At 43.8% G+C, this 57,671-nt stretch carries 41 protein-coding genes (1 of these 41 running past the window's edge); 3 read left to right on the plus strand and 38 right to left on the minus strand.

Annotation, left to right across the window (positions count from 1 at the left end; all coding sequences use genetic code 11):
* Positions 1-208 precede the first annotated feature (208 nt).
* The 18 genes from M3629_RS08810 to M3629_RS08895 form a co-directional block, all read right to left on the minus strand.
* Positions 209-793 carry a hypothetical protein gene (locus M3629_RS08810; RefSeq protein WP_251504723.1) on the minus strand — a complete coding sequence of 195 codons (585 nt, stop codon included), beginning with the start codon at positions 791-793 and terminating at the stop codon, positions 209-211.
* Entirely contained in the window at positions 790-1,815 is a 1,026-nt protein-coding gene (locus tag M3629_RS08815; RefSeq protein ID WP_251504726.1) for a BtrH N-terminal domain-containing protein, read from the minus strand. The genes M3629_RS08810 and M3629_RS08815 overlap by 4 nt, the downstream gene beginning before the upstream one ends.
* 128 nt (positions 1,816-1,943) lie before the next feature.
* Positions 1,944-2,756, minus strand: a complete 813-nt coding sequence (locus tag M3629_RS08820) for an ABC transporter permease (protein WP_251504729.1) — start codon at positions 2,754-2,756, stop codon at positions 1,944-1,946.
* Positions 2,757-2,762: 6 nt separating this feature from the next.
* The gene (locus tag M3629_RS08825) at positions 2,763-3,569 is read right to left on the minus strand and encodes an ABC transporter permease (protein WP_251504732.1); all 807 of its coding nucleotides are present in this window, start codon (positions 3,567-3,569) and stop codon (positions 2,763-2,765) included.
* Positions 3,566-4,552 carry an ABC transporter ATP-binding protein gene (locus tag M3629_RS08830; RefSeq protein ID WP_251504735.1) on the minus strand — a complete coding sequence of 329 codons (987 nt, stop codon included), beginning with the start codon at positions 4,550-4,552 and terminating at the stop codon, positions 3,566-3,568. Before M3629_RS08830 ends, M3629_RS08825 begins: the two co-directional genes overlap by 4 nt.
* 2 nt (positions 4,553-4,554) lie before the next feature.
* On the minus strand, positions 4,555-5,319 hold the full coding sequence (locus tag M3629_RS08835) for a thioesterase II family protein (RefSeq protein WP_251504738.1): 765 nt from the start codon (positions 5,317-5,319) through the stop codon (positions 4,555-4,557).
* Positions 5,320-5,350: 31 nt separating this feature from the next.
* Complete coding sequence (locus M3629_RS08840; protein ID WP_251504741.1) at positions 5,351-5,617, minus strand: acyl carrier protein; 267 nt, start codon at positions 5,615-5,617, stop codon at positions 5,351-5,353.
* A 30-nt stretch (positions 5,618-5,647) separates the two neighbouring features.
* Positions 5,648-7,456: an asparagine synthase (glutamine-hydrolyzing) gene (asnB, locus tag M3629_RS08845; RefSeq protein WP_251504744.1), complete on the minus strand. Its 1,809-nt coding sequence runs from the start codon at positions 7,454-7,456 to the stop codon at positions 5,648-5,650.
* A gap of 13 nt (positions 7,457-7,469) precedes the next feature.
* On the minus strand, positions 7,470-8,384 hold the full coding sequence (locus M3629_RS08850) for a U32 family peptidase (protein ID WP_251504746.1): 915 nt from the start codon (positions 8,382-8,384) through the stop codon (positions 7,470-7,472).
* Positions 8,385-8,402: 18 nt separating this feature from the next.
* A complete protein-coding gene (gene hisC, locus M3629_RS08855; RefSeq protein WP_251504748.1) occupies positions 8,403-9,497 on the minus strand; it encodes a histidinol-phosphate transaminase in 1,095 nt (364 codons plus the stop codon).
* Positions 9,494-13,786, minus strand: a complete 4,293-nt coding sequence (locus M3629_RS08860) for a type I polyketide synthase (protein ID WP_251504766.1) — start codon at positions 13,784-13,786, stop codon at positions 9,494-9,496. Before M3629_RS08860 ends, hisC begins: the two co-directional genes overlap by 4 nt.
* Before the next feature lie 4 nt (positions 13,787-13,790).
* Positions 13,791-15,641, minus strand: a complete 1,851-nt coding sequence (locus M3629_RS08865) for a non-ribosomal peptide synthetase (RefSeq protein WP_251504814.1) — start codon at positions 15,639-15,641, stop codon at positions 13,791-13,793.
* Positions 15,619-16,809, minus strand: coding sequence for a M24 family metallopeptidase (locus M3629_RS08870; protein ID WP_251504816.1), 1,191 nt, complete (start codon positions 16,807-16,809; stop codon positions 15,619-15,621). The genes M3629_RS08865 and M3629_RS08870 overlap by 23 nt, the downstream gene beginning before the upstream one ends.
* On the minus strand, positions 16,810-18,375 hold the full coding sequence (locus tag M3629_RS08875; protein ID WP_251504819.1) for an amino acid adenylation domain-containing protein: 1,566 nt from the start codon (positions 18,373-18,375) through the stop codon (positions 16,810-16,812).
* A gap of 25 nt (positions 18,376-18,400) precedes the next feature.
* A complete protein-coding gene (cysC, locus tag M3629_RS08880) occupies positions 18,401-19,024 on the minus strand; it encodes an adenylyl-sulfate kinase (RefSeq protein WP_251504822.1) in 624 nt (207 codons plus the stop codon).
* A 1,052-nt stretch (positions 19,025-20,076) separates the two neighbouring features.
* Positions 20,077-21,036, minus strand: a complete 960-nt coding sequence (locus tag M3629_RS08885; RefSeq protein WP_251504825.1) for an NAD-dependent epimerase/dehydratase family protein — start codon at positions 21,034-21,036, stop codon at positions 20,077-20,079.
* A 39-nt stretch (positions 21,037-21,075) separates the two neighbouring features.
* Entirely contained in the window at positions 21,076-22,266 is a 1,191-nt protein-coding gene (locus tag M3629_RS08890) for a glycine C-acetyltransferase (RefSeq protein WP_251504828.1), read from the minus strand.
* A 314-nt stretch (positions 22,267-22,580) separates the two neighbouring features.
* Positions 22,581-23,384 carry a hypothetical protein gene (locus tag M3629_RS08895; protein ID WP_251504831.1) on the minus strand — a complete coding sequence of 268 codons (804 nt, stop codon included), beginning with the start codon at positions 23,382-23,384 and terminating at the stop codon, positions 22,581-22,583.
* A 290-nt stretch (positions 23,385-23,674) separates the two neighbouring features.
* On the opposite strand from M3629_RS08895, the gene M3629_RS08900 reads away from it, so the two are divergent.
* Positions 23,675-24,427: a leucine-rich repeat domain-containing protein gene (locus M3629_RS08900; protein ID WP_251504834.1), complete on the plus strand. Its 753-nt coding sequence runs from the start codon at positions 23,675-23,677 to the stop codon at positions 24,425-24,427.
* Between the two features lie 174 nt (positions 24,428-24,601).
* Here M3629_RS08900 and M3629_RS08905 read toward each other — a convergent pair whose 3' ends face one another.
* Entirely contained in the window at positions 24,602-25,573 is a 972-nt protein-coding gene (locus M3629_RS08905) for an aldo/keto reductase family protein (RefSeq protein ID WP_251504837.1), read from the minus strand.
* Positions 25,574-25,707: 134 nt separating this feature from the next.
* Here M3629_RS08905 and M3629_RS08910 point away from each other — a divergent pair, with 134 nt between their 5' ends.
* A complete protein-coding gene (locus M3629_RS08910) occupies positions 25,708-26,085 on the plus strand; it encodes a MerR family transcriptional regulator (RefSeq protein ID WP_251504840.1) in 378 nt (125 codons plus the stop codon).
* 68 nt (positions 26,086-26,153) lie between these two features.
* Positions 26,154-26,726 (plus strand): flavin reductase family protein, encoded by a 573-nt coding sequence (locus tag M3629_RS08915; protein ID WP_251504841.1) that lies wholly within the window; start codon positions 26,154-26,156, stop codon positions 26,724-26,726.
* A gap of 153 nt (positions 26,727-26,879) precedes the next feature.
* Here the strand turns inward: M3629_RS08915 and M3629_RS08920 are convergent, their stop codons facing one another.
* From M3629_RS08920 to M3629_RS09010, 19 genes are all read right to left on the minus strand, one after another.
* Positions 26,880-27,182: a hypothetical protein gene (locus tag M3629_RS08920; RefSeq protein ID WP_251504845.1), complete on the minus strand. Its 303-nt coding sequence runs from the start codon at positions 27,180-27,182 to the stop codon at positions 26,880-26,882.
* Positions 27,182-27,961, minus strand: coding sequence for a peptidoglycan recognition protein family protein (locus tag M3629_RS08925; protein ID WP_251504848.1), 780 nt, complete (start codon positions 27,959-27,961; stop codon positions 27,182-27,184). The genes M3629_RS08920 and M3629_RS08925 overlap by 1 nt, the downstream gene beginning before the upstream one ends.
* A gap of 17 nt (positions 27,962-27,978) precedes the next feature.
* Positions 27,979-28,320, minus strand: coding sequence for a hypothetical protein (locus tag M3629_RS08930; RefSeq protein WP_251504851.1), 342 nt, complete (start codon positions 28,318-28,320; stop codon positions 27,979-27,981).
* Position 28,321: 1 nt separating this feature from the next.
* Positions 28,322-28,633 (minus strand): hypothetical protein, encoded by a 312-nt coding sequence (locus tag M3629_RS08935; RefSeq protein ID WP_251504854.1) that lies wholly within the window; start codon positions 28,631-28,633, stop codon positions 28,322-28,324.
* Between the two features lie 416 nt (positions 28,634-29,049).
* Positions 29,050-35,208, minus strand: coding sequence for a DNRLRE domain-containing protein (locus tag M3629_RS08940; protein WP_251504857.1), 6,159 nt, complete (start codon positions 35,206-35,208; stop codon positions 29,050-29,052).
* Between the two features lie 41 nt (positions 35,209-35,249).
* Positions 35,250-36,464: a hypothetical protein gene (locus M3629_RS08945; RefSeq protein WP_251504860.1), complete on the minus strand. Its 1,215-nt coding sequence runs from the start codon at positions 36,462-36,464 to the stop codon at positions 35,250-35,252.
* A gap of 80 nt (positions 36,465-36,544) precedes the next feature.
* Entirely contained in the window at positions 36,545-38,872 is a 2,328-nt protein-coding gene (locus M3629_RS08950) for an RCC1 domain-containing protein (RefSeq protein WP_251504863.1), read from the minus strand.
* 24 nt (positions 38,873-38,896) lie between these two features.
* Positions 38,897-40,528, minus strand: a complete 1,632-nt coding sequence (locus tag M3629_RS08955; protein WP_251504866.1) for a hypothetical protein — start codon at positions 40,526-40,528, stop codon at positions 38,897-38,899.
* A 16-nt stretch (positions 40,529-40,544) separates the two neighbouring features.
* A complete protein-coding gene (locus M3629_RS08960; protein WP_251504869.1) occupies positions 40,545-42,575 on the minus strand; it encodes a hypothetical protein in 2,031 nt (676 codons plus the stop codon).
* 39 nt (positions 42,576-42,614) lie between these two features.
* A complete protein-coding gene (locus M3629_RS08965) occupies positions 42,615-43,220 on the minus strand; it encodes a hypothetical protein (RefSeq protein ID WP_251504872.1) in 606 nt (201 codons plus the stop codon).
* 39 nt (positions 43,221-43,259) lie between these two features.
* Positions 43,260-43,733, minus strand: coding sequence for a hypothetical protein (locus M3629_RS08970; protein ID WP_251504876.1), 474 nt, complete (start codon positions 43,731-43,733; stop codon positions 43,260-43,262).
* A 175-nt stretch (positions 43,734-43,908) separates the two neighbouring features.
* Positions 43,909-45,141 (minus strand): hypothetical protein, encoded by a 1,233-nt coding sequence (locus M3629_RS08975; protein ID WP_251504877.1) that lies wholly within the window; start codon positions 45,139-45,141, stop codon positions 43,909-43,911.
* A gap of 103 nt (positions 45,142-45,244) precedes the next feature.
* The gene (locus M3629_RS08980) at positions 45,245-46,084 is read right to left on the minus strand and encodes a hypothetical protein (protein WP_251504880.1); all 840 of its coding nucleotides are present in this window, start codon (positions 46,082-46,084) and stop codon (positions 45,245-45,247) included.
* Between the two features lie 13 nt (positions 46,085-46,097).
* Entirely contained in the window at positions 46,098-47,180 is a 1,083-nt protein-coding gene (locus M3629_RS08985; protein ID WP_251504883.1) for a cell adhesion protein, read from the minus strand.
* A gap of 10 nt (positions 47,181-47,190) precedes the next feature.
* Positions 47,191-51,303 (minus strand): hypothetical protein, encoded by a 4,113-nt coding sequence (locus M3629_RS08990; RefSeq protein WP_251504886.1) that lies wholly within the window; start codon positions 51,301-51,303, stop codon positions 47,191-47,193.
* A 26-nt stretch (positions 51,304-51,329) separates the two neighbouring features.
* Positions 51,330-53,150, minus strand: coding sequence for a DUF2460 domain-containing protein (locus tag M3629_RS08995; RefSeq protein ID WP_251504889.1), 1,821 nt, complete (start codon positions 53,148-53,150; stop codon positions 51,330-51,332).
* 87 nt (positions 53,151-53,237) lie between these two features.
* Entirely contained in the window at positions 53,238-54,716 is a 1,479-nt protein-coding gene (locus M3629_RS09000; RefSeq protein ID WP_251504892.1) for a hypothetical protein, read from the minus strand.
* Between the two features lie 48 nt (positions 54,717-54,764).
* Positions 54,765-57,425, minus strand: coding sequence for a PKD domain-containing protein (locus M3629_RS09005; RefSeq protein WP_251504895.1), 2,661 nt, complete (start codon positions 57,423-57,425; stop codon positions 54,765-54,767).
* Between the two features lie 15 nt (positions 57,426-57,440).
* Positions 57,441-57,671, minus strand: the 3' portion of a protein-coding gene (locus tag M3629_RS09010) for a Low copy number virion structural protein (RefSeq protein ID WP_251504897.1). The gene runs 156 nt beyond the window's last position; only the last 231 of its 387 coding nucleotides appear in the window; its start codon lies beyond the right edge, outside the window; the stop codon is at positions 57,441-57,443.

The following is a 57,671-nucleotide window of genomic DNA, read 5'->3' on the forward strand; positions in this document are numbered from 1 at the left end:
TTGCTCTTGCAATGTAAAGTGTTTTTTTGACATTTGCTTGACCACCGCTCGTTTTTTATTCATTGTACACAAAAAAGACCCTACAAGATGACCTTTTTTAAGTGTCCATCTTATAGGGTACATTTTAATATAGCACTCGACCCCTTTTTTACATTAAGAATTGCAGCGGTACTTTTTTTCATGTAACGTAGAATTTATCTCCCTGCGATCAGGGTGTCACGTATTGATAGCGTATATTCAGTATGGGATCTTCTTGTAACTGCATACTGAGAACAGTGCGTCGTAATGCTATGGTAGTGTTATTAAGAGAACTTTCAAGTCTTGTTTCTTCTTGACAGGGAGGGGGATCGCAACTGATTAATTGAGCGTAACTTGGTAGGATAACTACTATTGAAATCGAATATTGCTCAGAACCCACTCCGATATTACATTCCGGGAAACAAAATTTCAACTCGTAAATTCCATTAACCGGTTTAATATCACATTGTAAAAAGAATTTCATATGATGATTTCCCGGGTCTAAGTCTAATGAAGCTAGCATGGGCCTATCATCTTGTACTTTTGAAAACTCCTTCCTCTCACCTACTTGTTCCACCAATCTTAAAAAGGCCCTTCCAGCGTTTTCACTTTGCGGCAACACATAGGTAACTGCTTGTGACTCGGCCAGTCTTAGGAAAATTGTTGAATCAATGTTCACAATGTCATGAGCTGCATTCATTCCGATATGGGAGTGATCATAAAAAAATATAATCGCATCCTGTTTTAAGATCGCTGATGGCGTTAAGTTCTTCATCTCGGTATTCTCTCTTCATCTGAAATCACACGAAATTGGTTTAGTTCGTTCATCACCTGTCGGAGAAGCCTTCTTTCAAGTTCGATACTACTAAATAATTTGTTCTCAATCCGATAAAATAGTTCTTTATTATTGTCGAGATTAAATCTTAAGACTGAATTCCTCATGGATTCAAAATGGTTTACGATGATGTTGTACTGATTCAATAAATCTTCGTCCGCCTTAAGAATCGACAGGTCCATTAAATATCGCAAACGCTGTAGCATAATTTTTTTGTGCTCCCAAAATAAATGAAAAGCGCGGCGATCCAGTTCAAAACTCTCACCGAAATCGAATTTTCCTTTTTCTTTTTCGAGCGCATATTCCACAGCTTTCAATCCATACATTGTTTTTTCTTTAAAATGGAGATTTGGTGTAATAGATGAGTCTAGGTATTGTTCAATAGACTTGGCAATCTGCTCAACTTGCAATGGGTACTCCTGAATTTCATTCAAGCTAAATAGATGGATATTCTGAGAAGACTCTTCGTTACTAACAATGCTTAAATATGCTTTCTCAATCTCTTCCATGGGACATTCCGTTTTTATATATTTGCCGTTGGATAAATTATCTGCAACTTGAAAAGTTTGCTTTTGCTCGTCATAGCCGTACACAAATATTTCGTGCCAATCGGTGAATTGTTGATATTGTTTGGAAACCGAAATAAAATATCGATCTACATATAAGTAGACATAATAGTTGGATTGAAGAGATTCTTTTATGAACTCCGTTAGGCTACTCCACTTTTTGGTCAAGATATCTCTAGGAATGAGATGATGATTGATAAATGGAACATTATCAAACAAAATATGATGATGATCAAAGAAATAGCAATCCCAGTCTTCTACATATCGAATCTGAATGAAATTGTTATATAACCAAGGAAGATATTTATCGTTATTTGAAAGCATGGAAGTGACACTTCCATAGATATTGTACGTATTTAATATCGGCTCATACAACGGTAAAGTGATTGAAGACATCGTCATACCCCCAATGTTTTTTTTATTTGTTATACAAATTCGTTGAAACACGACAGTAAATTCACCTAACAGATTATTCATGAGTCTGACGAACATTAGATTTGTACTGTTATTATGCCCCTCAGGTATTAACTACTGGCACTTACGTAACGCTTGATGGCAAATTTCCAAAATAAACGAGAAAGAAAAAAAACGGCGAACGGAACGACGGCTGCCCATACTAAATACAAATTGGGCATTTTATTCAATAGAAACAGCACAGGGAAATTAGTTATAACCAACACAGGAATCATAAAAACACCAATATTTACGATGTGCTTATGGTAAATTTGCATTGGCATATTATTGAATTCTAACAAGGATTGCACTACAGATTCATAAAATCCCCATGTTCTAACAATCCATAAAGATAGAATAGATGGAATCAACATAATGGCGTAGGACACTACCATCGAACCGATCAGCAATGCGATGAAAGCTACGGCATGACTAAAACTCATATGAAGGTCGAGTCTGGAGTAAGCCGTGAAGAACATAACACCACCTCCGACCAGATTTGGAAGTAAGTTTCCAAAATCAATGTATCTCATTGTAACCAGAAATTGTAGTGAGATTGGTTTGGTTATTAACAGATCCAAGTCACCGTTCTTCACATACTCTGATAATCGATTGAAATTATTCAGAAAGAAAGAATAAATGATTCCCGACAGAAAGATGTACACACCTACGAAAAGTTGTAATTCATTTTGCGAAATCCCTTCAATTGTGACTCCGGATTTATAAATGATGAGTACATAAATGATTTTGAAAAAAAAGTTTAAACACTCAACGGCAAAGCTGATAAAGAAATTAGCTCTGTACTCCATCAGGGTAATTAAAGCATTCTTAATAAACATGGAATACACCCGTATGTATTTTTTACCTGTCTCCATAATTTCCATGATGGGTCACCCTCCGTTTGCATTGAATGCTTTTATTCCCGATCTCCATACCCACTTGGAAATAACGATGAACACTCCAGTCCAAATGACTTGGTATGTAATCCCCATAACGAACTCTTCCCATTCAACTTTGCCGCTCAGCACATTAGAAGGGAAATAAATAGTGTATTGAAACGGCAGCAACTTTAAAATAGATAATACTCTGTCTCCAAATACATCCAGCGGAAATAACCCACCGCTCAAGAAATTGATGATGACATCCGCTAACAAAAACACACCTAAAGCTTCATGCAACCAAAATGCGCATAGGCTAATGGAGTAGAACATAAAGAAATTTAGAATGAGAGCCATTAGCAATGCGATTAGAAACAATGGAATATTTTCGTATTTAATTTGAAAATCGAAGATTTGAAACGCAATAATCACAACAAAAGGAATAATAATGACAATAATAAACTGGATAGCTTTATTGCCTATATAATTACATAGACGATATACCGAGTAAGGCATTGGCTTAATCAAGTACTTGTTTAATCCCCCGTTCTTGATATCATCGTTCACATCCCACTTAAATCCTGTTACCGTGATTTTAGATATCAGTGAAGAAATAATAGTATAATTTATCATTTCTATACTCGTATATCCAAAGACAACGCTTGAAGGAGAGTTATCATAAATTACTGTCCATAAATAATACTTGATGATGATCGGAAAAAAGCTGGATACAACAAAAATAAAAAAGGCTGCTTTGTATTCCAATGCTTCTTGAATCCCGATAGAAATCAAATGAGTGTATTTTTGGAAATGTCTCATCCGTCGTTCCTCTTTGCCAAATAGATTTGTGCAATTCCATCTTCGATGGGGATATCCTCAATATTCATATCAATGGATGGAAAGCGGTCAAATAACTCTTGTGATATATGCTTTAAATCCTTTTTTTCTACCTCCATTACGATATGTGAGCCATCTTGCTTATAGGGATTACCAATCCCTTGAATAACCCCCTCGTCAATGTTGTCGGATAGAGGGATTTTTATTACCTTTTTATCCCCTAAAAGTTTGTTCACTTTGTTTAAGTCATCATCATAAACAATCTCGCCGTGATTAATGATGATTGCGCGCTTGCATAAGTTTTCCACGTCCTTCATATAATGGCTTGTTAAAATGATGGTTGCATTATATTGCTGATTATAATAACTAATGAATTCCCTTATTTTAACTTGCGATACGATATCTAGCCCGATGGTAGGTTCATCGAGAAAGATAACTTTTGGTTTATGAATCAATGCAGCAATCAATTCCATCTTCATTCGTTCTCCAAGCGATAACCTTCGGACCTGTACCTTCAACAGCTGTTTCACATCCAGCAATTCCGTCAACTCTTCAAGAAACACGTTGTATTCCTGTGTATCCACATCGTAAATACATTTATTCATGTAGATCGATTCGATAGCAGGCAAGTCCCACATTAATTGATTTTTTTGCCCTAACACTATGGAGAGCTGCTTCTTGAAGTTTTTTTTGCGTTCCCATGGAACATAACCCATAACCGTTGCAGTTCCACTTGTGGGAAATAATATGCCGGAAATCATTTTTAGGGTTGTCGTTTTCCCTGCCCCATTTGGTCCAAGGAAGGCCACAACTTCACCCTCGTTGATTTCAAACGAGATGCCATCAACAGCATTCTTAATCAGCTTTTCCCGGTGAAATAGATTTTTGATGGAATTGGCCAGCCCCAAATCTTTTTTGTAATATTCATAACTTTTAGCCAATTGATTGACTTTGATTGATAACATTGTTATTGCCCACCTTTGAACGCAAATAATTGTATACATGAAGACAGGGTATTTACCAATGCCTCAGTATTGGTATTAAGATATAGATGCCCACCTGCATAATAATGCGTACTGAAGTTACCGGAAGTTTGATAACGCCATTTCAGCAGTTCCTCCGAATGAAAGCTCATATCCGACTGACCTGACAAGACTGTAATCGGACAAGATAACGGTTCATCCGGTATGTACTGGTATGTGTCCATCATCGTAAGATCCGCTCGCATGGTCTTAATAAAGAGTTCAGCCAATTGCGAAGATTCTAACAACATTTTGGAGGCGCCAAGGTTGTCTGTAACTTCTTTAATAAGTTCATTGTCATTTAACCGGTTTAAATCAATTCCCCTTCTAGGTTCTTCGGGGCCGCTTCGTCCTGATAAAAACAACCATGCTGGTTCTATATGATGATTAAGCCTGATAAAACGAGCATATTCATAAGCAATCATCGCTCCCATACTATGGCCGAAGAAAAAAACAGGCAAATCCAGCTTTGAAGATAAAACTTGATCAAAAGAGTGAACAGCCTCCATCATGTTGACGCAACAGGTTTCACTGATCCGGTTTTCCCGGCCTGGTAATTGCAGCACTAACAGTTCAACATAATCAGGAAGAAAAGGAGCCCAATTCCGAAATACAGATGCACCTCCTCCTGCATACGGAAAACAAATTAATCGGCATACAGGAGCATCAACAGGTTTGAATACTCTAAACCATTTGGATAATTGATCCATTGGACTATCGCCTCCAGGTCAACGTATTGCGCTAATCATTACGAGCATCATCAATTGCCTTTTTGATCTTTTTAAATGTGCGAAAATTATTTAAAAGCAGGAAATCATCGTCTATAGCGATCTTGAAGTGTTTCTCAATTCCCATTATCAATTTGATTAACCGGATGGAATCAATCCCCATTTCAATCAGATCTGCTTCCTCTGTTATCATCGATGGATCAGCGGATTCCGGCAAACTTTCAATGATCATCTGAATCAAAGCGGATTTGTCCTTTTCTTGCATATCCATAGTTTTCATGTTGCCTTCCTCTCTCTAATAGATTTTTGATTAACTGTACTGATGTTTTGCTAAACCAATCGACGGTTTGCTCAAACACGTTTGATGCCACAATTCATAAATGGCAAGCGTCCATAATGCTTTTGTTCCAGTAGCGTTTGCTTGCAACATTAGTCCATCAATTAACTTCTGAACAGCGGCTTTCCTGATGATGCCGGAGTTGACTAAATGACCGGACAGTAGAGTCTCGGCAAAGTAACTAAACAACCGATAAGCCGGCAACAACATGCCCTGTATAGGTAGTGTGAACGGTTGTTTTGGACGATTCAGAATAGATCGCGGTAATATTTGTTCGCTTGCCTGGTACAGGATACGTTTCACCTGTTTATTAACAATTTTCCATGAGTCGGGCAGTTGTGAGGCAAAATGAGTAATTTGAGGTTGGCAAAAGGGAACCCTTACTTCTACGGCATGAGCCATGCTTAGATGGTCCACCCGACGCAGAATATAGTATGGAAATCTCTCAAAAAGATCGTAGTTCAGTAATTGACCCAACCTGTTGTCCGAAGAAAATGAACTCACTTTGTTTCGCACTCGCTCATATCCCGAAGGTTGCTTCATTAGAAAATGATGATAGTCCCCATGGTAGAATTCCTCTCTTAGCGTCCATGGAATCGCGGACATTTTATCTAAATAAGATTCCCACCAAAATGGATTCTGATTGGATATTGCTTCGGCAAACCGGGCATATCCACCAAATTGCTCATCGGCGCCTTCACCGGTCACTGCTACCTTGAATCCTCTCTGATGAATGGTCTCAAAGAGTAAATATGTGCTCAGAGAATGAGGCGCAGCATTGGGTTGACCCAAATGCCATAGCATCTTGGGAAGGATGTCGATGAATGTATCCGGGTCAGCTTCAATAACTTCGAGATCAATATGATGTTGTTCTGCTAACTCAATGGCGTATTTCCGCTCATCATCAGGCCAAGTTCCTTTGTAGGCAATATTGAATGCTTTAAGATTACTCCGTTGTTCCGCTGCAAGAACGCTGATCAGGCTTGAGTCCAGCCCGCCTGAAGTGACCAGGCAGACCGGAACATCTGCTGTGAGCATAGATGCCACCTCGTCAGTGAGCATTGTACGGAGCATTTCTGCAGATTCTTCGAAATCTTTTGCAGGTTGAAGTGTAGAGTGAGGGCCGAAAAAATGACACTCCGTTGAATAACCATTCAGTGACCAGCTTTTTACGATACCTGGTTCTAACGAATAGACATTTTTATATATTGTTTCTTTGCCGAGGATACTTTGCATTGCACAATACATGTCAAATTTCTCGAACCGAATTTCAGGTTGCTCGTTGGATAAAGACCACAGCCCTTGTAATTCAGATGAAAAAAGAACCTGACTGTTCTCGATCTTATAGTAAAGCGACTTGATACCCAAATGATCACAGGCTAACACTAGCCTTGGCGAGTTCCGTAGATCAATGACAGCAATTGCAAACATCCCGTCCAGCATATCGAAGCACTTCTCGCCATACTCTGCGTACAAGGAAGGTATCAGTCCACCATCGCTGTTGTTATTTATAGTGTAGCCTTTGGAGAATAACTTTTCTTTCAATTCCAGGTGGTTATAAATCTCGCCATTAAAAACAGCATAGATTAAATTATCAAGCGCATAGGGTTGGCCTCCAGTTGCGATATCCTGGATGGATAACCTATTGATGCCCAAACCCCATCCATCCTTAATTACAACGGATTGCTCATCCGGTCCTCCGTTATATTGCATCGAGCTGCTTGTAGCCATGCGCTCGACCCCAATGCGTTCGTCCCCCAAATATCCAAAAATACGGCACATAAAATAAGTCCTCCTATATGCAATAATTAGTACTGAACAAATCGGACTGCACCGCTGAGGGAGCATGCTCCTGAATGATCTCTGACACAGCATAAGATTGATGAGCAATGGCTCTGGCTTGTTCACAGGTAAGTACCGAACCATGTGAAGGAAGCAGAGAGTTACCTGTCTTGATATATACTGGGGAGAGCGCTTCAACTAGCCTTGGTGCGTCATAGAACCGAATGAAGCCCCCGGATGAAACGGGTGAGTCCACATGACAATCCATTGGTACGGAAATACACTGCCGAATAGCCTGTAATGAGGAAAGGCTCAAGTCTCTGATAGGGTTAATACTGTTTGCACCCAGTTGCTCCAAAAGTCTAATGGAAGCCGGATTTCCATGTCCGCAATGAGCAGATACTTTTAATAAGATATGACTTGGGATCTTTCCTTCACGCTTCCATTCGCCTAAAATCTGAAGCAGCCCCTCATCATATATTACAAAGCCCGATACTCCCAGATCGATTGCCCTTAAAATGTCTGATATTGCATATACTAATTGGTCTTGCCCTCTCAAGCGGTATGCAACGAAATTGCCTTGAGGTGATTTAGCGCTACCTCCAGTATCATAGACGGCTCTTGGACCGGGCGACATGAGTAGCTGACATCCATATTGCTGGCACAATTCAACATAATGCTTGATCTCCATCTTGTTGTGCCTGCAAATGCCAATCGTTTCGGTTACCCTGTTAATGGTTAACCCAAGTTTTGTGCTTTCATCAAGTAAAGCTTCAAGCGCTTTGGCCGAATTCATTGTAGGGATCTCCAACCGATAATTAGCTCCATCATCAAATCTTTTTCTGGAAGGTACAAATGTCTCGTAATCAGATCCTGGAAATCCCATGGACTGCAATGTGTCACGAATATGATCAAATGTATTTAACATCGTTAACAACCTCTCACCTCAGGATGGTATAGACAATTGGAATTGTTTAAATACCTGTAACAGCCGGGCATTCTCACTCTCGCTGCCGATCGTAATTCTTACACAGTCTTCCAGTGCATGCTGTGTGCTCTTATCTCGGATTAAAATCTTCTCCGCATAGCAAAATGCCATCAGTTGCTCAACTTGTTCTACTTCAAGCAAGATAAAGTTGCCTTCACTTTTAAATACACGACGTACAAAATTAAAATTTATGAGACGATTACCCAGTTCGTTACGCTGCTCAATCATATCGTTTATAGCCTGATGGATAGTCGCTATTTTGTCTTTGGATAAAACTTTGACTACGATATCCGCGGTTGGTTGCGGAATAGGAGCCGGGTGTAACATAGCCTGTAAATAGGTTATGATCTCGGGTGAAGACAACACAGCGCCACATCGAATTCCAGCCAGGCCATAAGCTTTGGACAATGTCCTTAAAATCAATAAATGCTCGAAATCCTGCAACAGAGATGAGATCGATTCTTGCTCTGCATATTCCACATAAGCCTCATCTATAACGACAACAGCCTTATTTCGGTACTTCTCACAAATGGAAACGATCATATCCTTATGCAACTGTTGCCCTGTCGGATTATTAGGAGAGCTTAAATAAACCAACTTGATGTTTTTTTCAGCCATATTGTTAACTTCATCCATTGAAAGGCGGAATCCATTCTCCTTTTTAAGAATCACCTTCTTCAGTGAGCAACCCTGGATACACGCCAATTGTTCAATCAGTTCAAAATCGGGCCATAGGGTAAGAATTTCGTCCTTATAGGGTTCACAGACCAAGCGGATGATTAAATCCAATCCTTCTGCACTTCCTCTGGTTAACAGAATCTGATCAACAGGTACAGAGTATAGTTCCCCCAGACGTGCAACAACTTCTCTAGGCTGTGGTTCCGGATAACGATTGTAAGCCTCTTCTCCGTAAACATTTGGATTCTCATTACTCTCCAGAAAAATCCATGGTCTACTGTTCGTCTGCAAACTCAGACGAGCCATCGCAGCAGAAGAAAATGGCTTCAAGTTCAACAAGCTAGGACGCAACAATTGGGTCCAATTATCACTCATGGCAACATGTACCCCAACTCTTTCGCAAGCTTTCTTGTAGAACGTCCAAGCGGTCTTGGTAAGGTGATGTCACGCCACACATCTCCCATTTTGTAATCAATCTCATGGTGACTTGTAAAATTAGGATCCCCCAGCCCGTCACGCATTTTCCTGCCCTGGTAAGGACGAAGAAGCTCCTCAGTAAATGGAATATCTATTACACCGCACATCTGCTCAAGATATGTGCGAGGTTCTCTCATCAGATCTTCGTAACGGATTGTACAATAGGATTGTTTATCCTTGTGTTCCAGAAAATCCATAATGTTACTATTGGATCTTGTCCACAAAAATTCACCGTAATCGTAAGGGTCTGTCTGCCCTCCTCCCATCAGACGGACAAAACGATTCCGAACCACGGATTCGATCACCGAATAAGGATGACGAACCAGATAAATAAATTTGGCGTTGGTAAATTGATGATGTATTCGTTCGAGTGTCCTTATTTGATTGGAATATCCGGGGGACTTGTCTACGAGTAATTTGGGATCGGACATATCCATTAAATAACTCAGAACCTTCATTGTAGGCCAATTTTCTTTTGTCATTAAGCTAACTAGTTGTTCTGCTTCTTCGGTTGTGCAACCTTGTAATTCTTTCAGGGTGACGAGAAGGCCCTGATCCCGATCAGACGATAACTGCGCTGCGGCTCGTTCTCTCATATCCGTATGACCCAGAAGATGCAGTTCTGGCGGGCTGAATAATTGGCCGTGGCCAGCCAGCATGACCCTCAATAAGGTAGAGCCTGAGCGCACACTGGATAACACAAATACGACTTGACGCCTCTCTGAAAGATCAATTTGTGGAACCCATTGCGCAGATTTCTTTTTCAACATTTGAACCGTACTGTTATAATCGTCTAGTTCTTTTAACAGGTAATTACTTAGCGAAGACGGAGAATACTCACCCGTAAGTTCATTCGGATAAAAGGGAAGATCATATTTTCTTTTTAGAGCAAGCATCAATTCAGGAATGAGTTTTAACAAATCCTCTTCAGATAGAATCTCTTCCCATACCACTTCACGCTTTAGAGAAGTCTGAATGGTTAATTTCAACAATTCAGATATTCCTGAGTGATTAGTGCTAACTGGAGCATTTATATCTTCGGTTGAATGGGTGATATTGATCTTTTCAGCCGTAAAGGCAGCTTCCTTGTATCCAGGTTGATCCCTGATCACAGCACTCAATTGAGCGATAGTCGGATGCTCAAGCAAGGTCACCAAATGAAGTTCAATCTGTAATAACTGATAGATTTTGTTAGAAAGCTGTAACGCTAGTAATGAATGTCCACCAAGAATAAAGAAATCATCATGAATGCCGATCGCTTCATAACCAAACAGTTCTGCCCATATTGTTGAGAGTTTTTGTTCTAACGAACTTGTCGGCGGCTCGAAAGGGATTCCGATATCAGGTCTAGGTGTTCCTGAAGATGAATTTATGAGAGAGATTTTTTCTTCTTTAGCCTGGATTTCCGATGCCGACATTGGCTCACTAAGTTTGAATGATGATGACTTTAATTCGAGTATGTCCTTGGATTGGATTCGTTCCATCCAAAATCTTTTCTTTGCAAAGGGATACGTTGGAGCTGCTGTTCGCCTCCTTCCCGAATTGCTATGCATGGCAGGCCAGTCAATTACAACACCCATGGACCAAAGTGTGCCAACCAACTCGAGTACACTTTGTAGTGAGGACTTTGTATCATAATAGGCTGGAATCGTTTGGGTACATGATATATTACTGTTGTTAGATGTATTTATGATTGTATTGCAGAATGATGTAAGCGTATTGCCGGGGCCGATCTCGATTAGAATCTGCGGTTCCCTTTCTGCTAGAAGAAGTTTAATTCCATCTGCGAAACGAACGGGTTGGGTCAGATGCTGCCCCCAATATCGAGGACTACAGATTTCCTCCGAGATCCATTTTCCAGTCACATTAGATACAAAAGGAACCACGGGTTTGTGCAGTGATAAGCCCTGAACAAAATTTTCTAATTCTTGCTGAATTGGCAGAAGGCACACTGAATGAAAAGCATGAGTGGTCGGTAGGAGCTTTCCAACTATTTCCTCTCTGTTGTACATCTCGTCTTTCACAGCCTGAATATCCGCTTGCTTGCCGGAAAGAAGACATAAATTGTCTGTATTCACGGCAGATAATGATACATGATCACTCAGATAAGGCTGCACTCGCTCTTCTGGTATTGGAACAGCAAGCATCTCTCCCTTTGGTGTTGTGCTAATCAACTGCGCTCGTTTGGCTACTAACATCAGTGCATCATCAATGGATAGCACATTTCCTATACATGCGGCGACGTATTCCCCCAAGCTGTGTCCAATTAATTGATCCGGAGCAATCCCCCATGACATGAGCAACTTGGCGAGGGCATATTCAAACACGAAACAAGATGGTTGGGCAATCAGAGTATCGGTCAAGAGTTCATTGTTCTCATTCTGAGGCGAGCGACCGACCATTCTTCTGAAATCTATTAAACCGTACTCTTGCTTTACTTGGTCCACGGGTTCTTTCGTCTGAACTGGATAAAGATGATCTCGAAGATCAATATGAAGAACAGGTTTCAACTTCTTTGCACATTCGTCTACAACGCTGCGAAATACGGGCTCCTCTCGATATAATTCAGCGCCCACATTACTATATAAATCACCTAACCCTGTAAACATAAATGTAATTTTTGGGGGATGATCTTTCCCTTTGGACTGGTTCATAAAATTCTGATGGAAACTTGACGGCATGACAGAATATTTTCTTTGTCCTTCCATTACCGAATTTTGAACAATTAGCGCTTTTCGTTCAGGAAATTCCTCCCTGCCGACAGCTAATGTATAGGCCACATCATCCAAAGGGTCGGTCTGATTCATCTGCTGAATCAAGCCCGTCTCCAGCTCTGCCAACGCGTTGCTTGTACGTGCGCTGAACGGAAGCAAGACGAAGGATTTGGGAGGTGCCGGCATCTGAAGTGGTGGATTTTCAACAATCAAATGAGCGTTGGTGCCTCCAAGACCAAATGAACTGACTCCAGCCAGCACTATAGATTTACCGGTAACATCGTACGATTGTGAATTAACAAAAAAAGGAGATTTTTCCATGTTCATATCAGGATGAGCTCTCTCAAAATTAAGGCTTGGAGGAAATACCTTATGCTTCAGAGAAAGTGCAGTTTTAATTAAACCCAGCACCCCAGAAGCGGCATCGGTATGACCAATATTCCCTTTAACTGAGCCCAGCGCGCAAAAGCCTGTCCTAGATACCTTAGAGCGTTGGAACGCTTTTTTTAAAGACGCTACTTCGATTTGGTCACCGATGGGAGTGGCACTTCCATGTCCTTCGATATAAGTTAATTCCTCAGGCTTTACATTCGCTGCAAGTTGAGCTTCAACGACTACAGCAGCTTGTCCGTTTAATCCGGGAGTCGTAAAACCAAGTCGATCGGAGCCATCATTGTTCGTAGCCCAGCCTCGGATGACAGCATATATCTGGTCATTGTCCTGCAAAGCATCTTCCAGACGTTTAAGCACAACTATTCCAGCACCACTCGAAAAGACAGAGCCGTCTGCACTGGAATCGTACGGTCGACATTTCCCGGATGGCGAGAACAGGCCGTCTTTTTGTGCCCAATATCCTGTTTGGTCAGTCAATTTAACTGAAATTCCGCCCGCTAGTGCAATGTCACAGCGATAATCAGCTAGGCTTTGTCCTGCCATGCAAATTGAAACCAGGGATGATGCACAAGTGGCTTGTACTGATACCGCTGGACCTTTGAGACCCAATTTATAAGCCACTCTGGAGGTCAGATAGTCGGGAGTCGTGCCAAGGGGCACTTCGTCTCCAGATACGCCTCCCAATTCACCATTGCTCATTAATCTGGAATACAAATTATAAATAAAATATTTATTGATCGAGCAGCCCGCAAATATTCCAATAGTTTCCTCATGTGAGCTTGGGCGATAACCGGCATGTTCGAGTGCGCTCCAGGCCGTTTCCAGAAAAATGCGTTGCTGAGGATCCATGTATTCCGCTTCTTTAGGCGTATACCCAAAGAAATCGTTATCAAAAAATTCAGTGCCTGGAAATACGGTCGAGGCATGAACATACCGCTTCTCATCTTCTACGGAAACTCGGGATGCATCTCTCTTTATCGATTCCACACCTTGAACAAGATTGGACCAGAATTGTTCAACATTCTCTGCTCCTGGAGCGCGACAAGCCATACCAATAATTGCAATTTTGGAGTTATTCATATCATTAATCCCTCCTTCTCATACGTGCTTCAATACTGTTGAACGTTGTATTCTGTTCTCCATGCTCCATAAAATCAACGAATGATTGGATCGTTGGATATTCAAAAAAATGAATAAGAGGAATTTTTCGCTGCAATAATTCGTGCACCGCCGACTGAGCTTTCATGACATGGAGAGAAGAGGCCCCCCTATCAACGAGATGATCATCCAGCGCTATTGCCGAATTACGGAGGATTTTCTTCCAAATATTCCATACTATTTCTAGTGTATCAGTGGATGAGACAGTGGCCTGTTCACTTAAAACGTTCAAGACCTCACGTTGGGATGCCAAAGCGATATAATCTACTTTATTCGTGCGAGTCATTGGTAGCTCGGATAAAAAAACTAGCTTTGACGGAGCCATATAATCAGGAAGCCGTTTTGCAAGGTATGATCGGATTTCGTATTCCATTCCCGTTTCCATTTCTGATTTATTCAGAACCAAATAAGCTAATAGTTCGCTCTGGTCAGCATATTGCTCTGCACACACTGCAACCTGTTTTACGGCGGCCATTTCGGCTAGTGCCGATTCAATCTCGGCCATATCAATTCGGTTACCTCTTATCTTCATCTGTCGATCTTTTCTTCCAATAAGTTGAATTTTGCCTGAGGCTGTCATATATCCGTAATCTCCTGTAAAATACACTCTTGATTCCGGACTTGTGAAACCTCTGCCATATACTTTTTTTGTAGACTCGGCTTTGTTAAGGTAGCCCAGTGCTATATGATTACATTCAACCGCAATCTCTCCTTCTTGGCTTACAGGAACTTTGTGTTCATCAACAAGAATCAGATGAATGCCGGGAGGGGCTGTGCCGATCGGGATGACACCTCCTTCATCGAGTTGAGCACTTCTGTCGAGTATGTTCAGCGCCACGAATCCTGATGTTTCAGTTGCACCATAGCCATTTACAAATAAACAATTTTTGGGGAAAAGCTTACGAAATGAAATGACATCTTCCTTTCTCACTGGCTCTCCGCCTACAATTATAAGGCGGAGCGATAAAAAAGAGGTTTCATTCGCAGGACAATTGACCAACTCTCTAAATACAGTTGGCGTTGAATGATATAACGTGATGCCCGAGCTTTGTAAATATGACGAGAGTTCCAGAAAACCGTTTCGTTTAAGTTTAAAGGGGTATAATGTTGCTCCGTTGAGTAGGGTGCAAAAGATATCGGTTGTAGAGGCGTCATGAATATAAGAAGGTAACAAGGTATGCTTGTCCTCTGGACCGATTTTAAACAAGTCGGTTAATAGACGGACGTGAAATAAAATATTTTGATGATTCTGCATGACACCCTTGGGTTCCCCTGTTGATCCGGAAGTATACAGGATAGAAGCGACGGACTCTGGAGTGGCGGCATAATATTCACGTTCCAGAGGGAGATCAGCTAAAAGATCATCCATATAAAATACTGAAATTTGGTGTTTATCTGCCAGTAATTTAATTATGTAGTTCGATCGATCCGTTATAATCAAGGAGGGGCACACATCGTTGATTATGGTGTTGCTCCATGTCTCCCCATACCCTGAATCAAATGGGACATAAGCTTTTCCAGCCATTAGGGTGCCGAACATCGCCGCTAACATATCTTCATCCTTATCAAGTGAAATGATTACATGATTGGATGCTGAAGTAGCATGTTTCAATACACTATGCGCTACCCGTCCTGCCCTATCTTCCAACTGTCCGTAAGTTATGCTATTGTCCATCGTTTTTATAGCAATGGAGTCGGGATAGTTATCGCATATGAAAGAGAACTGTTCCGGGATGGTCTGGCATTCCACAAAATTAGCCAACGATTGGGATTTCATCTTTTGCCTCCTGCGATAAAGATTCTGCAGAATCATCTGTAATCACCCAATTATCTTCTGCATTTATAAAACCAAACTCATTATTGAAATTAGGGTTGATCGCTATAGTCATTCCTTTTTCCAATTCAATATCTTCAAAAGTAGCGATAGAGGGATATTCAGTAGAATCCATACCAATCCCATGCCCGATTCTGCCTACATCAGTTTTCATAATGCCCTTTTCTTGCATCATGTCTATGCATTCATTTACAATATGAGCCGGTCTAACCCCTGGCTTAAGAAGAGACTCGCAATGTCGTTTTAGTCTGGTCGTCCAGCGATAAAACTCTTTCAGTTCGGACGAGGCATAACCAATTGCTGCTGTTCTCGCAATATCTGAGCAATACCCCCGGTAAGAGATGCCTACATCGATACTCACCGTTTCGCCTTTGCTCGTTTTTCTGAAGGTGGGTAGCGGATTAATGCCTTTAGCATGTTTGTCAGTACCCGATACAACATATATAAAAGTCAGGAAATCTGCCCCGAGTTCAAACAGACGAATTTTGATCAGCCTTGCAATTTCCTCTTCTGTCATGCCGACTTGAATATGTTCGAGCGTGTCGTCGTGGGCTTGTGAAGTGATTTCGCAAGCTTTACGAAGGTAAGTGATCTCTGCAGATGATTTAATTGCCCGAACTCTTAACAAAAGGTGGCTTGCATCTACAAACTTAGCATTTGGTAGTCCCCGAGTGATCTCTTGATAGATTTGATAAGACAGACCCAGATATTGTTCTCTGCCTAATTCCGCACCAATCACAGCATTTTGCAAACCCATGTTATTAATAATCTGGATGATGTAGTCTGCATGGCCGAATAAAGCAGTGCTAGCGTGGATATTCGAAGATTTCAAATAGCTTGTTTGTTCAATCTGTCCAAACTCAAACTTTGGCGCAATCATGATTGGATCTCCCTCTAGCGGTAACAGAAAAACATAAGGACGAATTTTATCAATCGGGCTCTGCATGGAACGATGTCCCGAATAGTACTGATAATTCAATCTTTCAGTGATTAGAAGTAGATCGATATGTTCATCGGCCATCAGTTGTCTTGTCCTTAAATACCGTTTCTCGAATTCCTCCATAGTGAAATCTGCAAATGGCTGTGTGGAGTACAAATTTAATGGATTCATTTAAATACTCTCCCTCGAAATTACTAATGATTCCAAATACTTTCGGTCTAATTTTCCATTGGCTGTAATGGGAATATCATCAATCGCAATAATTTTGCGTGGCAGCATGGCTGCCGGCAAGTGTTTCTTGCATAATTGATCAAGAGATAACGTTTTTACATCATGATCTGTGTGCACAAACAATACTACATATGTGTCTTCATTCTCTCCTGCTTTCACCGCTACAGAAGCTTTTACACCTGCTACATCATTGACCAGGTTTTCGATCTCCTCTAGCTCGACTCTTACACCGTAAATTTTGACCTGGTTGTCCTTCCTGCCCATAAAAACAAAATTTCCGTCTTCCAAACGTTTCACATAATCTCCGGTTTTGTAAAACCGCCCTAACTTCTTACCCTCGACTTCAATCCACTTGAAGCTTTTTTCGGTTTGAAGTGGATTACCTACATATCCGTCTGAGACAATTAAACCGCCGACATACAATTCTCCGCCTTCTTCCATTCCGGTGACTGACTTTTCATCTTCGGAAATAATCAAATACTGTGTGTTAAAGATGGGCTGACCAATTGTGAGACATTTGGGTTCATAATACGGATTGAATTTCCATCCGGAAGAACCCAATGAAGTTTCTGTTTGACCGTAAACATTAAGCAATTGAATGTGCGGGAACAATTCACACACCCTTTTCCCTAATTCAAAGTTCCAACTCTCTCCCCCACAAAAAATAGCTCGCAGCGATAGACATTCCGAGGGTTGGACTTCACTGATGAATTTTCTTAAAACAGAACCGACAAATTGAATAACACTAATTTTTCGTTTCTCGATAGTTTTGATGAGGTAAGGGATGACGTAGTGCCCAATCGGATTAGCAATAACCAGACTGACACCATTAGTTAGTGGTAAAAATATTTCCCAAATGGAAATGTCGAAGGTAATCGGGGCTTTGTACATAAATACATCGTCTTCGCGGAGATCACAAAATTCCTTTCTCCACATTAAACAATTAATAATAGCCTCTTGCCCTAACCAAACGCCCTTTGGTCGTCCGGTCGAGCCTGAAGTAAAGAATACAAAAGTCTGATCTGAATGGCAGTTTCCCTCGGCAAAGGTTTCGCTATCATTCAATGAGGAGTCTGCCAGAGTTCGTATATCTAAGAAGGAATAAGAATCAGGACATTCATCCAGATTAAATGTCTCATCATGTAGAATAGTAGTACATTCGACTTGAGAGCAAATAACCATAATTCGCTCGGTAGGATAAGCGGGACTGACCGGTACACATACATGTCCTTCCTTGATTAACGCTATAATGCCTGCAATTTGAAGAATGGAACGTTCTACACAATAGACGATATTCATGTTCTGACGTGTGAACAAGTGACGCATTCTGGTGGCCATACGGTCAACCAACTGGTTCAATTCCCGATATGTCATCTCTTGCTGACCCCAATAAAGCGCAATTTTATCAGGATTAGTATTGACAGAATTGATAAAAAGTTGATATAAGGAATATTCCTCAAGAACCTTGGCCTGCCCCGCAAAAACATGTTCCATTTTGATTTCCACGCCGATTCACCAGCCTTATCATCAATTAGTTTTCATCTTCTTGTTTATCCGGGGTGATTAACTTTAGAATTTGATGGACTAACATTTGACTTGAATCTTCTAGATTTAACAATGTTGTATCTAGTGTTAATTCTGGTTCTGCTGGTTCCTCATAGGTTGAAGTTATTCCGGTAAAGTTGTTGAGTTGTCCATTTTTGGCTTTTTGGTATAACCCTTTAGGATCTCTTTGCATGCATGTTTCCAAGTCTGCTTTAACATAAACTTCAAGAAAGCTTGCACTGTCCACTTTGCTTCTGGCGTATTTTCTCATGCTTGCGCAGGGAGATATAAACGAAACAAGAGTGATTAGGCCTGCGTCCTTAAACAGACAGGCAATCTCGGCTATCCTACGAATATTTTCATTTCTGTCTTCCGTGGAAAATCCAAGGTCTGAACATAATCCATGTCGGATGTTATCCCCATCCAGCCTGTAAACAAGAAACCCCATCCCAAGCAACAAATGTTCTACTTCAACAGCAATAGATGATTTACCAGCACCCGAAATCCCTGTTAACCATACGATGAGTCCCTTCTGTTTCAATAGATCGCAACGGTCCTCATGACTTACCTTTCCGTTACTCCATGTTAAATTGGATGTATGGATGCTCATAGCGGACAACACACTCCCTAACGACCTTTGAAATGTGTAAAACGGTTGATCAAAAATGCTACGAATTTCTCGCGACTTGGTTCATGACTCAACTGCTCCACACATGACATGCTTGTTTGTTTAGCAATGTTTCGTCATCTTTTTTAGTTTAGATAAATTTGAAACTAAATACAGAATCATGCTCGACATATATTCAAAACGGAACTTAAACAAACTGATAATATAACATTTTTTTCAATATTATCCTATAAAATCATTTTAAACAAGAAAAATTTTACAAGAAGATGATGTTAAGCATCCTTTTTTGTAACCCAAGAAAAAACATTGTCAAAAAACGATTTTTAATGATTTATATTTTTATTAATTAATTTAAATAAATTAATAGTAAATTGATTGGTGTTTCGAAAATAAAACGTTCTGGTCACAGAATCATTCTTCATATGCAACTTTGTCACCGGCTAAACTTCCTTCATTCAATATTGCGGTTTAGAAAATGTTCTTGGATAAGGATGGATGTAAAGTGTATGTCGTTTTTCAGAATTTAAAAGATTCATTATCCATAGTGTATGTTCTATAAAAATTGTGGAGTATATGAGCCAAATCTGAGGAGGTGTTATTGATAAGGTTTCATCTGGAAGGTGTTAGTTGTTCATATGTAAACTGTGTCTATCGAGATGTAAATAAGTATAAAAAGTTACATATCAATCTAGTTATTTTACCATATTATTGAATTTATTCAATGATAATGTTTGTTTCTATTTAATGATTATATCTAGAAAAAATGCATTAATTTTCTTTAGATGGGTCAGTATGACTTTAATTTGAATCTAAAGAATATTACCGGAAAGTTTAACCTTTTTTATCCATGAAAAAATCCCCTTCGTTTATCAAGATTAGGTCCATCTGAACAGATGGCTTCTGATCTCGACTACTGAAAGGGGATAATACCAAAGAAGCGACTTTTTTCTCATCACTGCCGCGCTAGAGCCCTGTTACCTCTTGATACAGTTCTTTGTATTTCTAATCGCTTGCACAGCGAGTTCAATATAAGTTTAAGCTTTGCGGAGCATTTGTCTCTTGCTTAGCTGGGATAGCATATCTGCCGTCATGGCCTTCAAGTCGTAGCGGGTACGAAATCCCCACTCTGTTTTTGCTGCCGTTGCATCAATGGAATGTGGCCAGCTATCGGCAATGGCCTGCCTCTTCGGATCAACGTCATAATCGAGGATAAAGCCGGGAATCTCTTCCCGAATCGCTGCAGCGATCGCCTCCGGATCCACGCTCATTGCGGTGACATTAAATGAATTTCGATGTATCAACCGGTATGAATCCGCTTCCATTAAATCAATGATAGCGTTCAGGGCATCCGGCATATACATCATGTCCATGTTTGAGTCTTTAGCGATATAAGATGTATACCGGCCAGCAGTCACGGCTGCGTAGTAAATTTCCACCGCGTAATCCGTCGTTCCTCCGCCGGGAGGGGTCATATAAGAGATCAAACCAGGGAATCGCAGCCCCCTAGTATCCAGGCCGTATTTGTGAAAATAATAATCACAAAGCAGTTCGCCGGAGACCTTGTTTACGCCATACATCGTATTGGGCCTCTGGATCGTATCCTGCGGGGTGTTGTCTCTCGGAGTCGAAGGTCCAAAAGATCCAATCGAGCTTGGAGTGAAAAATTGGCAACCGAGCTCCCTGGATATTTCAAGTGCATTCATCAATCCGCCCATATTCAAATTCCAAGCAAGCAAGGGTTTCTCCTCTGCGGTAGCTGACAGCATCGCAGCCAAATGAATGATGGTATCCACTTCGTATTGCTTGGCTATTTCAAACATCGCCCCGGCATTCGTCACGTCCAGCAACTCGAAAGGCCCGGTTCGGGTAATTTCGTGGGATGATGACCTGAGATCCGTAGCAACGACGTGATCCGCTCCATAAATTTCACGTAGTTTAACCACTAACTCAGAACCGATTTGTCCCATTGCTCCGGTCACCAATATCTTCTTCATAAGACATTCCTCCCGAAAGATATACTCCCGTGAATGCAGCTAAATCAACTTCATTTCCTTCCCAACTTTCTCATATACATCGATCACCTGATCAAGCATTTCCCTGGTGTGAGCAGCCGTCGGCATGTTACGTATTCTTCCAGTTCCTTTTGGAACTGTCGGAAACACGATGGCCTTAGCGTACACGCCTTCTTCATAGAGTCGTTTGCTGAACTGTTGTGCGGTTACTTCTTCACCAATGATACAAGGAGTGATCGGAGTTTCGCTTTGTCCCACATCATATCCAAGCCGGCTCAAGCCATTTTTCAAATCATTGCTGTTCTCCCATAGCTTCTGGATCAGCTCATTGTCATTCATCAGAATGTCGACAGAAGCGCTACAAGCAGCGATTGTAGCCGGGGGTAGCGATGTTGAGAACAGAAACGGACGACTTCTCAGCTTCAACCATTCGATCAGTTGTTTTCTGCCTGCCACATAACCCCCGACAACGCCGATCGCCTTGGAAAGTGTACCAATTTGAAAGTCAATGCGGTCGGACAATCCAAAATGTTTCACAGTTCCCGCACCTGCTCCAAGAACGCCCGAACCGTGGGCATCATCTACATAAGTGATTAAGTCGAATTCTTCTGCTATTTTCACAATTTCCGGCAGCTTTGCTATATCACCATCCATGGAGAAAACCCCGTCAGTGATGACCATAATTTTACGGTACTGACCGGACTCCTTGGCTTGTTTCGCCTGCCGCCTTAAATCATTCATATCCGAATGCTTGAAGCGAATCACCTTGGCTCTCGATAGGCGGCAACCATCAATAATCGAAGCGTGGTTAAGTTCATCTGATAAAATCGCATCATGCTGATCCATCACGGCGGATATAGCAGCCATATTGCAGTTAAATCCGGATTGATACACGATAACAGCTTCCGTTTTTTTAAAACGGGCCAGTTTCTCTTCAAGCTCCATATGAAGATCCATCGTACCGTTAATGGTTCTTACAGCCCCTGCGCCTGCCCCATATGTCTGAACTGCCTTAACTGAAGCATCAATCAGTCGGTAATCTGTTGCGAGTCCCAAATAGTTATTCGAAGACAAATTGATTAGGGAATTTCCGTCGATACGAATAACAGGACCATTTGCACCCTGCAACGTATCAATGACGTTATATAAACCTTTGGCCTTCAGATCTTCGATGTTCGAACTTAAAAATTCGTTCAATGCTTGACTTGACATTCCATTCCCTCCTCGATATACGAATGTCCTCGTACAGGAGACATATTATTCTCCAGAAAACCTTGTTATAAAGGGGATTATACTGATTTCAATGTAACATCTTTTTCATTTTTTGTACACATATGGCGGACAAAATGACAAAAAATCCGCAAATGAACATAGCGTCTTGTTTATTCATTCCCAGAAGCAACCGTTACGTAATCTCGATTTATCCCTTTAGCTACTCGGTAACTTCTTGTGGAACCATTCCTTCTTGCAACACAACTTCATAAAAAAATACCTCTCCAAAATAAGAGAGGTATTTTTGATCATATTCAATATGGAGGCCCAGCGCTTTCAGCGCGCTGTTTAAGATCATTTAGAGAAGTTGTGATTTGACTATCCAGGGACTCTACCTCTTCAGACAAATCGGTTACATTTATCATACTAAAAAAATTACCTTCGCTTATCAGAGAGTTTGAAGATATAATCAACGCACTGTTAGTTTTAAGAAAATTTGTCTTAGAATCTAAGTTCGTTTTTAGATTTCTCATCGCGTCTAGAAGTCCATTCGTATTGTTGTCTTTTTCTACTATAGATTCAACTTCTATAATGTGAGAATTCAAACCAGAACTTAGATTCTCAAGAGCCGAGGTGGTTTTCTTTACATCTTCATACTCTTTCATTAACATCACAAAAGTGTTTGCATCTGATGTAATATTTTCAAGTTCTTCTACTTGAGTATCATTTATGTATCTTATCGTGCTTGAGATAATGTTTATCTTAGATAACTTGTTGTTTAACTCACTGGTCTTCTTTTTAGCGTATTCACTCAGGCTAGGCACTTTCTCTACGATCATTGTTAACTCTGTAACACCATCAGACAGTTCTGTGCTAGATTCATAGGTATCAGGAGAAAAAATCGGATTTTCCTTCATCTTGTTAAGATAAAGTGTAGCCTCGTCATTATTGGCTTTACTAAGTTTGTCGTATTGCTCATTAAAAACCTGGTAATTCTTTGTTTTAAAAGCCTCATCTGCTGAACTTCTTACTTCATCAACATTGACTGAGCACGCAGTAAGCAATACTGCAAGTAACGCTACAGACAATAGGGTTGCTAGGGATTTCCCACGATTCATTATAAACCTCTGTAATTATTATTTTAAGCCACAAGAAATTCTAGCATAGAAAAACAAACCCTACAACGAAAGATTATCAACATACCAGTAATAGATTTGATAAATCATCTGTTCTCCACTGTTTCGCTCTAGAACCCTTTCAGCATCTGTAAAATGGGACAATGTATTACGCTCCAGATCATGGTATATTCTTTATTATTAAATCATATAAGGAGAGCGCCAAGAGTTATGCATAGTTGAGATCAAGAGATCAAAGAATGAATTTACATACTAATTTTAAGGAGTGCACTATGCCTAATCCATTCGTAAAACGTTTAATCGTATTTTGTTTGATGCTTTTAATATTACCGACATCTACAATTTTGGCAGCTTCAGTCGTTAAAGATCCCGTTTTAACACAAATCATTCGAACAGAATTAAAGTTATCAGGTAAAAAAGAACTGAAAGCAGCCGATATAAGTAAATTGAAAACCTTGTATTCATTGGATGCAAAAAGGAAAGTCTCCAGTTTGCAAGGACTTGAGTTTGCAGTTAACATAGCGGAACTAGTTCTACCCGGCAATAACATCAAAAATATAACCCCCCTCTCCAAGCTGACAAAAATAAACCTATTGGCTCTAGATGGGAATCAAATTACAGATATATCTCCAATTTCAGGATTACGCAATTTGGAAAGCTTATTGATTAATGATAACCAAATAAGAGACTTAGGACCTCTGAAAAATTTACGCAATCTTACGAGTTTGCTTGCCAGCGGTAATCAAGTATCAGACTTAAGACCACTCCAGAAGATGAATCTTGAATGGCTTAGTATGGACAATAATCGCATTAAGGATCTTACACCATTGAAAAACCATCCAACTTTAGAACATCTTTATCTACAAGACAATCTCATTCAAGATATTGCTGTGCTTAGAACGATTCCTCATTTAACCGAGGTATACCTGGGCAATAACCCGCTAAATGAAAATGCGATGCAGGTCGTTAAAGATTTGGAGAAAAACGGAGTCACTGTAAGCCTGGAGATTGATAATGCGGATTAGTCAGATCAACTTAAGTTTAGAAATTTTGCAGTGAGTCGTTAGATCGCCTTTCCTTCCTATAGAGCAAATGAGGCCGTTATAGTTTAACGGCCTTTTTTGTGCCTTGCAGTATATATAAGTCACACGAGCGCTTCTTCACTTGTTAGTCTATATCTCCCCATTTATTTTCCCTTATTATCGCAGTGGCGCAAAATGGCGGATGGAAGATAGGATTTTTTCCGTTTCCGAAATAATATCAGGTGTAAGCTTAAGCTCAACCGCTTTGAGATTCTCTTCAATCTGCGCCGGCCTACTGGAGCCAATGATGGCAGAGCTTACTGCGGGTTCACGCAGAATCCAAGCTAATGCAAATTGGGATAAGGTTGCTTCGAGTTCATTTGCAATTTCCGACAGCTTTACAGTACATTGGAGCACGTCCTCACGTAAATAACTGTTGATTACACCATTCGTTTGATCATTCGCGGCTCGCGTGCCTTCAGGAATTTGCTGCCCCGGTTTGTATTTACCTGTGAGCACACCCTGTGCAAGCGGAGAAAACACGATGAGACCCAGTCCTTCCTGCTCGCATTGCTTAATTACTCCTTCTCTCTCAATGTAGCGCTCAAACATATTGTAGATTGGCTGATTGGAGATTAAAGGGCGTAAATTCAGGCGTTTGCCGATTCCCGATGCTTCCGCAATCTGTGCGGAGGTCCATTCACTGACACCTGCATACAAAATTTTACCTTGTGCTTGCAAATCATCTAATGCTCGAAGCGTTTCGTCCACAGGAGTTTCGGAATCAAAACGATGACACTGATATAAGTCGATATAATCAGTACCCAAACGCTTTAAGCTTGCTTCGCACTGCTCTACGATATGTTTGCGGGACAATCCACGTTCATTCGGTCCCGATCCTTGCGGAAAAAACAACTTCGTAGCCAGGACGTAACTACTGCGTGAATACAGCTTCAACGTGTTTCCCATGACCTCTTCAGCACCTGGATACGAATTCGAAGTATCAAAAAAGTTAACGCCGAGGTCGTATGCTTTGTGCATACATGCACGTGCCGCCTCTTCTGAAGTGGCCGATCCATAGGTCAGCCAGCTTCCCAATCCAATCTCACTAACCTTCAATCCACTTCTACCCAGCCTTCTGTATTTCAACTGAATCACTCCTTATGAGCATGGTTGGAAATAGAGCTTATTTGTGGAAGCGCTCTCTTGTACTATCTTAGGATAGTAGTTAAACTTAGGTTTAAGTCAAGACCTCCAACCCTTTTTTTGAAAGGAAGATTTGATTGGAATTTACGATTAAACAAGTTGCAGAACGCACCCAGTTACCTGCTTCCACGCTGCGGTTCTATGATCGAACAGGCCTGATGCCTTTGTTGAAAAAGACAGAATACGGTACCCGTAAATATTCGGAGATGGATATAAGCTGGCTGGAGTTAGTACGCTGTCTGAGAGACAGTGGTATGCCACTTGAGGATATAAAAGCATTCATGATGCTCTGTCTGGAAGGTTCCATCACTAGTGAACAGAGGAAAGAAATGCTGCAGCAACATCGGCAAAATATTTTGAAGCAAATGGAGACGTTGAACTGTAGCCTCGGTGTCATTGATTACAAGCTAGAACATTATAATGAGATAGGCATCTTCCATATCGATACCAAATAACAAGGTTAATGTTTTATCCGATTGATGATCCTATCCAATTTGAAAATATTTTAAGAGGAGTGATTTTCATGCGACAACCGATCCAAGACGAATCCTGGTATTCATATCCCGGAATGGTGGCGATAGTAACTGCGCGTCATGAGGGGCGACAAAATATTATGGCTTCAGGATGGCACACGTATATCGGCTCCTCCCCAGGAATATATGGCATATCTCTTCGTAAAGAGACCTATACCTATACATTAATTGAGCAAAGTGGAGTATTCGGTGTACACTTTTTGCCTGCACACTGTTCAGCAATAATTCAAGCCGTTGGGACGTACAGCGGAAGAGATATGGATAAATTCAAGGAATTCAATATGGAGTACGAGGAAGGACTTCAAGTCGATATACCTGTTCTCACGGAGGCCTACTTTGCATATGAATGCCGAACGTTATGCATTACAAGCTTGGGTGACCATGAGTGGATCGCAGGAGAAATTGTACAACGGTATAGAGATGATCAATGTTTTTTAGAGAATGGACTCCCTGACTTCTCAAAGCTTGAGATTCCATTATATGCAGGTCGATCAACTTATAAAATACTAAATCACGAAAGCCCGGAAAAGAACCATCCCTTGTATCTTACTAGATCGAAGTAGATCTAATGGTGCTGAATAGGTAAAAATAAAAAGAGTCCCCTTTGGGGGACTTCCTTCATCATTCTAAGTTTTACGGATTATTGCAATCTATTGCGAGTTACCAATGTCAGAGATTCTTAGACTGCTTTTACACTAAAAATAGTAGCTGCGCATCTATTCTTTTTTAATTCCTAGTTTCTTCAGCCAATCGCTCAGATAGTTAGCCCCGCGGGAAGCTAGTAAGCCAGCGGCTACCGTAGACGAGTATGCGGCAATTCCGGTAAGCCCGAATGGATTAAGTCCGAATGCGAATGCCAGTCCTACGCCTACTATAATAGAAACTGCATACGTGCCCGTATCCTTAATAGGCATTACCTTCTTGATGATTTCCGTGATTGCTTCTGTTAAGCCGGCCACAAGCATCCACAGACCGATTGCTCCTACTGCTGTAGCCAGTACGCCAGTTAGAGTTACCATTACTTCTTCACCGCCCTAGCAATTAGGATGGTGTTCAGGAACGCAAGTTCAGAAGCAGTCAGCGTACCATCCTTAGCTTTGGTAATCCAAGTTTCGTCCGTAAAATACTCTTTAGCCTTAAATTCTGTCAGGTTCTTTACAAGCATGTCTACTGCCCACTTATCAAGCTTCATAGGTTCATCGTCCTCCATTACTTCAGTTTTTGTTGGTGATTCTGAAGAAGTACATTCCTTCAGTTCAGCCGCCACATCGTTTAAGAATTGAGTCTTAGCGATTCCCATAATTTTCAAAGCATTCTTGTACGGGTCGGACTTTCGGTTCGGATCAAGCTCATTGTGACCCGAAATCCGCTTCAAGGGATTCAGTGAGTACTTGTTACATAAATAAGCGATGTACCACACGTAGCGTTTGTAAGCTTCTTGGTTATTGATGCTCCCCTTCTTATTGGAGTAACACAGTTCTACGCCGATTGCGTGATCATTGGAATCGTAGCCGTAAAGGGCATTGTCTGTAGTCACGTTGTACAAGACGTGCCAAGCCTTCTCAGTGAGCGGCACACACTCCACAATGACCTTATCATCAATAAAGGTATGTGCAGAAGCACTCTCGACGTTAGCAGAGTTCGTATAGTAGTTCACGTTACCTACCGCTGTACTGCCGTCATTTCCCGTGTCATGCACCACGATAAATTCAATTCCTCGATTCTTAAAGCCGGAACGTCTCTTCGTGTTAATTGGTATGTATTGCTGTACAATAGGATACTTCATCTTGAAAGCCATCTGGTTCACCCTTTCTATTAAATCTTTGGGGGGTTATCCCCTATCTTTTTCTCCAGGATATTATGGACATTTTCCATTTGATAATTACAAGGAACTGCAACCGTAGTTTCTGTATTGGTAGTCTTGAACTCCCTCACTGTCTGCACTGCGAATAATCCGCCTACAATGGTCATAACGATCGGGTTAAGGTTTCCTATCACCTCTATCGAGACGGCGCTGACCGCTACCCCGAAGAAAGGTGCAAAGAATACAATAAGTAGGAACAGTGCAAACAGACCGGCAAACAGAACCATCAGAAAGTCCTTAGCGGAGAAGCCGTCATTGTCGTTCCAGAATGCGCTTTTTACAAACTTCACCATCTTAGCGTACGTCTCCCCTCCGTCTTGAGAGTTGAGCCACCAATTGCTCTACCTTGATATTCAGTAGCCTGTTCTCACTAATCAGTTCCATGTTTTCCTGACGAAGCGTAATGACTTCGTTGTTTAGTCTCTCAATCTTTTCTTCCGAAGCTGTGAGACGTTCGATCAACCTTTCACGGAAGGCCTGTTCGTCCTTAGAGAGCAATTCTCTATCCGTGACCTTGTTATTGTTTTTGCCGCTGGCGTAGCCGATTACACCGGATACAGCAGTACCAACGAGGCCAGCAATTGCTGTGATTACCCCTACGTCCATATCTGTCACCTGACCTTTTCTATCTGTTTGTTGGCACGTTGATAAGTCACATAATAATCCGGTGTATATTGTGTGACTATAGACAACGGGATGTGATTCAATATGAATAATGAATTATGTCGAGGTGTTCTTATTCTACCTGCAAACAGATAAGAACTCGTCCGAATTGGCCCTAGAAAGTTACGAACGCGATGGATTAACCCTATTCATGACAATGCACTTTCCTTAAATCAAGATGTTCATGAAGCCAAACAAAATCACTTCCGGCTGGCTACTCGCTAGCAGTTGGATAAGACTATAGGTATGTCAGAAAAAGAAACAGAACTCGTCTGCTAAATTCGATCCCTTGTAACTACAATATAGGTCGTTTCGCCCATAAAATAACCCCTACCGAGTAGTGGTAGGGGTTATCATGGTTACATTATGAAGCAATATCCGTAGTCGGCAACTACATTTATTGTGGATATTAGGTCGTTACGGTAAAGCACATAAAGTTTCGATGGGACTGTACGGAATTGCCATGTCTCTATGAAGGAAGGGAGGTCTGAATTATCGCTCCGTCTTGCTACAATTCTACCGCCAAGGTCTTTGTTAGCACTTCTTCTGATAGTGATTGTAGAAGTCAAGTCGAACTTCTCAGTTCTCCTTACCGTGATGCTACAGCCGAGTAGGTCGCTCTTCTCCAAGATTTCAAACCGCATAGGGATTTCAGAGAAAGCACTTCTGCGGACCGTTATTTTGGAGTTCAGGACTTTCCATTGGATGGTGTTAATGCTACCTCCGATGTCACTGTTGTCTCTCTGCCTTATGACAATCTTACCGACCTTCTCGTTCTTACCCCAAACCCTTACGGCAATCTTGGAAGTCAGGTCCTCATAAGCCACCCTTCTTACAGCGACTGTGCCTTCTAACTCATTGAAGATGTGAATCTCAATGGATGACTTGAGGTCTTTGTCAGCGGACTGGCGAACCGAAAGTTTACTTGGCAGGTTATTGTGAACGTGCGCTTCGATGTAAGAAAGCAAGTCACTGTCTGCTACAGGAATAATGAATACTTTACCTGTCATTTTGTTGAGTGCAGGGACACCCAAAGCTGTAACAAGGTCGGAGTTGCCTCTGTAAACTATCTTTACATCAGATCCTAGATCTGCTACTCCGTTTCCGCGAACCACCATGTTACCTGTGATATCTGCAACAGAGTTGATAACAACAGTAACACGTCCCTCAATGCCCGACGATGGGTTTACTTCAACACTTGATTCAAGGTCAACACCGCCAACGGGAATGAAGTCTGCCTTACCGGTCATCCAGTTGTCGAACCTTACACCGATTGTCGATGGGAGGTAATTACTGATTAACGGAATAATTACAGAAACTAGGTCTCTGTTCTCGTTCCTGATAATCGTCGCTTGTCCCGCCAAATCGTTCTCACCAAACGCCTGTACTGAGATTGTTCCAGTGAACTGGGACCACTCTTGAACCTGAAGCATGGACGGAATCTCGCTGATGAAGCGGTTTTTAATTCCGATAATTGCCATAAGATCTTTATTATCGTAGGCAGGGACGGCGATGCAAGATGCTAAGTTACCTGAAATGATACGAATACTCGAAGGGATCATGCTTGCGCCCCAAACTTCAATGCTTCCCAAGATGTCATTCATATATTTCACGTAAATTTTACTACCCAGGTCTTCCGTTCCACCGAACATTATGAATAAGGAGGATTCGATGTCTCTTCGCTCAAGCACCTCGATCGTAGACGTAATGTTAGGTCTACTTACTGCCAAGACCCCTTCAAAGGCTTCGCCGTTTTCCCTTCTCACCTCCGCACTAGAATCGAGGTTGGCACTTCCGTTGACTTTAATCGAGCACTCAATTGAGAAGCGGCTTACGCTAACACTTCCAGTGATGGAGTTATCGCTTTTTGCTTGGACTCTCAGTGTGGAGTCGAGGTCGTCACGGTCGCTTACCTCTATGCTTGACGTAAGTTCAGGTCTGTTTACTGCGATGCCGGCCGCCAAGCCGCTGTCAATTGCCGCCTTGACTGTAATCGAGGATATCAAATCGGCTGGAAGCTGGACTTCAATACTAGATGTAACATCTGGAACACTTACCGACAATAAGGTTGGTAAGTAAGCGAACCACGCAGGCTTTACTGTAACCTGAGACCCGAGGTTTCCGGTGTATCTTACATACACCGTACCAAGCACGCTGTTTCCAAGCACATAAAGCGATCCGAGGATGCTATCGTCAGTAATTACGTTGATGTTCAGTTCAGAGTAGAGATCTTTGTTAACAGTGGCGGAAACAGAAACCTGACCGCTTAGTTCACTTTGACTGTACTTCTGTATCTCAACCTTACCAGTGAGGTCTTTGTTGACTTTCTGCTTAACTGTCACCGAACCACTGAATTTGTCAATAGACACTGCTATGCTAGATGGAAGGTCTTCTCCTGTTTTGCCGCGAACCGTAAAGGACAACTGAATGTCGTTATGAGGGGTGACGTACAGACTCGAAGGTCTTTCCCAAGCGTTTACGATAATCCAAGAGAAGAAGTCCGCATTCTCAACCACTTTTACGATGACCGTAGAGTTCAAGTCTTTTCTATCTTTAATGTAGAAGCTGATTGGGAGAGAAGGTCTGCTCACGGTAATCGAGCTGCCAATTGCCGATGTATTCTTATTCGCAACCCCTAGAGAAGCAGGAAGAACAGCGGCATCTCTATACATGACCTTAACCTTAGATGGCATATCGGGCTTACTTACAGTTACGCTACCGATTACTACATTATTGCGTGTTACTTCAATACTGGATGGAATCTCTACGTTCAGTCTTGCAGGGATTCGCACTCTCAGTCGGGAACTCAGGTTCTTACGATACGTTACAATGATGGATGAATCAATGTTCGCTCGGCCACTGCTCCAAATTGCAGGATTGTAGTACGTGGCTTGCAGTTTAGGCGCGTAGCCCTGTGACTCTCTGGAGAAGAAATAATCATACTTGCCGTCAGTTTCGTCTTGAGCTATGAGGTAAAAGTCAACAAGAGTTTCCCCTGCCAAATATCTCTCGATTACATACTGCGTCACGTCGAATACAATACAATTTTCGTCCGTGTTTACGACGTAGCTTGTCGTAATCTCCGAGCCTGTATTCGGACGGTTAATCCAAGTTGTTCCGTACTCCGACCACTGCCCCATCACACCCATGAGACGAAGTGTTTTCGTTGGTGATTGACCGTAGTAAAGCTTGAGTTCAACCTTGTCTACTTCGTAGCCGTCTTTCAGACTATCGATGTTAAAACCGAGTAACGAGCGAAGTCTATTTTCCTGATAGTTACCCACTGCGAAGGAAGTCTCTTCACCGTAGTTTAGGGTAGGAACAGCTTCCCTTACGTATGTGTCCTTTACAGCACTTAAAGTTTCATGCTCACGGATTGGCTGAGTGATATCTACAATACCCGTCATCCTGTTCGTAGGTGCTACACCTAGTACAGCAATGATATCCTTAGACCCGCCGGTTGTTACATCAAGCGTTGTCTCCAAGTCGCCATATGCACGGATCTTCGCTGTCAGCTTACCGAGGAAGTCGGAGTGACCGACATAGACGACTCTAATCGAGCCGCTCAGGTTATTGCGCTCAAGGACTTCCAACTTACCGTTAATGTCTTTTCGGTTAAGCACATAAGCTTGAGAGTTAAAGCTATCTGTGACAGACCGACGAACAACAATACGCCCTGCGAGGTCTCTTGTAATCCATACGTCAATGTTAGCAAGGAGGTCATCTTCTTCTGTCCTTCTGACTACGAGTTCACTGTTTATTGATTTTTCAAAGGTCTGCCGTACCGTCATCGAACCATCCAAGAGATCGTATTGATATACATCAATAACGGAATCAATGTCACTTGCCAAACGCACCCGTACAATAAACTTGGAAGATAAATATTCGTTTCCGTAAGCAGGAATCTCAAGTCTTCCGAACAGGTATCCAGAGTTGACACGGATACTCGAAGGAATCATGCTTGCCCCAACTACGTCAATCTCAGACCAAATGTTCTGTCTGTGAGGAACGTCAATTTTGGAGAGGAAATTCTCACCTTCTAAGCGTCTTACGATAATACTCCCAACGATGTCACTGTGAATTTTTGGGAAGATATTACCGAACATATCTGGACGGGAAATGCTCAAGGAACTGCAGATACGGTGATTATCTTTGCGCCTTACAGTAATCTTGCCAAGCAGGTCACTCATAAATCTCACATACACCTTAGAAGGCATATTAGGGATGGATGCGACAATGCCTGAAGGAATTTCAGTGATGCGAGAATGTCTTACTACGATTCTGCCGCCGAAGTCGGAATAAGGATTCACCTCGATTCTACCTAGAAGGTCAGGTCTACTAACGGAAATGCTGGATGCGATTTCCGAGACATCTCCACCCTGTACGGTCATCGTACCTTCGATATCATCGCGGTACAGTACGTCAATAATACCTACCTTGACTTTTTCGCTGACAACGAAGCTGGATAGGATGTCAACATCTACCGATCGCTGAACGGTGATTATGCCAACCTTGTCAATGTAAGGACGGACGGTGATTGTTGAAGGTCTATCCTTGATGTTTACGATAACCCAGCCGTATAGTGAATCTTCTCCCCAGACACGTACATCCAACTTTGAAGGGGTGTCTTTGCGGTTAGCTACGTAAAGTTTCGTTTGAAGGTTTGGTCTGGATACTGTAAGCTTGCCGTTTTCGAGGTCGAACAGACTAGCTTCTCGGATACTGATGGTCGATTTCATGTCTCCCCAGGTGCTCTGCTTAACTATCCCCTTACCTGCCATATTCGGACGACTAACCGTGAAACTGGACGGCAAATTTTCGAAACGTTTGCCGGATGGAGTGACTGTGATTTTACCTGTTAAATCGTTGTTGCTACTATACTTGTAGATATTGATTTTAGAACTCAGATTCGCTACCCGTGGGTATGTGACCAGGATTTTAGTATCAATTCCAGAACGTCCCGTACTACGAATCACTTCATCGAAGTAAGTGTATTCGAGGGACGGTGCTTGGCTTATTCCTGCATCCATAGAGAAGAATTGCACGGAGTTAGCAGTCTCGTCAGCCGCTACTAGATACAAACTGATATCGTCCGCGCCTTGCTTTTTCGCTTGTAGGATGAAGTCAGTAATATCGAAGGTAATGAACCCTCTTGCTTCGTCAGCGAAGTATATTCCTTGGTTTACTATCTCGCCCATGTCAGGCTGGTTGCTCCAGGTCACGCTGTTCTCTGCCCAAGAGCCATTGACTGCTCTTAGCTCAAGAGGAATTGTCGGAGTTCTACCAAGAGAGTGTTTCAGCTTGAGGATGATTCTTTCAAGCTTGTAGTCCGTACTCATGGATAAAATGTCAGTGATGTTGAACCCGATTAAGCTTCTAAATACTTCTTGTCTTGATTCACTGTAACCTGCGACCAAGGTTTGCTCCGCACCATAGTTCAGCTTAGGGTAAGCTTCCCTTACAAATGCGTCACGTTTAGCAGTCAAGATATCTGTGATGCGCATAGGTTGCGTGATATCCACAATAGCAGTCATGCGGTTAGCAGGCGTTACTCCCAACGTCGTACGAAGGTGAGACACTTGGTAAACGTTAATGTTACCACTTAGCTCGAGTTCGTTTGTGCCCCAAATGAAGGAAGTACCTGTCATTAGGTTGCTGAATCGGACACCGATTGTGGACAAAACGTCATTGTCCGTCTTAACGTTTACGGAGAGTTTGGATGGCTTGTTATAGCCGTACATATCTCCTTCAATGGTCTGCTCCAAGATGTAGTCGCTACTTACACGTAACTGCATCGAGAGGTCTTTGTCCGCAGGGTAAACAGCGTAAATGACCGAAGCCAAGTCTCCTTTTGACTCGCCCCAAATCGTAGGCACTTTACCTTGAAGTTCATTATTCTCTCGGATTGAGATTCGGCTGTCAAGATACTCGTTCTTCGTTCTAATTACGTTAACCTGAGAAGTTATGTCACTGTCCCTTACACCCCAGATGAACGCTGTACCGTCTGCTGAGTTCGTCTCGCGCACGGACATCTTGCCTTGCAGGGATTCAACCATAGGCGGCGATATTGCGATTCTTCCCGCCAAATCGTCTCTAGTCTCCGTAGTCTTTTGATTCACCGTGTGTGTAGCTGCAAAGTAACTATACTTAGAGTCAATTCTGAGGTCTGCCAAGAACGTTGTCGATCTTGGGTAAACCAAGCCGTTTATTGTAAAGTTAAAGCTTCCGTAACCGTAATCAGTTATTCCATGGCCCACCTTAAAATTAAAGAGCTTCGACTTAGGCAGTAGGTCTTGATACGCCGTCAGGTTTAGTGTCTGCTTTGTACTGGTCGTTTCGGAAGCCGCCAAAGTTACGCTCGTAGTCTTAGGCAGTAGGTCTTGATACGTTGTCAGGTTTAATGTCTGCTTCGTGCTGGTTGTATCGGAAGCCGCCAAAGTTACGCTTGTAGTCTTGGGTAAAACAACGTGCGAAGCCGACAAACTCGACCTCGCACCAATGATAGACTCTGCTGGCAATTCAACCACTCCTTATCCCATTGTATTGAGATGAAAACCCATTACTCTGCGGAAGTGACTGTAGCAGTAATATTGAACTGCCCTGCGCCCGTCACGCCATCATAGGTCTTTACTCGAACATATAAATCAAACTCCCTGCCACGTAGTATATTAAGTCCCTTCAGCTCAAGCGGGTTACTGTTATCGGTAAATGAACCGTCCAGACTGAATTGAAGTTCAGTCAAATCGGACACTCCATCCGCCCTTGTCCAAGCAAAGGACATTTCTGTAATTTTATACATGTAGCCGTTCTTCAATCTTATTTTCTTGACAGGAGACATGCCGCCTTCCAGTACTGCCCCGAAGTCGATGTTCGAGATAGGTCGACCTGCATCCAGAAGCAGGAACATTCGGAAGTCTTCAAACCACAGCATTGGATAAGTACTTGGCTGTAACACCCAACGTGTGTACGTGATATCAGGTTGCGAAGAGTTCAGGTTGTACATAAATGCGGGGTCTTTAATGGTTACCTCTGTCATTACTGTTGCTAGAGAGACGTACCCGGCATAGTTCATTCTATTACTGTAGTAAAGGTTGAACTGCTTGGTCGCGTCTCCGCTCTGCATGTTGCCAGACACCCCACCACAGTAGCTGGCGTTAAAAACGTTTGTGATGGTGTTAGAGGCCCATACGTTGTACATGACTGCACTAGCATTAGCAGAACTTCCTACGACAGCCCCAAAGTAATTGCCGTACATCGCGAACGTTACATTCAATACATAGACGTTGCGAATTGTGCCGTTACTTAACATCCCGCAAATCGCACCTGAGTAAGATGATCCTGTTAAGCTGCCACCTCTTACGTAAACATTCTCAATCAGTGCTGCGGCGTTATTCATCGCCCCGCATACGGCACTCTGGTAACCCTGCGAGGAATTGTTTATGTTAATATTTTCCATACCAAAGTTTTTGATCGTACCCGTGCCTAGTTGGGGGAACAGCCCACTATACGCAGTGTTTTGACGGTTAAAATAGTTCCTGATTACATAGCCATCCCCGTCGAACACGCCATTGAATGCTACCGTGTGACCTAACGCGAAACCCGTGCCCGTGTTGTAAGGGGCAACGTTGAGGTCGATATCGTTCGCAAGCTTCGCGCTCTTCGTATTGTAAAGCGTGTTGGACTTGCTACAGAATTCAAACAAGTCGTAAGCATCTTCAATGAGATACGGGCTATTGACAGAACCATCCCCGTCCTTGAATACACCATTTGCCATTATCTGTTCACCTCTCTGAGAGTAGTTTTGTTGTGCATGGAAAAGCCCTTACCACCAATATAAGGTAGTAAGGGCTCTATTTAGCTTTGCCGTGGGTCTGCCTTAACGAGTATGTCGAACATACCTCCCCACATCGCTTGCCTTGTAGTCGCAATCCGCACATAGAAACTAATCTTGTCATTGTGCTCAAGCGGCTCTACATACACTAGTTGGGGGCGCGGTTCAAACGGAGCATCAAGCTTACTAATCTCAGCTTTGGCATGAACCCCGTCAAGTTCTCCTTGGTCTACCCATATCCGAATGTTCTCGACGGGGTAACCTAAAGTGTTCTTTACAAACACTCTCTCCGCCGCCGTGGTCTGTCCCGCCACCATCGTACCGAAGTCGAGGTATTTCAGAATCTCACCAAAGTCGTCGGAGTAGAAGGTCTCTGTGGCGTTACAGAAAAGCAGTCCCGAGTAGCCACCGACGAACGATTTCTCCCAATTCTTTGACCCGCCCAATTCATCAAGTGTCTCGACCCGTACCGTATTGTTCTGAGACTTCTTAATCTTCTGCCGTGGAATAACGAACTGGATATTGAAAGGAACATGGGTATAGCTTGAGAAGTCAGACTCAGGATAAAGCTGTTCGCCGTTTACGAAAATTCGATACTGGACTTGGTCGCTATCGGGGTCAGTCACCTGAAGGTTAATGAAATTACCCTTAACATCCCCTGTGATGGTGGGCGCGGTATTCGTTTTAATTATAATTTGCGTAAACGTGGACAATGTCCCAAGGTCATCCTTGGCTTCAATATTCAATGTGTTTGCGCCTACGACAAAATCTGAATTGTTGATTACCACCGCAACGTTGGCTGGTGACGACTCCAGTTCCGTAAATCCCGTAGAAGGGTATTTCTGAACGTTGTTGAGCATCACCCTGTACTGTACCTTATCTCCTTCGGGGTCGCTAACCGTGCCACCCACAGTCACGTTGTCTTTGTGTAACTGCGTTGCGGATAATTCAGGGGTAACGATCGGAGGTTGGTTGGTCTTGGTTACATACCAACCAATCGAATCCATCCTACCCACATCATCCTGCATCTCTAGCAGGATAAAGTTGTTGCTACCTATATCAAAGTACGTGTGCGGCAAATCCTTGGAGACAGCGATATCAGGAAGTTGTGCCGCTGTCCACCCCACTGAAGGAAATCGCTGAATGCCGTTTACGCTAATTTTGTAAGAAGTCAGGTTAGACGTTACGTGAGATAAGTTAGCTATCAGTGATACGCCTTCCTTATGGAAGGAAGTGTTCATGCTTAGTACATTGAGTTGGAATACTACCTCGGCCCCGCCCATAGACCTTTTGTTGTCATTGGTAATGTAAAGAAAGTTAGGATTTGCGTTACTGTTCCCTGCGTTATTAGAGACACCTAACTGGCCGTACAGGTTATACCCTGCCGCATATGCTCTACCGTCGTTGTCTAATACTATCGTGTGATAATATCCGCAGGACACTTGTTTTACGCTACTGCGTACAAGACGCACTGTTGATTGAATTGTACCGTTCGTCCCATTCCCTAACTGCCCTTGGTCATTGTGTCCGAAGGTGTAAAGGTCATTACTGTTGGAAACAAGCGCTGAGAAATAGCCGCCTGCTGCGACAGACCGAACGTTTGTCATAACCGTTCGCGGTAGAGAGTAACCGTTACCTGTGCCATTACCCGTGGTCACGCCAAGCTGACCATAGTAGTTGTAACCCATCGCCATCGCGTTTCCGTTGTCAAGAAGAACAAGCGTGTGGTAAATACCTCCATCCACCTGCTTTACGCCTTCCATCACTTTTGTCCATCTTACAGCAGTGCCGCCAGATACCCCTAGCTGACCGTAATTATTCTGACCTACGGCATACAAGTCTCCATTCTGAGCGATATAGAAAGAGAAGTTGTAACCTGCCCCTATGTTCTTCGCTCCTGAAGCTGTTTTGGTCGGACTCCAAGTATCTCCTGTCGCCCCCCTGCCTGATTGATAATATGCGTTGTAACCAAACGTATACACGTCTCCGTTGTTCTTTAGCACCACGGAGTGAAGATACCCACAGGCTACCTCTTTAACGTCAGTCATAATAAGCACAGGAGTTGTAGTAGAGTTGTCAGTCCTCCATTGCGTAGATACCCCAAGTTGACCGTAGTAGTTGTATCCCATGGCGTACAAATCTCCGTTTTCAAGCAGGACAAGCGTGTGGTAATTACCTTCACCTACTTGCTTAACATTGGAGAATGGGGTTGTTTTTTGTGGAGCGTAGTTGGCATTGCTTGTTCTGTTTCCTCTAGTCTGACCTAGCTGACCGTAATGATTATACCCGAAAGCGTACAAGTCTCCATTACTCTTAATAAGTGATGAGTGTAGTGACGCGTGGGAACTCATTGACTCACCTTCCTTAGCCCGCCATTAGGCAGGGTCACCTACGACACGAATATCGAAGAGACCCCCGCCGACGGCTTGTCTTGTAGTGTTGATTCTCACGTAGAATGGCACTCTCTCGCCATATTCTAAGTGTGGGATTTCGAGTGTGCTTCTTGGTATAAATGGGTCTTCATGGGCACTCAACTCTACCTTTTCGTAAACAGCGTCAAGGTCTCTTTGAGACACGAACAAACTGACATTCTTCACTGCGTACCCGACAGTGTTCTTCAGATAAACCTTGAACGTTCCTGTCGTGTTGCCCGCGACGACCGTACCGGTGTCCAACAATTTAATGATTTCACCGAGATCGGTGGAATAGTAGGCCCCATTTTCATCTGTAAACATAAGACCCGAGTAATCAATGAGTGCATTCGTTACCCAAGTAGACTGCATACCCAAGTCGTCCTCAGCAACTATCTCAACTTTATGGATGTTACCGAACTGTACTTCTTCAGCGGGAATCTTGTAATTCACATATGCAGGAGAATTCAGTAGACCTGTCATGTCCATGTCAGGCGGGTATATTTTCTTCCCGTTAAGTCTAACTTGGTATCTCAGCATATCCCCGTCCGGGTCGGTCAACCGCGCGTATATGGTCTGCCCTCTTACATCACTCTGGTCAAACTCTACGGCATCATTTACCTTCTTTACTGTTAGCGATGTAGTCCTTACTGCACCCAAGTCATCCATCAGGGTTAATGTAACTGTGTTGTTTCCAACTCTCATATCCTTATTTCTTAACTGAATAGTGTAACTGAATGGAGTCTTGATTAGCGTTGAGTAGTCACCCGAAGCAGGTTGAATCGGTATATTATTCAAGCTTACCTTAAACTGCACAGAATCCTTCTCCGCATCAGTAACATCGAAGCTTAGTATCGCGTTTTCCTTGTGCACAGAGGAAGGTACAACTTTCATATCGGACAATGGGGCTTGGTTTGTCCTTGTGACAACCGTATACACAGGATTAGGCGTAATATACGTGGATGAGGGGTCCTTCGTCTCTACATAGATAGTAGTCGATCCAAATGGGAATTTGGTTGCGTCTATTATATGCTTCGCATTATATGGTAAATTAAACGAAGGTGAATACCCGCTCGTAGGGTATAACTGTACGCCCGTCTCCGTATAGATCCGGTACTGTGCTTGCTTCGCCGCAGAATCTCTACCTGACAAGGAAAAGGAGACGGCCACACTTTCTTTATGGAATTTACTAGGCGTAGCCTTCATATCAGTGGTGTCTATTCCTGAGTGTTCTATCCAAAAATCGGTAATGAATCCACCATTATCACCTCTAAGCACAGAACTATCGGTGTAGTAGCCGAAGACAAGTGTGTGACTCCCTGCCGCAACATCCCTCTCGAACGTGTACCATCCCTGGCTTCCACTTATCGTAGTTATTCTTGAACCGTCAAAGTTAAACCAAAAGAAATCGTAGCCCGATTCGCTGCTTACCCTGTATTGAAAGTGAATCTTTCCCGCACTGGGGAAGTTGTACGTCCAAGTAAATTGCGTACTGGATCTATGGTCTATGTAAGTAGTTCCTATCTGACTTCCCGTATTTCTGTGGCTACCGCTCCACGTAAACGTTTCGGGACTGAATTTCTCAATAATACGCATGAACTATCCTCCTCCCCTACAGCGCATCGGCTGTAACTAAGATTTTGAATACACCGCCGCCAACCGCATCGGCGTTACAGTTCAGCCGCACGTAGAATTTCTGAGACTGTCCCGTGTCATAAGTCGAAGAGAAGAACAGAATGGACTGTGGGTCAAATGGGTCTGCCGCTTCGCTAAACTCAATCTTTTCACTTACAGGGTCTAACTCCAATTGGTCTGCTTTTATTCTCAGGTTCTTCACGGGATACCCCAGTGTGTTCTCTACTGCAATTTCGAACACCTCAGATTTCTGGCGCGCATAGTTCACACCAAGGTCCAGGTATTTGATAAGAAGTCCAAACTCCGTTGTGTAATAGTTTCCGGTAGGGTCTTTAAACATCAACCCACTGTATTTTAAGATCCCCGTAAAAGTCCATATCGTTGAGTCTCCGGTTGAGTCCCTACACTCCACCGTCACCGTATTCGATTGATTGGACTTGAACTTCTTGAGCGGAATCGTATACATGAAGCTGTAAGGTACAGGGAACGGTACAGAAAACGATTCTTCAGGGATGACTTGATCACCGTTCAGTAATACCCTATATTGAATCAGGTCGCCGTCTGCGTCATTAATCGTCCCAGAAATCGTGTTACCTTTCATCCTAAGATCAAGTACGGGCTTGCTGTTAACCTTCGTGACTGTGCTCGAACCGCTAACTATGGTTGTATTTGTCTTGAAGTTGTCCTTGGCTTCTACAGTGATTGTGTTCACTCCGTTAACCAATTCACTCGCCCTAAACGACCGCCTGATATGCAGCGGTGATGTGTACTGAGATACTGACCAATCGGAGTATACCGCCCCATTCAAGAGCACCCTATATGTCATCCCGTCATTCAGGTCTTCGTCCGTAACTGTAGCTTCAAAGAAGACGTTCTCGCTATGAACGGATGCTTTATCTACCGAGGTAACAATTAGCGGCTGTTTGTTGACCACGGTTACCGTAAAGTTCTTGGTATGTATCCCGCCAAAGTTATCCTTCATCTCAATCGTTACAGTATTTTCTCCGAGGGCAAACAAGTTGTTATTTAAGGTAATAGAGTTCCCTGAAACTGGAATAGGGGACATGGCACCGAATGGTATAATCAAATTGCCGTTAACCTTAACCTGCCACGATGCTGTTGAAGCTGTGCCCGCCGTCTCGTTGTCCACGTCAAAGTTAAATACCAAGTTTTCATCGTGGATCGTGCTACTAAAGGAGACATTAGTTGTGACTAGGCAGGTTAGATTTAGCACCTGTACTTGGTTATTGGCACCAATGTAGTAAGCAACGCTAGGCATAACAGGATTCACCTGGATACATCTGAGAGAAGCCCCTCCAATTGATGACAGGCTACTAGCTGCTAAGCTGCCCTGATAAACTCCATTATCTTTCCTAAAACATCCGAGAGTACCATTCGACTGGTTAGCGCCTGATCCCCAATAGTAGAAATTGGATGTGACCCACAGACCGCTTCCTGTGTAACTGGAACTAAGTGAGTGACCGCCGCCAATGGTTGTCATTAAAACAGGAGAAGTGGCTTTGCTCTTTGTGTCCCAACGGTAGAGCCCATTGTTGGCTCTGTTCCAGAAATATACGTAATTTTCCCCGTCCCACCCGCCACGACTATAGGAGACCATGTTCATAGGTGCGGGTACGGCTACCCTGGAAGTTACAACGCTTGTGTTGGTATTAATGGTCCAGTAGTAAAGAGTATTTCCACTCTTTGACCAGCCTACGAGATAGTCTTGACCTTTATCAATAAATACGGCGTAAGCGTAGGGGACTGAACTGTTGTTCTCGCAGATGTTGCCAATGACAGCATCGTTACTGTACCAATTAACAGTCCTTATGAATGACCCGACTGAGCCGTCTGCATTTTTCACGTAAACGGAAACAGAACTCAAGCTTCCGTTTACTATATATAAAACCTTGTCGCCAACCATTACGTCTACCACTGTGCCAGCATTAGCCAATGTGGTCACATTACCGCTGTTAACGAATATCAATTCTCCAAAAGATACAGCCATGAGTTATCCTCCTTAATAATGGAAAAGACTGTCTTAGGATCAAGACAGTCCGAAATTAACTTCGCCGCCCACGCCTTTTCTCAGTGGAGCATTGATTTCCTCAGCGATTCGATTATTCTTCTTAATCACAAGCGTACCATCAAGTTTTTGGTCTGCTACGAGCCAGAAGTTCATGTACATCGACTGACCAAATGGAATCTTACATAAAGCCTTGAACTGGAACGTAACCCCATCAATCTCTATTACGGACTTATACCCAAAGTTATACTGGTTGATGATCGTGTCCGTCATTCCACCACCACCCGCAAGGTTTACGGTCGATTCGGCATCCTTATAGGTAATCGTATCGCGGAAGTGACCCGCAAGACCTGTCAGTGGGTACTCTTTGTCACCTACTTTATAGGTGACTTCAATTCCTGTGCCATTGAGGTTGAATACCCCGTCAGCTTCGTAGAATAGCTTGCTCCCGTGGCCGATAATGCCAAAGCGAATCAGTTTGTCTCGCTCGAGCGAGTAAAAGCTGTGCTCTTCCTTCGTCTGAAAGTCGAATTCAGATAAGTGAGTGCCGTCATTGTACTCACCTAGCCAAATGAAGTCTTGTTTAACAGGAGAGACTCCGTTATGTTCAGTGAAAATCGAAATCATGTTTTATTTTCCCCCTTCATTGTATTGAAGACTTTATGATTACACGTACTGGTAGGAAACACGAGTCAGGAATGTTACCAAACCTGCTGTAGCCGTTGGCGGGACGTTGGCACGAAGCGTAACTTTTGAAAAGTTAGCTGTCGTATTGGCAGTAGCGACGTTACCATCATTAGCTGCCCCTTTGATTGTCTTCGCGGCAGTATCCGACTTGGTTGCACGAATATCTTTTGTAACTGTGCCGCCGACAGCCGTAAACGCGGTTTCGGACAGAGAGTCAACTTTAACCTCAATCCAAGTGTTGGTAACAAGTTCGCCTGTATTACCGCCCGAACTATCCTTAGTTGTAAGTGTGCAGTTCTGCATATCGGAGACTGCTGTCGAACCGCCACGGTTATTCCAAATCAGTACCGTAAAGGTAGTGGACAACGAACCTGCGTCAACCGTACCGATATCCCATTGCGTTACTTGTGAAGAGTTATCGGATGTATACCAAGAAACTATTGGTGCTGGCATTGTATTTCCTCCCTATATTGCTTATTTCTCGACTTCGTTCTTGTCAAGCTATAAACAATATAAGGTGGGCAGGTGGAACCTTAACAATTGCTGTGTAGATTTCCACTTTTATATTAGGCGTTTTATAGTCAAATATCGCTGCAAATAAAAAGACCCCGATTAAGGGGTCTAACGACTAGAGAATTTTTTTGTACTTAACAAACACGACATCAGGGATTCCGTCGGTAACCTTCAACGTTTCAGGTGCGAAGTCCACACCACGGACTGCTCCGTTACCGTCTACAAGGTAATCGAAGTTGATGCCAGGTGCTTGCACTTGACCGTTAATGAATAAAAGGACAGTCTTAGGTTTAGCCAGACCGTTTACGAAGACATACTCCGTCTCGCCACCCGCCGCTTCAAACACTTCCTCTTGATCCTCAGTTTCAAGCTTCACCAAGCGGTCTTTCTGAGATTTAAACTCAGCATCAACGACAGTCTCAAGGTTAACGATACGCCCCTCAGCAGTGCCGAAGTCTCCTGCTTTAAAGTAACCATTAGCCGAGTCAGCGTCACGGTCAGCAATACCAGCAGTCAGTGTATCAACGTCAACCAAACGCTGTGCAAGGTCAGCCAGGACAGCCTGCACATTAACACCATCGTAGTTAGGATCAACGACCACACCGACAAGGCTTGCTCCTTTAGTAGCCGCTGTGGATACCAAGTCGTTACGGATAGCTGTATCAGCATCAGTACGTGCCTGAATCTCGTTAGCAATTTGTTGCACAATGTTAGTAGTAAGGTTAGCATTACCATCATTGTCCAGAGTTCCAGATCCGCCGTAAATATCCTTCATCAACTGCTTAAGGTTCATGTAGGCCTTAGCGTCAACAGCATCAGCTACGAGACCTGCCCCGCCGCTAACAATAGCGTCAACAGGGATTACAGACAAGTTAGTACGAGTAATGTACTTGTAGTCAATGGTTACAGCATCCACGAACGTGTAAGGAGCTTCTGCTCCTGCAACCTCACTGAAGAAGTCGAGGTAGAACTCTCCTCCATCCTCACGGACTTTTGCGTAAACTCGATCGCCGTCTTCATCAATGAACGGGAAGTCTTGCGACCCATTCTTACGTATTTCGAGTTCTTTACCGACAACAGTTCCTTCGCTGTTGGAATCTGCTGCTACGACAGTGTTCAGAATGTCCGACGTAATTGTGATGGAGCTCAGACCCGCACCAACTGCAATCGCGTTCTTTTGAACAAATACGTCGATTTTGGTATCTTCAAGGGATTCACGGTGAGCGTGGAAATCAATATCCAAGTACTTCTCATTAATTTTGTTGGCAACATCGAAGTGGTTGTTACGCATCAACTTGTTGTTCAACTGCTCGCCACGGAATCTAGCAATACCTCTAGTTCCTGCCATATCCTTCACCTCTCTTATTATCATTTTGCGGTGTCTTCCTTACCGCAGATACATTATAAGCAAGAGATCTAATATTTTACCTTGTCGGTGGTAGACTGAGGTACTACCTCAGCCGAATCACTAGTTCTATAGTGACACCTTCAATGCCTTCGCCCCGTTCGACCACGTTAACACGGAAGTGGTCATCCTTGTTAATTCGAGGAACGGATACAGTATAAGGCCTACTTGACGTTCGACTAGAACGCTCATCCCCATCCACCACAAGGTTGGTATGGAAGATCGTTTCCCACACAGGGGTTGCGCTGTCGTAGCTTTCCTGAGAACACTTTTCAATCTGGAATGCCGTGTCTGCTATCCCTTCACGTGATGTAGAAGCATACACCTCAGTGATATCTCCCTCATACGGGAATCTCATGACCAGCTTGGCTATGCCATCGAATACCCGACTCAGAACAAAAACCATGGTCTTTGATTCTGCCCGCTGCTCAATAGAGTCGAGACGCTCGTCAAGGCTATTGAAGGGACTTTGTCCGTCCTTGTATTGCCTAGCCTTATGTACCTCTTTTTCCAGAGCCAAGAACCTGAGACCATCAATGTTGTCATTTCCTTGGCGATATTCAGATTTCCAAGTCCTAATAAGGATTTCGTCGCCAACCTGTAGCTGTACTGTCTGCCCAGCATACGGCGTGTCTCCTTGATACTTGCCCAGATCCAGACGGAGAGTTGTCGAGTCAATCTCTTCGTAACCGCCGCCTTCCAGCAAGTGTGCGCCGTTAAAGTAAACATCCAACTGCTTTGTACCCATCCGGTATTCATGGTCAAGGTGAAGAAACAGCCCGCGCTCTAACGTAAGGTACTGTTCGTCTACAATGATTTCCTGTTCTTCCCAATACTGAAACTCCCCACCACCGTAGCGCCGAAGGGTCATCTTAGTTCCTGCCATTCACTTCACCTCCTTACGTATGGTTAATGTCCAGAATAAAGTGCAGAGGTTTAATCTGGAAACGGTCTTCCATCTTCTCGACTTTCATCCAGAACTTTCGTTCCCCAAGAGGTGGCAAATTGTCCATGTCCAGAAGCTTTGAGAAATCCCCTGTCGGCATATCTGCTCCGTCATCATGGCAAATATCTGCCCACTCGTACCCAAACGTCTCCATATACTTTAGGATGCCAAGGGATATATTCTGTGCAGGCTTCTCCTTGGATGGGTTCTGTAGTACCATCTGAACAAGAATCTGATTGTCGTACATAGTTCCAAGATACGTATCGTTCTCCTTGTTAAGTTCCTTACCATTCCAGACGACCTTCAGTTCTGTACCGAACAGGTAAATGTCGCCACCGTAGATATCGAAAGCACCAAGGCTGGACAGGAGCGTCCCTTGCGTATCATAGACTCTAATAATGCCGTTGTACGGGACAGTGGGTAGTTCAATCTCGCACCCCGTCCAATTGGGTTCGACTACAGCCGAAGCCACCGAATTACCATCAGGGTCACAAAGGTAAACGGAGTACCCCATTGGTAGATTACCTACTGTAATCTTGTCACTCTTGCAGACTACGACTCTATCGAGGTTCAGGGTATCGAAGTTCGTCTCTTCACGGTTCTTTAGAATGACTCCCATCTTCTCAGCTACCATAGGAGCGGTGTCGAATATCTCCCACCCACTACCGCGGTCTGCATAGAACGTCCACTTATTCCCTTTTTTTAGTGCCCGCCATTTGCTGTATTCTCTGGTGGTCGTGTCCATACTCTCAAGAAACTCCAAGCGGTGGTATCCATCCTGCCAGATGATAATACCGCCCTCATCGAGAAGTTCCGTGGGTACATAGTCCGCTGTCACTTCCATTAAAACGGTCTGCTCTTCAGGAACATCAAACATGATAGAAGTGTCGTTGTCCGTATGCGGCATAATGACCTGACCCAAAGTATTGTCGATTGAAATAGCATCACTAGGTGAAAGGGTATAGCGGGAATGAATACTCCCGCTATCGAACCTATCATCGAAGATTAGGCCACTCGACTTTTTATAGATTCCCAATTATTATCACCTACCTTGTTTTCTTCCAGTTCCAGATACTCCACGAAGCTATTTTACCGAGAATGAGCCAGATGCGAGGTTTTTTCGGTTCTTCCGGAGTCTTCAGGATACCGCCCTCCGGTCTTTCAACCGTCGTCTCTATTTCACGTTTAGGTCGTGTTGCGTCTTCCGCTTTATTAATATCGACTTCAATGACACGCTTAGGTCTGTCGGCTTCTTCTGACATCTCAATGCCTACCTCTACAGCCCTGGTTGGCCTAGTAGCGTCTTCCGGTTCAGCGATGAGTGTTTCGATAGGTTCGCGGTTATTCACAGATTCAGTGTCGGCATGAATATCGGTTACAAGCTGTTTCCTCTTCCGTGTGGCAGAATCGAGTTCATCAATGACCGATTCGTTTTGATACGAACTGTAGTCGGCGAGTTCTTCTTCCTGAATATCTGCGTTTATCACCTTGCCGCTCGTAGCTTGCTCAGATCTATGGACGATGGCTTCAGCATTAGTTGTTAACGTTGCTGTCTCCCTTTCAGAGATCGTTCCGACTTTACTGCTATCATCAAGATAAGCCGACTCCCCCCCTGAAATAACGCCTTCTGTAGAGCCGTCAAAGTAATCTGCGGATTCTAACCCGAGAACGACAGCTTCCTCTGAAGTAAAGTATGTTGCTCCTTCAATCTCAGACAGTACTGCATCAGCAGACTTGTTCTGCGTTGCTCTTTCCAGCTTAGTCTCAGCCATTGTGTACTCTCCGTCATCGTAGGTTGCTGATTCCAGTTCGTGTACAACGGACTCTCTTGCCACATCGCTCTGCCAAGCGCCTTCCATTTTATGAAGGATAGATGGAGAGTTTACGTCACTGATTCGAGCGCCTTCGATTTCAAGTGTGACGGCTTCGTTGTCCGTCCCTAGTTCTGCCGACTCAATGCCGAACAATATCCCTTCTCTGCCTGTATCATTGAATGCGGTCTCCGGGTTATGTTCATAACCTACGTGCTTCGCATCTGACTGCTCTGCTGTCACCGTCTCCTGCATGACACCTTCAGCACTCGTTACGTGGTCAGCGGTTTCCAAACTTTCCATCACCCCGTCATACTCCATGCCCACCGAACCGGTCTCAATACCTGCGATCACGCCTTCAGCGGTTGGATCGGATAGTGCATTTTCAAGAAGATGCACTACACTGTCCTTGGTAATGTCGGTCGCTGCTGTAGTCAGCGGATCCGGTCTCGCCCCTTCTCCCCATGCGGTCTGCTCTGCTGTCACCGTCTCCTGCATGACACCTGTAGCACTCGTTACACGGTCAGCTTTTTCCAGACTTTCCAACACTCCGTCATATTCCATGCTTGCCGAACCGGTCTCTATACCTGCGATCACGCCTTCAGCGGTTGGATCGGATAGTGCATTTTCAAGAAGATGCACTACACTGTCCTTAGTAATGTCGGTCTCTGCGGCAGTGAGCAGATCCGGTCTCGAGCCTTCTCCCAATGCGGTCTGCTCTACCGATTCCATTGTCTGTATGACACCGATATGTTTGTTAGCTTCGGAGATCGCCCGACTGATCTCAGCCACGTCTGCTGTCCGGTGGAAGTCGAATAAAGATGCCCCTGACATTTGCTCCGGTACCGTTCCTTCCGGTTCATTGATGTACCGTCCTGTAGAATGATCCTCTACAGTAAGTTCTGCCCCTTTATTATGTTCCGCCTGTATTTGATCCTGATTATTGGCCACAACCGTCACACCTGCTCCCGCTTGTTTCAACCTTTCAATCACAGCCTGTGTGATGGAAGGAAAGTCGGCACGAGTGAAGCCTTGACTAAGGCTGTCTTGGATGATGTTATTCATACCAGCTTCAATTAAATCTACAGCTTTTGAGCCATACATAATCTCCATGAGACGCACAGTCTTAAGAATTTCAGGAGATTCTGCAATCACACCTTGTATTTGCTCGAACGTAACCAATGTTTGGACTTCTGCCTGAGTACGCTCCGTGACTTCTGCGTTCGTCATCTCTTCTAATTCTGCGTCCGTCAGATCACTGACATGGTCTGCGCTCATGAATCTATCTACCAGCGGGTCGCCTCCCACATAAATCTCAGCGTTGGTCACGAGTTGGATATCACTACTGTTACTCATAAGAAGATCGGCATGTGTTGCTTTTCCCAAGTCAGTGGCGTACGTCTGATTGACTACCGCCTGTGGAGAGAACTCTAGTCTACCTTCGGCTTCAGAGTCCATAGAAGCTCTTGTGATGCTCTCATTTCCCCATGTGTCCGAAGTGTATTCTGCCGAGTCAAGGCGATTTTCATCACCGTTTGCGATGCTCGTTACGCTTGTAAAGAAGGTGATTGCAACGTTCTTATCGAAGTAGCGTGATTGCTCTAATCCATCTGTTCTTGCATCGTAGTCCATTTCTACCCTGCCACTCTCCAAAGTTGAGATGACCCCGCCTTCCTGCCGAGTTTCACCACCACTTATCCGGTCAATAGTTAGTAACGAATCTGAATGGCTGTCAGTTACTTCAATGGTCTCAAGCTGCCCGTCCTGTCTTGTCTCATACGTAAGGAACTCCTGAAGATTTGCTTTTACCCTTTTGTCTACGGTCTGCGTGGTTTCGATTCTAGCATCCTTTACATGCTTCGTAGCTTGACTGGACAACTCCATGCTGTAAACGCCCTTACGGGGTGTCGATTCGCTATATATGCCAAGGTGTGCAGGATCATGAACCAACGTTTCGTAGGCAATGCTCTCATATAAAGTAGAATCGTATACGGTCTCGCCTAGAGTGAACATCTCATCAATATCCCCGTTATAGATGGGTTGAATGAGGTCGCCTAACATCGTATCCTCCTGGCTAGCTAGCATGACCGTATCTGTCTGCAAGAACTCTTGCACATCAACATTCTGGTAAGTATAAACTTGCGTAAAAGTCTGGAGATGAGTATCCTTGCTTACGTCAACCATGATAAATTCACTCGGTATCGTCGGTTCATGGTAAAGCGTTTCTGCTACAATGCTCTCGTTTACGTCTGCATCCCCGCCTCCGTATGTATCTGTCAACGTAGTCAGCGTCAGCTCTGCTTCGTCCTGCTTCTCCGCATAAATATATGCTACGTCTTTTGCATCCAAAGCCATGTCGGATATTGCCGTCTCTGTCCATGCTAGAAATGCATCTTCCGTAACTTCCAGCCACCGTGATTCTTCAATTTTTTCGAAAGTTCCCGCTTGCCTTGTATCAGCCAATTCGAACCCTTTTAGGGAAGAATCACTGGCACTAATCTCAGTAAGTTCGTAACCGAGCTCCTTACCTTCGCTCACAATGATTGCATACTCCAACGGATGGGATTCTCCGTCTGCTCTGTACATCCCAACGTCTGCGGACACGAAACGGGAAGCTTCTCCTATCATCGTGATGTTAGGGTCATGGCTAGCGGTATTTAGCATAACAATCTCACCATTCAAGATGGTTCTGACAATGTTCGATAAAACCGCCCGACCTTCTTCGGCATTAAGTCGAACCCCATTCTCAGCCGTGTCGAAACCTGATATTTGAGCGTCCGCTGATATCCTTAAAGTATTGGACTCTAAGGCATGGATAGCACTCTGCTTGTTCGATAGGGAAATGGAAAACCTCTTCCCTTCTGCGACGTAAACCTTAACATCGTAAAGGTCGCCGGAAACCATTTCTTCAAGATGTGCCAAATGGTTTGTGCGGCTGCCTTTGCTCCCCCCCGTACCTTCAGCATCAAACAGCTGTTCGAGCCTACGTACGTTCTGTTGTTCTTCAGTTGTTACGTCCGGGATTGTTTCGCCGTTAAAATACTTATGGATGCCCGACAGGTACGATACAATAGAAGCAACCACAGTCTCCGCCTCAAAGCCGTCATACTGAGTGACGTACCCGGCACTCCCTAGCCGCCCGAATAATCCGGTAGCCGAGTGAGGTACTTTATTTGTGCTCTTCATGGTATCTTCAATCAGTGTTCGATAGGTACTGTTAACGGGAGCGGTCAGGTGATATTGATTGTTAGCATTGATAATCTGTTCAAACCCAATTGTCAGTTCATAGCCCTTTCTAGAAAAAAGGGCGGTGAAGCTGATCAGGTAAGATTTCTTACCGTTCATCATTCACCGCCAACCTCCCTTGCTATTTATTACGAGTTCTTTTTCAACGTTTCTTTCAGGATGCCGAGACCGATTGGAGCAAACGGTGACATGTTAGCCAGCGTGAACGGGCTGACAGGTGTGTCTGCTAACGTGTAGCGGTATAGCTGCTTGTACTCATAAGTAGCAAGGACTTCCGATTCAGCCGCAGGTGCTTTTCCTTCAAGGAAGTTAATTGTCTTCGTCTCGATATCAACCGTATAGTCTGTGCCGAGTACTTGGTCTACGCAATCCACCTGAACTTCCAACGCAAACGGAGTTCCGTCATCCTTCAGTGAAGGTGAGTGCGCCATATGGAATACTTTGTTAAAGCCATTACCCTTGCCTACTTCCTCATGGTCGGATGTCTCCACAACCTCAAGTTCATCGAGTTGGGAAATGTTCTTAGGGTGTACGGCATAACATTCGTCCAGCTTACCTACAAAACCATCATTCGGGTGAACAATGTACATCGGGGAGATGTGATACTTACCGCTATAAACCGATGGATTAAATCGGGACTCACCTGCATCAACGTTCTTATCGTGCGTTATGAAAGCGAGATAATGCTGTTGGTAGTATGTACCTCCGATGGATTGCTGAAGCTGTACCCCGCGGTTTCCGTTGGATGTGTTGTTACCGTAGTCGACGTAAATTGCACCCAACTTCATGTCTTTCTTCCATACAACTTCGTCTGCTTCCCGACAACCGGAGATCATGACGTTGTTTTTACGAGGTGACTTACCAAGAGTTGTTAGCCGCCCGATGTACAACGGAGCGAAGTAAGTATTCTCAGCGCCTGGAGTAGGGTCTGGACGGAAGAACATAACGATTCGGTCTTTCGTCACATTCCCCCAATAGTACATCGTACTATCCCGTTGCCATCCTCTATCAAAGTTTTGCAATGGAGTGAATGACAATGCCGTTGGTAGAGATGGGTAGATGTAATAAATGGAAGAGTAAACAGCATTCATTAGATCATTCGGTTTATCGGGGTCAAAGTTTTTGACTCTGATATCACCGTAATTCAGCGTTTCGTTTCCAGTGGCATTCAGAATTCTGATGTAGGAGGCGTGTAATTCTGCGCCTGCGTCTGGTGCTTTGCCAACGAACGTCACACTATTATTAGTATAGTCAACCGTGTACAACGTTGAATCCTGTTCTACCTGATTCACATAAATCCTTACAGTGTCCGCTTTAATCGTTGCCACCGTTGGGATTTGGAACAACTTACGCGTTCCATCACCATCCGGTAGAATGGATTCAGGGTCACCAACTACTACAGAACCGCTAACGCCTTGTACGATTCGTTCGCCCCGCACATCATCGAATGTGAAGAAGTACATACGCTTCACTGGCTGAGGTGCGATTGGAGATGGGGAGTAGTTCGCTGTAATCGCGTCAGTAGACAAAGGTGCGGACGTGAATGTGATGATACCGTTCGTTTCATCAAGAACGTAGTCTGTCGAAGAAACAGCGTTACCGTTCTTATAGACGATGACAGAATCTTTGAGTACAGGGAACACTTGGAAGTGGAACTTCGTGTTTAATGTCTCGTTTACAATCAACGCACCAAGTACGGAGTTCTGAGAAATAAACTCTTGCTCGCCCAAGGTTGGATTGCTTTTCTTGCCGTATCCGTATACCATGCCGAAGTTCCGCATTTGGTTGTCCGAGCCGAGAGACCGGAACAAGCGGACATCTGCGAACTTCTGACCGTCTTGAGATACGGAGCGGTACTTTATAAATGTATCCCATCCCTTGGAGTTAAACAGTGCTTCAAGGTCTTTAGGGAACAGCTGAATCGTGGAATCTCCATCAAACCAACTCACAATAAATCACCTCTCGTTTGGAATTACCCCGCCGTTTTAACCAACTAAATGGATTTATTTAATAGGATTAACGACAGGGTTATATTGTTATGGGGTTGTAGGCTGTGTCGGTGCAGGTGTCGGAGTGACCTCCACACCTTCATCATCTACAGTATTTAAATACAATCCAATACCCGCTGGACGGTACTGAGTTCCCGGCTTACTTGTCAGTGGGGATACACCCTCAACCAAGAAGTAACGGAATACATCGAATTCATCTGGGCAGTGCTCCTTCTTCACTCGCAGTTTGTTTGCGTTAAAGGAAAGCGCCGATAATGCGATGGTGTCTTTCAGTGCTCCCCTCACCCCTTCTTCTGGATGAACCACGTACAACTTGGAAGTGTGAACCTTACCGCTATATCGGGAAGGATTAAAGGAATACTTATAAAGAGGATTCTCAGCGTTGTTCCAAGCCCGCGGGTAGTCTCGCTTGCCGTCCTGCGAAGTACGCATCGGAGGGATGGCATTGGCTGGAGCGTTCCAGGACAGGTAGTACGCCTGATACCGAGCACCGAGTTTACCACGGCTGACCATAACGTTATCCAATCCGTTCGCAGGATTCTTAGGGTAGGATTTCATCAGCGGCATGATGTTCGGTTGTCTCTTCGTCGTATCATCGAAGTCGTACTCAGCAATCGCAGTCAGCCCTGCTGAACCGGTCTGTGTCACGATCGGTACACTACCTGCGAACATGGCGTAGGCATCATCACCTTCTTCAATGGCGTCCAGCTTACCGAAGTAGAGAGGAATGATTGGAACAAGGTTTCCTTCCGGTGCAGGTACGTTGTCACATTGGATGATGAAGAACAAGCTATCTCCGTTCAAGTGGCCTTTAATGGAGATTTCCGAGTCAGCCCACCAGTTGGTATTTTGGATCGCATAGTTGATACTGTCGTCGTGGTAGTTTTCCAAAAGGTTGGTACGAAGACCAGCTTGCATAATCGGAGACTGCATCCGATTACCTTCAGCTTTAGATACAGTGAAAGTAGCCGTCGAGCCTGAACCTACCCAACCTGCCGATTCTACTTCGATATCCAAAGCTGCCCTTTTCAGGTCGCCTGTGTTAATCCAAGGCAGTGTTACATCAGAGTAGTTAGGCATAAGTCCCGCCAAATTCTCGACCATGTAGAAGTACAGAGTCTGAGGAGAACGATACTTACGGAACTCGTTTGTAGCCCATTCCGAGAACACAGCAAGTGTTGCAGGAGCCGGAGCTTTAGAATCAGGTGACTTGTTTAGCTTCCGGAGTTGACCAAGGTTTTGATTCCATGTACCAAGAACAGCAACGCCAAACATCTTGCCCGTCGTGTTCTTGTAAATGAAGTGCTCCGCCACGTAGATTGGAATGTCGACCGTATCTGGACCGGTGTACGTGCTTCGCATGATACCTGCATCAAAAACCACCTTCTTAAAGTTAGCGACTGTTTCCCAGCCCTGAGTAGCAAGTAGATCTCCTAACCTAGGTTGAATATCCTGTTCCGTTACTTTCGGGGTAAACGATGCAGGAGTTGTGTCGATAAATGGCATTTAAATAGCACCCCTTTGCTTATTAGCTTTATATGGCAAGCCCTGCTGTTACACAGGGCAGTTTACCAAGTATTCCCAAGATGAACCCGACCCTGAACTGGAGGACATAACCACCTTTATTTGTGTTACGCCGCCAACAGGACTGTACTGGAATTGGAGCGAACCTCCGTTAGATACTTCCCTGTTGGTGCTGGCAAGCAACTGGTTCTGATAGTAAACATCCATACGGTCAGCTACCCCATACATGTCGTAGGTGATAACGACCCGTCCAGATGAATTGCCCATCTCATGCAGTTTCTCCGTATAAGCCCCGCCTCCAGAATCATTCAGCCTACCGCACTGCAATGTATTAGCCGGTGGCGGTGGGGGCGGTGGAGGCGGCACGTATTTGGCAGTTACCGTTATGGTTGCCATAGCCGTTGCCTGCTGACCTACCTCATTCCACACGGTAAGCTTGACCGAATACGTGCCGACATTGTTGAACGTAAACGTTGCATTATCGACTGTATACAATCCCTTTTTTACATCACTCGCCACTTCCCACTTGTAATTCGTAATCGGGGAATGCTTGCTGTACAGCGATGTGAACCTGATTCCCGTGTCCTGTTCTATGCTTGAGTAAGCAGGGTCGATGGACAGAATCAGAGCAGGAGGTTCAGGCGGTGCAGGAGGAATCTCAGGGAGAGTGTACCCCGCCTTCAGGATGCCGAGAGCGGCAGGTCTGTATGGCGTTGCAGGTCTCTTTGTCAGTGGGGAGATTCCTTCGACCAAATAGTAAGAGTACACCTCATACCTGTTTTCGTCGTCACAGTAATCTCTCACTGCCTTTAACTCGTCACCATTCATTATAGTTAAGGGAGAGGTTAAAATAACATTTCGCAGTGTTCCGAACGTACCATCTTCAGGATGAACCAGAAGTGCACGGGAAGAGTGGGCTTTCCCGCTGTATCTTGACGGGCTAAACTGGTACTTGTATTGCTCGTTTATGTAATCTTTCCAAGCCCTTGGGTGCTTATGGTTGTCAGCATTTTCTCTTAGCGGTGGCATAGAATTAGAAGGCACATTCCAAGACAGGTAATGCGCCTGATACCTTGCACCGAACTTATTTCGCTTCACCATAATGGAGTCAATACCGTTACTTGGGAAGTGCGGATACTCCTTCATAACAGGAAGCAAAATCTCTTGCTTGATGCTGGCATCGTCATAATCGAACTTACCAGACTGCTTGAGAGCGGCTTCTGCGGTAGCTCCGTCCTTATTGTATGCCGTCCCTGAGAATAAGGCAGACGGTGCGCCTTCAGCGTTTCGATTGGTCTCGATATGGATCTCAAGGAACATCCGGCCGGATACCGGCGTATAACCACTCACTCCATCTCCACTCACTGCTTCAATGGTCACAGAGGACATACCCTCGATTCCCGTGATATCGAACTGCCCCATCAATTCAGCATCTTTCCTGTTACTTGTCGGCTCTACCGCCCCGATCGTATTGAACTTTCCAATCTCCTGTCCTGCAATGGTCAGCGTGACAGCTTCGTCAGGCATGTCGCCGTCCGTGTCACCCATTAGCCATACCTTTACATACGAACCTGCATTGACCATCGGCTTACCTGAGATAATTGTGGAAGTCTTCGTTTGCTTCCGGTAGAAGTCGAACGTGATATCCCGATTGATAACCTCTTCTGTCAAACCGTTCACATCGAAGTCTCCCATGTAAAGAGGAATCGCAGGTACGGCGTTGTCATCCCACACCGGAGCAGTGTCCGCAACGATAATCAGCATGAGCGATTTTCCGTCCACGAACCCTTTGACGAACACCTTACTGTCGTCCCACCAGTTCGTAAATTTCACGTCAGCGAAGGCAATCTTCTCTGTATGCTCAAGCTGAGGGATTCTTGTACGGGACGTGACTATTGGTGATTGGTACATCTGAGGGAAGGAATCAGTAATTCGTGACTGAAGCGCGTTCGTATTGTTGTCGAGACCCCACATGCTTGTCTGCACCTCAACATCCAAAGCCACCCGTTTCAGTTCATTGACGTTCTCCCACCCAACCAACATCTTCCCATTTCCAATCCACTTCTCAAGCTGGTAGAAGTATAACGTATGCCTCTCAAAGAGGGCATCTTCATTAGCTTTTTGAATTGCCCAAGAAAATACGCCACTGTCCTGCGGTGTCAACTGAGTCCCGTAATCGGCATTCTTGTCATAGATTGCGAATGGTACTTTACAGCCCGTCCGTCCAATCTGCTCATTAATGTGAGCCAGCATCGCCATGCCGAACAAGTTTCCTGATATGTTTCTGACTACGATGTGCTTGGTCACATAGAAGTCGAAGATGTCCGCTGAGCCGACCGTACTGTAGTAAATCGCTACCTGACCGGATACCCCTGCTTCAAAGGTAATCGTGGTGGTTTCGTCCGTGTTCTTGACCGCCGTGTAATAGGATGTTGGAGCAATCTCTCCATCAAGGTAGATGTAGTAATCATCGTTCAGTACCTTAGGCAAATCTATTACAGGGTTAGCGAGCGGAAGGTAGAAACGCTTGATCGTTGGTTTGGTCAACTTGTTGGAGTAGGCTACCTTACTAAACTCTGCTACCTTTGTCCAACCATTAGTAGTCATGATTCCAGCAAGCCCTTCTAGCAAAAACTCTTCGTTGATGGTCGTGTCGAGCCACGGCGTTGGCTGGTATGACGTATCTGCCATTTCATCACCTCCTTTCTATTTGAGAGTTTGGTAGTTTGCCCATACCACTTTAGGCTTGCCGCCCTCATTGAAGAACTCAAAGTGAAATTGCGTTCCCTGCTTACACGGGATAATCGCCGTCAGGTACATTCCCTCCGGTAAATCCTTCGTGTAAATGTTTTTGCATACCAGCCGTTCCCCTACGTACAAGTTCCAATAGTCCCTTGCTTCATAGTTGGATACGCCGACTGCAACGGAAAGCAACTC

This window comes from Paenibacillus polysaccharolyticus, assembly GCF_023714295.1.
Taxonomy (GTDB): domain Bacteria; phylum Bacillota; class Bacilli; order Paenibacillales; family Paenibacillaceae; genus Paenibacillus; species Paenibacillus polysaccharolyticus_A.

Bases quoted from the DNA above. Each gene is read 5' to 3' on its own strand.
- asnB (WP_251504744.1), bottom strand. From the start codon at position 7,456: ATGTGCCGTATTTTTGGATATTTGGGGGACGAACGCATTGGGGTCGAG.
- M3629_RS08935 (WP_251504854.1), bottom strand. From the start codon at position 28,633: ATGGACGTAGGGGTAATCACAGCAATTGCTGGCCTCGTTGGTACTGCT.
- M3629_RS08925 (WP_251504848.1), bottom strand. From the start codon at position 27,961: ATGGCTTTCAAGATGAAGTATCCTATTGTACAGCAATACATACCAATT.
- M3629_RS08835 (WP_251504738.1), bottom strand. From the start codon at position 5,319: ATGGATCAATTATCCAAATGGTTTAGAGTATTCAAACCTGTTGATGCT.
- M3629_RS08975 (WP_251504877.1), bottom strand. From the start codon at position 45,141: ATGGCAGGAACTAGAGGTATTGCTAGATTCCGTGGCGAGCAGTTGAAC.
- M3629_RS08860 (WP_251504766.1), bottom strand. From the start codon at position 13,786: ATGAATAACTCCAAAATTGCAATTATTGGTATGGCTTGTCGCGCTCCA.
- hisC (WP_251504748.1), bottom strand. From the start codon at position 9,497: ATGAGTGATAATTGGACCCAATTGTTGCGTCCTAGCTTGTTGAACTTG.
- cysC (WP_251504822.1), bottom strand. From the start codon at position 19,024: ATGAGCATCCATACATCCAATTTAACATGGAGTAACGGAAAGGTAAGT.
- M3629_RS08950 (WP_251504863.1), bottom strand. From the start codon at position 38,872: ATGAGTTCCCACGCGTCACTACACTCATCACTTATTAAGAGTAATGGA.
- M3629_RS08920 (WP_251504845.1), bottom strand. From the start codon at position 27,182: ATGGTAACTCTAACTGGCGTACTGGCTACAGCAGTAGGAGCAATCGGT.
- M3629_RS08895 (WP_251504831.1), bottom strand. From the start codon at position 23,384: ATGAATCGTGGGAAATCCCTAGCAACCCTATTGTCTGTAGCGTTACTT.
- M3629_RS08970 (WP_251504876.1), bottom strand. From the start codon at position 43,733: ATGCCAGCACCAATAGTTTCTTGGTATACATCCGATAACTCTTCACAA.
- M3629_RS08850 (WP_251504746.1), bottom strand. From the start codon at position 8,384: ATGTTAAATACATTTGATCATATTCGTGACACATTGCAGTCCATGGGA.
- M3629_RS08945 (WP_251504860.1), bottom strand. From the start codon at position 36,464: ATGGCAAATGGTGTATTCAAGGACGGGGATGGTTCTGTCAATAGCCCG.
- M3629_RS09000 (WP_251504892.1), bottom strand. From the start codon at position 54,716: ATGCCATTTATCGACACAACTCCTGCATCGTTTACCCCGAAAGTAACG.
- M3629_RS08840 (WP_251504741.1), bottom strand. From the start codon at position 5,617: ATGAAAACTATGGATATGCAAGAAAAGGACAAATCCGCTTTGATTCAG.
- M3629_RS08955 (WP_251504866.1), bottom strand. From the start codon at position 40,528: ATGCGTATTATTGAGAAATTCAGTCCCGAAACGTTTACGTGGAGCGGT.
- M3629_RS08980 (WP_251504880.1), bottom strand. From the start codon at position 46,084: ATGGCAGGAACTAAGATGACCCTTCGGCGCTACGGTGGTGGGGAGTTT.
- M3629_RS08815 (WP_251504726.1), bottom strand. From the start codon at position 1,815: ATGTCTTCAATCACTTTACCGTTGTATGAGCCGATATTAAATACGTAC.
- M3629_RS08825 (WP_251504732.1), bottom strand. From the start codon at position 3,569: ATGAGACATTTCCAAAAATACACTCATTTGATTTCTATCGGGATTCAA.
- M3629_RS08890 (WP_251504828.1), bottom strand. From the start codon at position 22,266: ATGTCAAGTCAAGCATTGAACGAATTTTTAAGTTCGAACATCGAAGAT.
- M3629_RS09005 (WP_251504895.1), bottom strand. From the start codon at position 57,425: ATGGCAGATACGTCATACCAGCCAACGCCGTGGCTCGACACGACCATC.
- M3629_RS08885 (WP_251504825.1), bottom strand. From the start codon at position 21,036: ATGAAGAAGATATTGGTGACCGGAGCAATGGGACAAATCGGTTCTGAG.
- M3629_RS08915 (WP_251504841.1), top strand. From the start codon at position 26,154: ATGCGACAACCGATCCAAGACGAATCCTGGTATTCATATCCCGGAATG.
- M3629_RS08810 (WP_251504723.1), bottom strand. From the start codon at position 793: ATGAAGAACTTAACGCCATCAGCGATCTTAAAACAGGATGCGATTATA.
- M3629_RS08870 (WP_251504816.1), bottom strand. From the start codon at position 16,809: ATGAATCCATTAAATTTGTACTCCACACAGCCATTTGCAGATTTCACT.
- M3629_RS08900 (WP_251504834.1), top strand. From the start codon at position 23,675: ATGCCTAATCCATTCGTAAAACGTTTAATCGTATTTTGTTTGATGCTT.
- M3629_RS08820 (WP_251504729.1), bottom strand. From the start codon at position 2,756: ATGGAAATTATGGAGACAGGTAAAAAATACATACGGGTGTATTCCATG.
- M3629_RS08865 (WP_251504814.1), bottom strand. From the start codon at position 15,641: ATGAAATCCCAATCGTTGGCTAATTTTGTGGAATGCCAGACCATCCCG.
- M3629_RS08965 (WP_251504872.1), bottom strand. From the start codon at position 43,220: ATGATTTCGATTTTCACTGAACATAACGGAGTCTCTCCTGTTAAACAA.
- M3629_RS08960 (WP_251504869.1), bottom strand. From the start codon at position 42,575: ATGGCTGTATCTTTTGGAGAATTGATATTCGTTAACAGCGGTAATGTG.
- M3629_RS08990 (WP_251504886.1), bottom strand. From the start codon at position 51,303: ATGATGAACGGTAAGAAATCTTACCTGATCAGCTTCACCGCCCTTTTT.
- M3629_RS08930 (WP_251504851.1), bottom strand. From the start codon at position 28,320: ATGGTGAAGTTTGTAAAAAGCGCATTCTGGAACGACAATGACGGCTTC.
- M3629_RS08830 (WP_251504735.1), bottom strand. From the start codon at position 4,552: ATGTTATCAATCAAAGTCAATCAATTGGCTAAAAGTTATGAATATTAC.